We start from the raw sequence: 57671 nt of genomic DNA, 5'->3' as shown, positions 1-57671 counted from the left end.
CCCACCACCGCGCCTCCGCGGACCCAGAGCGCCACGAAGCCATCCTTGGCGGCCTCCACCGTATCGATCGAGCCCCGCAGCACGAGCTGAGCGCCGCGGACGAGCTGCCAGTACCCTGAGTACTCCATGCTCAGCCCTGCCTGATCGGTGTAGAAGTACGGGGCGATGTCCAGCTGAGCCTCCTGGCCCAGCATCGCCTTCGCCGCGACCTTGCCGCTGTTGAGCGCGTTGGACCAGTGCTCGCTGCGGACATGCTCACCGGTGAACGGCTGGAGTGAACTCGCGACGTCGCCGGCAGCGAAGACGTTGGCCACCCCCGTGCGGAGGGATGCGTCCGTGACGATCCCGTTGCGCACGGCCATCCGGGTGCCTTCGGCGAGCGCGGTGTCAGGTTCGACGCCCGCGGCCACGACGACGAGATCGGCAGCGATGCGCTCGCCCGTGTTGAGGACGATGCCGGCCACGCCCTCCTCGCTCAGGCCCGCGACGAACTCCACCGGATGCGCGCCGAGGCGGAACCGCGTCCCCTCCGCTTCGAGGTTGCGGCGGAACACCTCGGCCAGTGCCGGCTCCAGCTGCCGGAGTACGGTCGTGCGCCGTCCGAGAACAGTGACGTCGTTCCCGTACTCGCGGGCCGCGGCGGCGACTTCGAATCCGATCCAACCTGTGCCCACGATCACCACGTGGCGGCCGCCGCCGGAGAGCTCGGTGCGCAGCCCGAGGGAGTCCTCGAAGCGTCGCAGGGAGTGGATCCCCTCGAGATGCGCGCCGGGAAGGTCGAGGACCCTCGGCTGCGCTCCGGTCGCGATGAGGAGCTTCGAGTACGGCAGGAGCGCGTCACTCTCCAGGCGGAGCATGTGCGTGGCAGGGATGACCTGCTCGGCCCGTTCACCGAGGAGCACCTCGACATCGTGCTCCGCATACCAGCCGGGCGGATTGACCTCGAGGTCGGCCTCCGACCCCGTCCCCTTGAGGAATTCCTTCGACAGCGGCGGGCGGAGGTACGGCGTTCGGTGCTCGGCTGCGACGACGCGAATGGGCCCGTCGTAGCCTTCCTGGCGAAGCGTCTTGGCGGCACTTCCCGCGGCCAGACCGCCTCCGGCGATGAGAATCGGCTGCTCCATGTGCACTCCCCTCGACAGTGCCCAGCGCGGCGCAGGGCCCCCTCGACGCTAGAATAGACCGGTGCGAGTTCTGGCAGCCATGAGCGGGGGAGTGGATTCCGCCGTCGCCGCTGCCCGCGCTGTGGAGGCCGGGCACGACGTCGTCGGCGTCCACCTTGCGCTCAACCGCATGCCCGGCACGCTTCGCACCGGGAGCCGCGGATGCTGCACCATCGAGGATTCGAACGACGCGTGGCGCGCGTGCGACAAGCTCGGCATTCCGTTCTACGTGTGGGACTTCTCGGAGCGGTTCAAGGCTGATGTCGTGGATGACTTCGTGGCCGAGTACGCCGCGGGGCGGACCCCGAATCCGTGCATGCGCTGCAATGAGCGCATCAAGTTCGCAGCACTCCTCGAGAAGGCACTTGCGCTCGGTTTCGACGCGGTCTGCACGGGCCACTACGCGAAGGTCATCCGCGATGCCGACGGCAACCCCGAGCTGCACCGCGCCGCCGACTGGGCCAAGGACCAGTCCTACGTCCTGGGCGTCCTGACTCGCGAGCAGCTCGAGCACTGCCTTTTCCCGCTCGCGGACACGCCGTCCAAAGCTGAGGTCCGGGCAGAGGCAGAACGCCGCGGCCTGTCGGTCGCGAAGAAGCCGGACAGCCACGACATCTGCTTCATCGCCGACGGCGACACGCGGGGCTGGCTCGCCGAGCGCATCGAGATGGAGCCCGGGAACATCGTCGACGAGACTGGAGCCACGGTCGGGGAGCACGCCGGTGCGAATGCCTTCACGGTGGGCCAGCGCAGGGGTCTGCGGCTCGGCCACCCGGCTCCGGACGGGAAGCCCCGCTTCGTCCTCGAGGTCCGGCCCAAGGACAACACCGTGGTTGTGGGTCCCGAGCGGCTCCTCGCAGTCAGCGAGATCCGAGGCATCCGTGTCTCGTGGGCGGGCGTGCCGGTCGCGTCGGCCGAGTCCGGCGAGGAGTTCGCCTGTACGGCACAGGTCCGAGCCCACGGGGACCCGGTGCCCGCGCGTGCGCGGCTCACGTTCGCGGGCACGCACAACGCGAACACGCACGACGCGGATCCGCACGACGCGGATCCGCACGACGCGGACCTGCACAACGCGGACCCGCACAGCGCAGGCATGCACGACGCCGTCCTGGTCGTCACGCTCGATACTCCCCTCCGCGGGGTCGCCCCCGGGCAGACCGTGGTGCTCTACCAGGGCACGCGCGTACTCGGGCAGGCGACCATCGATGCGGCACGATCACTCGACCGCGCGGCGCTCTAACCCCGACCGCGGCGCCCATCGGGGCGCGTCGCCCCCAGGCCTGGGCTCACGCATGCGGCTGATTGACAGAGTTTTCCCAGCGTACATCTAGCCTTTTCCCAGCATGCGTGACCCGCGGCTAGCCTGCCCGTGTCCCTGCTAGTCGCAGGAACGTTCGTAGGAAGCCATCAGGAAGAAGGATCCATGCCTGCCTCCCAGCGCCGCGCACGAATCGCCGCCGTATCGGCCGCGCTTGCCCTCACCGCGGCGGTCGCCACGACTGCCGCTGCGACTGCCTCACCTGCTCCCCAGCCCTCTCCGCAGCATGCCGCGCAGGCAGCCAAGGACGCCTTCAGCTTCGCGGTCATCGGTGACACGCCGTACGGTGCCGGCGCCCTCGCCGCGTTCCCCTCCCACGTGGCACAGCTCAACGCCGACAAGTCCTTGGACTTCGTGGTCCACGTGGGCGACATCAAGAACGGCTCAGACAAGTGCTCGAACGAGTACTTCGACACCATTCGCGCCGACTTCGACCAGTTCACACACCCGCTGATCTACACGATCGGCGATAACGAGTGGACGGACTGCCACCGCACCAGCAACGGCGCCTACAACCCGCTCGAGCGGCTCGCCAGGCTGCGCGAGGTCTTCTTCGACGAGCCCGGCAAGACCCTCGGCGCGACGATGCCCGTGACGAGCCAGGCTGACCTCGGTATCCCCGAGGATGTTGCGTTCACGCGCAACCGGGTCGCGTTTGCGGCCGTCAACGTGCCCGGAAGCAACAACTCGATGCTCCCGTGGACTGGTCTCGGCAAGACCGCGCCGACCCCCGAGCAGGTTGCGGAGGTCCAGCACCGCACGGACGCCGTGATCGTTGAGATCAAGAAGACGTTCGCCGAAGCCCGCCAGCGGAACGACCGTACGGTTGTCGTGCTGCAGCAGGCCGACATGTTCGATCCGACCTACAACGTGCCGTGGACGGACATCAGCGCCTTCACCCCGATCGTCCAGACGCTCATCGACGAGGCCAGCGCGTTCAGCGGCGACGTCTACCTGTTCAACGGGGACAGCCACGTCTACAACGCCGACCGCCCGCTGGCCGTCGGATCCCCATGGCTCTCGAAGTACGGCGTGACCGGGTCTGCCCACAACCTCCAGCGGATCACGATCGATGGCTCCGCCAAGGCCACAAACTACCTGCGCGTCGACGTGGCCGGGAACGGCTCGGCCGGCAAGGACCAGCCGATCCTGAGCTGGGATCGCGTGTCCTTCAAGTAGGCAGTCGCCGCGCGGAGCACACCTCGCGGCGGTGCGGACGACGGCGCGCGGTGAGTGCCGCCGTCGTCCGCGCCCTCCGTGTGCCGATCCTTCTCGCCTCGTGGATGAGGGGGCAAAGGTCACCGTTCGGTCTCGATACATCAAGGATGTCCTTCATTTCGAGTCAAGGGTGATTGAATCGAGACATCAGTCTGTGCCCTGAGTCACGTTCGGTGCGCCGAACGCGCGCGGGCACGGCCACGATTCGACAAGAAAAGGCCATTGATGTCTAAGACCAGAACTGCCGTGCGGAGCGCTATCGCGCTCGCCGGCGTCTCCATGCTCGCTCTGACGGCGTGCACCGGACCGTCCGGGGGATCATCCTCCAGCGGCTCGGCTGGCGGAGGGGGCCCCGTGACCGTCGGTACCACCGACAAGGTCACGTTCCTCGACCCGGCGGGGTCCTACGACAACGGATCGTTCATGGTCATGAACCAGATCTACCCGTTCCTCCTCAACTCAAAGCCGGGCAGTGCGGAACCGCAGCCGGACATCGCCGAGTCGGCCTCCTTCACGTCGCCGACCGAGTACACGGTCAAGCTCAAGAGCGGACTCAAGTGGGCCAACGGCGACTCGCTTGATTCCGCCGATGTGAAGTTCTCCTTCGACCGCCAGGTCAAGATCAACGACCCCAACGGTCCGGCGTCCCTCCTCGACAACCTCGACAGCACCGAGGCGAAGGACGCAACCACGGTTGTGTTCCACCTCAAGCAGGGCAATGACCAGACCTTCCCGCAGGTACTGACCGGCCCCGTTGGACCGATCGTGGACCACAACGTCTTCCCGGCGGACAAGGTCATGAACGACGAGGACATCATCGCGAAGAAGGCCTTCGCCGGCCCGTTCACGATCTCCTCGTACCAGAAGAACCAGCTCGTCTCCTTCAAGGCGAACCCGGACTACAAGGGCCTGCTCGGAGCCCCCAAGACCGATACCGTCAACCTCAAGTACTACTCCGACTCGAACAACCTCAAGCTCGATGTGCAGCAGAGCAACATCGACGTTGCCTGGCGCTCGCTGCCGGCGACCGATGTCGACAATCTGTCGAAGGATTCCAAGGTCAAGGTCTACAAGGGCCCAGGCGGCGAGATCCGATACATCGTCTTCAACTTCGACACGATGCCGTTCGGCGCCAAGACGCCTGAGGCAGATGCCAAGAAGGCCCTCGCCGTGCGCCAGGCCATGGCGGACCTCGTGGACCGCGAGGCCATTGCGACTCAGGTCTACAAGGGCACGTACACGCCGCTCTACTCGTACGTCCCAGACGGCTTCCCCGGTGCCACGACGCCGCTCAAGTCGATGTACGGCGACGGTTCGGGCAAGCCGAGCCTCGACAAGGCCAAGCAGGCACTTTCCGCTGCCGGGGTCACTGGTCCGTTGACGCTCAACCTCCAGTACAACCCCGACCACTACGGGAAGTCCTCCGGCGATGAGTACGCCCTCGTCAAGCAGCAGCTCGAAAGCGGCGGCCTCTTCAAGGTCAACCTGCAGTCGACCGAGTGGGTCACCTACTCCAAGGACCGGGCCAAGGACGCCTACCCGATGTACCAGCTCGGATGGTTCCCGGACTTCTCCGATCCGGACAACTACCTGACGCCGTTCTTCACGAAGAACAGCTTCCTCAAGAACCATTACGACAACCCGACGGTCCAGGACCTCATCACCAAGGAAGCGACGAACCCGGACAAGTCTGCCCGCGAGAAGCAGATCGGCGATGTCCAGGATGCCGTGGCCAAGGATCTTTCGACCCTGCCGCTGCTCCAGGGGTCGCAGGTCGCCGTGGCCGGCGCATCGGTCAAGGGCGTCGACTCGACCCTTGACCCGTCGTTCAAGTTCCGCCTCGGCGTTCTGAGCAAGTAGCCGACACGGACAACAGCTAGACCGAACAGCGGCGGGATGCGGATCGCATCCCGCCGCTGCGGTGCGAAGGAACACCATCATGACTGCACTGACAGAGGCGCCCCCCGAAGCTGCGGGCGTTCCCGCGCCCGCCGCGAAATCCAACGGCGGCGGGCTCCTGACCTACCTGATCATCCGATTCCTGCTCATCATCCCTACGATCCTCATCCTCGTGACGATGGTCTTCTTCCTCATGAGGATCACCGGTGACCCGATCACGGCCGCCCTGGGTGGTCGCCTCCCGGCCGACCAGCTCCAGGAGCGGATCCATCAGGCCGGTTACGACCGGCCGATCCTCATCCAGTACGTCGAATACCTCGGCCAGATCTTCACCGGCAATTTCGGCCGGACCATCTCGGACAACCGGGCTGTGACCGAGATGCTCGCGACCTTCGGCACCGCGACGCTCGAACTTGCCGTCAATGCCATCGTGGTCGCGCTCGTCATCGGGATCCCCCTCGGGATGATCGCGGCCCACCGCCGGGACAAGGGGGCCGACGCCGGTCTGCGGGTGTTCGCGATCCTCTCCTACGCCACGCCGGTATTCTTCGCCGGCCTTCTGCTCAAGCTCATCTTCGCGGTATGGCTCGAGTGGACCCCCGTGGCCGGGCGCGCAACGACGGCGACTGAGCTTGCCCTCACGCAGCTGTCCGCACCGACGGGCATCTACTGGCTCGACGCACTCCGCAGCGGTGACATGGCCGCTTTCTGGGATGTCGAGTCGCATGCGATCCTCCCCGCGCTCGCCCTCGGCCTCCTCACCGCCGGCGTCTTCCTGAGGCTCGTGCGGACCAACCTCATCGGCACGCTCGGCAAGGACTACATCGAGGCGGGGCGCTCGCGCGGCGTGAGCGAGTTCCGGCTCGTGACGAAGCATGCGTACAAGCCGGCACTCATCCCCATCATCACGGTCATGGGCCTGCAGATTGCCCTCCTTCTGGGCGGTGCCGTGCTCACGGAGACCACCTTCGAGTGGAAGGGCCTCGGCTTCCAGCTGGCGCAGTACCTCAGTGCGCGCGACTTCGTGGCGGTGCAGGGGATCGTGGTGCTCTTGGCCGTCATTGTCGCCCTGACGAACTTCATTGTGGACGTCGTCGCCGCGCTGATCGATCCGAGGGTGAGGTACTGATGTCCACTCCGTCCAGCGCCCAGCCGCTTCCACAGATCGAGCGCAGGGATCCGCTCTGGACCCGGCTCCCGATCGTTGCGCAAGTCCGCACGAGCGTCGGCGTCCAGCGTGCCATGCTCGTGGCGGGCCTCGTCCTGACCGGGATCTTCGTCCTTCTCGCGATCTTCGCCCCCCTGATTGCCCCCTTCGGCTTCTCGCAGATCGGGGACGCTGACGGGAATTTCCCGACCCAGGATCCCCCGGGGGCGAAGCACCTCTGGGGTACGACCGTCGGCGGCTTCGACGTGTTCTCCCGGGTCGTCTGGGGAGCCCAGACCGCGATCCTTGTGATCTTCGTGGCCGTGATCCTGTCGATCTTCATCGGCGTGGCCCTCGGACTCGTCTCCGGTTACCTCGGAGGCTGGCTCGACCGGATCCTCGTGGTCATCGCGGATGCCGTCTACGCGTTCCCGTCTCTGCTCGTGGCGATCGTCATGTCGATCGTCATCAGCCACGGCCAGTCGAACCTGTGGGGAGGAATCCTGGCGGCGGCCATCTCCATCACGGTGGTCTTCATCCCGCAGTACTTCCGCGTGGTGCGCGCCGAGGCGATCCGCCTCAAGGCCGAGCCGTTCGTCGAGTCAGCGAAGGTCATCGGCGCATCGACGTGGCGCGTCATGGGGCGCCACATCTTCCGCAATGCCACCCGCAGCATCCCGCTCATCTTCACGCTCAACGCCTCGGAGGCGATCCTGACGCTCGCCGGTCTCGGCTTCCTCGGCTTCGGCATCGAACCCACGAGCGCCGCCGAGTGGGGCTTCGACCTCAACAAGGCACAGAGTGACGCGACCGCGGGCATCTGGTGGACCGGAGTCTTCCCGGGCCTCGCGATCGTCCTCACGGTGCTGGGCTTGACCTTGGTTGGCGAGAGCATGAATGACCTCGCCGACGCGCGGATCCGCACCCGTGGCAAGAAGAGCGCGCCCAAGGGTGCCGCGACAGCACCGGCCAGCCCGGAAGGAGACGCAGCATGACCGAGCAGCTCAACGTGACACCCGCGGGTGCCCCGGGGCCGAAGGCCACGGTCTTGGACATCGATGACCTCGAGGTTACCTTCGCGACCGATTCCGGAGACGTCAAGGCGGTGCGCGGTGTGAGCCTCGACGTCCGCGCAGGCGAGGTGGTCGCCGTCGTCGGCGAATCTGGGTCCGGCAAGACGGTGACGGCCAAGACCATTCTGGGCCTCCTGCCCGAGACGGCCACGAGCTCCGGCGCCGTCGTGATCAACGGGCACAACGTCGTGACGCTCAGCGCAGCCAAGCTGCGCGAGCTGCGCGGACGTGACGTTGCCATGGTGTTCCAGGAGCCTTCCACGGCCCTCAATCCCGTCTTCACGGTCGGGTGGCAGATCGCGGAGGGCATCCGGGCGCACCATGATCGTCAGGGCCGGAAGATCGGGCGCAAGGAGGCGAAGGAGCGGGCCGTCGAGGCGCTGCGCAAGGTCGGCATCCCGGACCCCGAGAAGCGCGTCGACTACTACCCGCACCAGTTCTCGGGCGGGCAGAAGCAGCGCGTGGTGATCGCCGCGGCACTTGCCCTCGACCCGGAGCTCATCGTCGCCGACGAGCCGACGACGGCGCTCGACGTCACCGTCCAGGCCGAGATCCTCGAGCTCCTGCGAGACCTCAGAGACCTCTACGGGACCTCGATCGTGCTCATCACCCACAACATGGGCGTGGTCGCGGACCTCGCGGACCGCGTCGTGGTGATGTACCAGGGCGAGGTGGTCGAGGAGGCGCCCGTGCAGACGCTGTTCGCCTCGCCGCGGGAGGACTACACGCGCCGCCTGCTCGACGCCGTCCCGCATCTCGGGCGCGACTCGGCCTCCGAAGGCGCGAGCGAGCGGCTGCACCAGGGCGAGGTGCTCGTACGGGCTGAAGGCCTCGACATCACGTACCCAGGCCGTCTCGGCACGCCGGCGTTCCGCGCCGTGCAGGGGGTGTCCTTCACCGTGTCCGCCGGAGAGGTCTTCGGCCTCGTGGGCGAGTCCGGCTCGGGAAAGACGACGATCGGCCGCGTCATCGCGGGTCTCAACAGGGCCACGGGCGGGAGCCTCACGGTCCTCGGACACGAGATGGTCGGGTTCAAGGAGCGCAGCTTCCGGCCCGTCCGCAAGGACATCGGGTTCGTGTTCCAGGACCCGGCGGCGTCGTTCAACCCGCAGCTGACGATCGGCGAGTGCGTCGCCGAGCCGCTCGTGGTCCACACCGAGCTCGGTTCCGTGCAGGTGCGGCGGAAGGTGGGCGAGCTGCTCGAGTCCGTGCAGCTTCCCTCCTCTTACGCCGCGCGGTACCCGCACGAGCTCTCGGGCGGCCAGCGCCAGCGCGCCTCGCTCGCGCGGGCCCTCGCCCTCAGGCCGAAGCTGCTGATCGCCGACGAGCCCACCTCGGCCCTCGACGTCTCGGTCCAGGCGAAGGTCCTCGAGCTGTTCCGCGAGATCCAGGCCGAGTTCGGGTTCGCCGCGCTGTTCATCAGCCACGACCTCGCGGTCGTGGACCAGCTCAGCCACTGGGTGGGCGTCCTGTACAAGGGCCGGCTCGTCGAACAGGGGATCGGCACCCGAGTCATGGGGTCTCCCCAGGACGACTACACGAAGCGGCTCATCGCCTCGCTGCCCGTCCCGGACCCGGTCGAGCAGGCGGAGCGGAGGAAGGCCCACCGGGCCCTCCTCGGTCTCTGACCCCGCAACGCTGGGACATGACCCCGCATCGCTGGGACATGACCCCGCATCGCTGGGACATGACCCCGCAACGCTGGGACATGACCCCGCATCGTTGGGACATGACCCCGCATCGCTGGGACATGACCCCGCATCGCCCAAGGCGTTGCGGGGTCACGTTCCTGCGCTGTGAGGTCACGCGTCGGGCCCCGGTCGGGCTCCGTGATCCCCGGCCCATAGACTGATCACCATGACCGAGCAGCGCCACGACACCGAAGCCGAGACGACCGAGCATCCTTCCTCCGCGTCCTACGATCCGACCGCGAGCTCGCTCACGGGCCACGTGGACCCTGCCGTGATGGCGGAGCTGCTCTCGATCCGCTCGAGCATCGACAACTTCGATGCGACGCTCGTGTATCTCTTGGCGGAACGGTTCAAGGTGACCCAGCGCGTGGGCTTCCTCAAGGCGAAGCACCAGCTCCCGCCTGCAGATCCGGATCGCGAGGCCGCCCAGATCGCCCGCCTGCGCCGTCTGGCCGAAGAGGCCCAGCTGGACCCGGCCTTCGCGGAGAAGTTCCTCAACTTCATCATCAGCGAGGTTATCCGCCACCATCAGGCGATCGCCGAGGACCACGGCCAGGGCGTGAACGAGGGCCAGCCCCTGGAGCCGAGCGAGCGCCAGCCGGATCCGCGCGCGTGACGGGCCAGGTCACCGCGACCGCACTCGGGGACTGGCCGGGCACCGATCCGATCGAGGCGGCCAGGGCAATCCGCGGCGAACTCGGCACCCCGCATCTTCCGTTCCTCGCGGAGCTTCCCGCCCGCGGCGTGGGGTCCGACCCGGTCGGCCGCACGGCATCGCTTCTGACGGACCTGCACGCGGACGTCCAGCCGCACGGCTGGCGCCTCGTTCCGCACCCTGGCAGGGACGCCCGGCGCGCGGAGTCGGCGCTCTCGACCGACCTCAATGTCCTGGCCGATCTCGTGGGCGCCGAGGAACGCAGCGCGGAGGAACTCCACGTGCGCATCCTCGGGCCGCTGAGCCTCATGGCGGGCACCTATCTGCCCTCGGGCGAGCGGATCCTCGCCGACCACGGCGCGCGGCGAGACCTTGCGCAGTCCCTCGCGGCCGGCGTCGTGCCGTTCCTCGACCGCGTGGCCCGAGCGGTCCCGGGGATGCGCCTCACGGTCCAGCTCGACGAGCCGGACGCCGCACGCGTGCTCGCGGGACTCCTGCCCACGGCGAGCGGCTACCGCACGCTCCGGTCGGTACCAGCCGAGGAGGCCCGTGCCGCGTGGGAAGGCGTCGTCGCGGCGCTCCACGGCGCGGACGCAGAGGCCGTCGTCGTGAATCTGCCGGGCTGGGAGGCACCGATCGGCGGTGTTCTCGCCGCCGGCGCGGATGGTGTCTCGCTGCCCCTCGCGGACCTGACCGTGCCTCAGTGGGAGGAACTCGCCGAGGCGATCGAGGCGGGTTCGCGGCTGTGGCTGGGCGCGCTTCCGCACGACGGCGGTGCGCCTCCCGCCACGCGGGACCTCGCCGAGCGCGTGGTTCGGCCGTGGCGGCAGCTCGGCCTGCCCTTCGACGCGCTCGACGCCGTCCGGCTCACGCCCGAGGGCAGCCTCGCTGCGTTCACACCCGCTGAGGCGACGGCGCGGCTCACGCGGACCGTCAAGCTTGCGGACGCAGTCAACCAGATAGCTCTCGGCTGAGACCCGGAGCCCCGGTCGGACGCGTCGGGGAGCTCAGCCCTGACGCCGCCGCAGATGCTCCTCTGCGAGCGCATCCATCTCCTCGTCGCTGAGCTCGTCGAACGAGCGTGCCTCGCGCCGGTCGCTGTGGGAGAACCGCACGAACATGAGGATGATCACCGGGATGTCCACCGCTTCGGCGATGAACCAGAGGAGGTCGCCGGCCAGCTGCTGGTCGCGCAGCGGCGAGGGGAACCACGACGGAACGCCTGCCGCCCAGGAGGTGGCGCCATCGAGCACCGTGGGGCTGAGCCGGAGGAAGATGCCCGGAATCGCATCCGCGAGGAGCTCGATGAACACGTAGACGAACTCGAGCACGATGAAGGCGCTCGATCGCTCGAACGAGTCGGCCTCGGTGAGCGGGAGGGCGAGGATGAGCCCGATGATCGGCGCCATGATGCTCAGCGCCCCGCTCGCGAACGGATCGGCGCGGTAGGCCTGGAAGAGCGGCGTGAGGAAGGTTCCGAACAGGATCAGCCCGACGATCGGTGCCACGTACGAGTTCCCGAGGATCTTCACCGGCCGGCTGGCCATGATCCGGTTCAGGCGCGCCCGGCCGGAGTCCGCCAGCGCGGCCTGCGCGAGCCCGAGCGGCCGGCCCAGTCCCACGAGGAGCGGAATTACGAAGAACATGAGCGAGACCTTGAGTGTGAACGCCCACCGCAGCGACGAGCCGTGGGCCCCGGCGAAGCCGCACGCGAGCACGAGGTACGGCACGAGGCCGAGGACGTAGAAGCACAGCACCCGCCACAGGGGCCAGCGGACCCCTGCCCGGCGGGCCCGCACGAGCCCGACCCCGTACAGCACCGCGGCGGCCAGACCGAGCGCGAGCGCGGCGGGATCGATGGTGGCAGAGGCGAAGACGGTGGAGAGGGGCGGCACGCCCGGATGATAGCCCGGGAGGCTGGGACGCGGCTGGATGCTGCCCCGGGGCCGTCCACCCGACGACTAGAATGGATCAGACGCACGCCCGGCGCGCAGTAGACGTCGGATGCACGCGGTAGACCGGTACTTGGGGGAGAGTGGAAGGTATGAAGGCACGCATTCTGGTCGTCGACGACGATGAGGCACTGGCCGAGATGATCGGCATCGTCCTGCGTAACGACGGTTTCGACCCGGTCTTTTGCGCGGACGGCGCCCAGGCGCCCGACGTGTTCCGTGCGCAGAAGCCGGATCTGGTCCTGCTGGACCTCATGCTCCCCGGACTCGACGGGATCGAAGTGTGCCGGCAGATCCGTTCGGAGTCCGACGTCCCGATCGTCATGCTCACCGCCAAGTCGGACACTTCCGACGTGGTCCGCGGGCTCGAGTCGGGTGCCGACGACTACGTGCCGAAGCCCTTCAAGCCGGCCGAGCTCGTCGCGCGGGTCCGGGCGCGCCTGCGCCCGGGCGAGACCAAGGCGCCCGAGACCCTGCGGGTCGGGGAGGTCACCATCGACGTTGCCGGCCACACGGTCAAGCGCTCGGACGAGCACGTTTCCCTCACGCCCCTCGAGTTCGACCTGCTCGTGGCCCTCGCCCGCAAGCCGTGGCAGGTGTTCACGCGCGAGCTCCTCCTCGAGCAGGTGTGGGGCTACCGGCACGCCGCGGACACGCGCCTCGTGAATGTCCATGTGCAGCGCCTGCGCTCCAAGATCGAGCGCGATCCCGAGGCACCCGAGATCGTCCTGACCGTGCGCGGCGTCGGGTACAAGGCCGGCGCCTAGCCGCGCGCGGCGCCAGGCAGCCCATCCACGGACCCCAGAGGCATGGACACGGAGCAGGACCATCGCACTCCCGCCGGGACGCCCCCGGAGGGGGGCGCCTCTGCCGTGCCTGAGGGGACTGAAGCCGGCCACGAGCCCCCGGCGGGCAGCGTCGCGGCGGCCTGGAGCGCCGTCGTGCGTGATCCGCGATGGGAGAAGGCCAGGGAACATGCGCGGATCGCCGCGAAGCGTGCGCGCATCCTCCTCTACAGGGCCGTGCGCACGGCATGGCGCGGGCTCAGGGGCGTCTGGCCGATGGTCGCCGGACTGCGGACCGGGTTCGCCCGCCGGTGGCGGCGCTCGCTCCAGTTCCGCACCGTGCTCATCACGCTCGTGCTCACGTTCGTCTCATTCCTCGCGGTCGGGGCATACCTCTCCAACCAGATAGCCAACAACCTCTTCCAGGAGCGGCTCGCCCAGGCCGAGGTGCAGACCCGGCAGTCGGTCCAGCAGGTCCAGGAGACGTTCGACGGCGCGCAGGTCACCGACCAGCAGGGCGTCCTCAAGCTCGTCAACGACACGCTCAACCAGCTCGAGGCCCGGGAATCCGGCACACCGCGCCAGTACGTCTTCCTCGCCGTGCCCAACCAGGACCAGCCACGAAACCGCTGGGTCGACTCGCGGGCGTCCTACCTGCGCACCGAGAACGACATCCCGCAGTCCCTCCGGGACGCGGTCCAGCATTCGCAGCAGGAGCAATACTGGCAGTCCATCCCGCTCACGGTGGACAACCGCATCCACCCCGCGGTCGCCGTCGGCAACAAGGTCAGCTTCGGCGGCACGGTCTACGAGCTGTACCTCATCTACGACATAGAGACCGCCCAGTCGACTCTCGACGACATGCAGAACGTGCTCTGGTTCGGCGGCATCTTCCTCCTGCTGCTCATCGGCGCCATCACGTGGATCGTCACGCGCAGCGTTGTCTCGCCCGTGAGCCACGCCGCCGCGGTGTCGGAGAAGCTCGCGGCAGGACAGCTCGAGGAGCGCATGGCCGTCGCGGGGGAGGACGAGGTGGCGCGGCTCGGTGCGTCGTTCAACCACATGGCGGCCAACCTGCAGGAGCAGATCACGGCGCTCGCTAACCTCTCCCGCATGCAGCAGCGGTTCGTCTCCGACGTGAGCCACGAGCTCCGCACCCCGCTGACCACCGTGCGCATGGCGGCGGAGGTCCTCCATGATGCCCGGGACGAGTTCAACCCCGTCACGAAGCGCTCGGCCGAGCTACTGTACAACCAGGTGGAGCGCTTCCAGGCCCTCCTGAACGATCTGCTCGAGATCTCCCGCTTCGACGCGGGCGCCGCCGTCCTCGACGCCGAGGCCCAGGACATCCTCCCCGTGATCCGCGCGGTCATCGAGACGGCTGCGCCGATCGCGGCCGACTCCGGGTCCGAGGTCCGGCTCTTCTCACGCGCGCCGAGCATCATCGTGGACATGGACGACCGCCGGATCGAGCGGGTGCTTCGGAACCTCCTCCTCAATGCCCTCGAGCACGGCGAGGGCCGCCCCGTGGAGGTCTTCGTCGCGGCCAACGCCGACGCCGTCGGGGTGTCCGTGCGCGATCATGGGATCGGGATGTCCCCGACCGAGGCGTCCCGCGTGTTCGACCGCTTCTGGCGCGCCGACCCGGCCCGCGCACGCACCACCGGCGGGTCCGGCCTTGGCCTCTCGATCGCGATCGAGGACGTCAAACTGCACAACGGCTGGCTGCAGGCCTGGGGCGAGCGCGGCGAGGGCTCGTGCTTCCGCCTGACCCTGCCGCTGCGGAGCGGGGGGACGATCGCCGAATCGCCCGTCGCGCTCGAGCCGGCCGGGGGCGACGTCGTGCTCGTCGAGGAGCAGGCGACGCGCGGGGTCCTGCTGGGAATGCCGCAGGTTTCGCACGCCCAGCGGCTGGCGGGTGCCGCGCACGACGCCGCGGGGACGCCTACCGCCGACCCTCACCTCGCGCGCGGCGAGGGCCCCGCCGCGACGGGCGGCCGGACGGACGAGAGGCCGTGATGCGGCGCGTCATCCCCGCAGCGCTGGTCGCGCTCCTCCTCGCCCTCGCCGCCCTCGCCGGGTGCGCCCAGATCCCCACGACGGGTCCGGTGGGCAAGAGCCGCGACGGCGCCGTGACCCTCGGAAACGCGCCCCAGTACATCCCGCCGGGCCCGCGTGACGGCTCGACTCCCCAGGCCACGATCGAGGGGTTCTTCAATGCCGGCAGCGGCTACCAGAACGACTTCACGGTCGCGAGGCAGTTCCTCGCACCGGCGCAGTCCGTCTCGTGGAAGCCCAGCAACCGGACGCTCGTGTACCGGGGGAGCGCCACCGTGGTCGCCAATGGGCAGGAGAACGGCTACAGCTACGAGTTCGATCTCGCCTACTCCGTCGACGGCGAGGGGATCGCGACCCCCTTCCCTGCGGGGACCAAGGAGCACATCGACGTCACGCTGTCCCAGGTGGATGGCCAGTGGCGCGTCTCGAAGCTCCCGGATGGCACGGCCATTCCTGAGGAAACCTTCAAGCAGCTCTACAAGTCGTTCCCGCTGTACTTCTACGACCCCTCATTCACGATCCTCGTGCCGGATGTGCGCTGGTTCATCGACAACTCCGGTGTCGCGAAGTCCCTCGTGAGCGCCCTCATCGCAGGGCCGGCTCCGTACCTGCGCTCGGCCGTCACGACGGCCTTCCCGCAGGGCATCCATCTCGAACGGGAGTCGGTGCCCATCGTGGACAACACCGCGCAGGTCGACTTCACGTCCGAGCTTCGCGACGCGTCGTTCACCGACCGGCAGCGGATGCGGAACCAGCTCCTGCGGACCTTCACAGGCATCAGCTCGGTGGTGGGCGTCACCCTCCGCTCGAACCAGAGCGATGTGGCCATCGATGATCCGAGCGGCGGAAGGGCCGCTCCCGACCCGATCGTGGACCCCAAGGTCCCCTCGTGGCAGATCGGGGTGGCCGGCGGCGAGCTCGTGCAGTACGTCAATCGGCAGGCCACGCGGATCGACGGGCTGCGCAGCGTGTCCCAGTTCGGCCCGCACCAGCCGGCGGCCGCCGTGACGCAGCATCTCTATGCGTTCATCGGCGACGGGCCGGCGCTCTACTCCGTCATGCCGGATCAAGCCCCGCGCCTCCTCGACTCGAGGACGCGACTGAGCCCGCCCTCGATCAGCCCGTTCGACTGGATCTGGACGGCCGGCCCCGGGGCAAACGGCGCCACCGAGGTTGTGGCCTACAAGCCGGCGGGCGTGGCCGAGGGCGCCGAGGTTCCGAAGGTGACGATGGCACCGGGCTGGCTTGCCGGGCGCACCGTCGAGGATCTGAGGATTTCGCGGGATGGTGCGCGCGCGCTCGTCCTCTCGACGCAGGGAGGATCCACGGTGCTCCAGCTGGCCGGCGTCGTCCGGGCCGCGGACGGGACGCCGCGTGAGCTCACGACGCCGATCACGCTCTCGACCACCGAGATGAACCCCCGCCGGGCGGTCTGGGTCGACGAAGTCACGGTGCTCGTTTCGGGTGTTTCCGCGAACGACCCGGTCACGCCGGAACTGGTGTCCCTCAAGGGCGGAGACCCGCGCCAGCTTCCGGCACTGGCGGGAATCCAGTCGGTCTCGGCGGGCAACGGCGATCAGGAGATCACCGCGCAGACCTCGGCCGGGGTTTTCCTGCTTGCGCGCACCACGTGGATCGACGTGGGCAAGGGCGTCGAGGGGCTCTCCTCCGCGGGATAGCGCTGTGTCCGCGCGGTGCGGGCGAGGGCCCAGGGAAAGCCTGTGTTCGTCGACGGGAGGAATCCCCACGGTGGGTCCGAGAACGGGCTCCGTCTCGGGTTGTCCACATACGGGTCCGACGGGTGGTGCAGAGCCGCGTGCACGGGCAGGCTCGGGGTATGGGGAGCGCGAGGAAGTCGGCCGAACCGGTGGTCGCGGCCGGGCGGCACGCCGGGCGGCCGCTGGGGCTCTCGGCACGCTTTCGCGACGGCCTGATGGCGGTAGCGGGCGAGCTGCTCGGGCTGGTGGTTCCCGTCGAATGCGTCGCCTGCGGAGCGCCCGATACCCAGCTGTGCCCCGCCTGCACGAGGAGGCTGAGGACACTGACCGCCCGGCCCGCACGTGTCGACGAGCATGCTCCGGCCCTCATCGAGGCGAGCGGGCGGGTGCTGCTCCCGGCGGTGGCGGCTGGCCCCTACCGCAACGAGCTCTCGCTCGCGCTCCTGGCCTTCAAACGCCACGGGAGTGCGGCCCTCGCGGGGGAGCTGTCCGCCGCCCTGGCCCGCGCCCTCCGCGCCGCCGCGGGATCCGCGGGCGGGGGAGTCCTGCTCGTGCCGGTGCCCACGAGCCGGTCCGCCTACCTGCGCCGGGGCTTCGACCCGCTCAGGCTCCTCCTGACGCGCGTTCGCCGCGAGGCGCGGCTTCCGCCGGGTACAGCATGGGTCGAGGCGCTGGGGCCCCGCCGCCGGGCCCTCAGGGAACGCGCTGCTGCCGTCGCCGCCAGGGCGGTGGGGGCTGGGGAGAGCTCCCAGAAGGGGCTGGGCCGGTCCCAGCGACGGTCCCGCGTCTCCGGCTCGCTGACCGCCCTCCCGCAACCGAGGGTCCTGGGCCATGGCACGGGGCACGGTGCGGGAGCGCGCGGCACCGCGCTCGGTGCGCCACGTCGTGGACAACGATCGCTTCGGCAGTCCCTGCGTGGCCGACGGTGCGTCGTCGTCGATGACGTCCTGACGACTGGCGCCACGGTGCGGGAGGCGGCGCGGGCACTCGAGGCGGTCGGCGCCGTCGTCCTCGGAGTGGTGACGCTGGCCTACGTTCCCCACCCAGAGGCGCCGGGACGTGGCCCGCCGGCTACGCTCGGGGCGGACAGACCGGATTCAAGGTCAACAGGGGATGAATAAACGGTGACGATCCACTAACGTCAGTGGTAGGTCCCCTAGCCAGAAGGACCTGTCGATAGCGGCTCAGAAAGGGGCTCGACTGTCTGACGACGGAGCCCCTCAGAGCCGACATCGGGCTGAACTCAGAAGTATCTGGAGGGCACCATGGAGTTCAACATCAGCGGACGCAACCTGACGGTGTCGGATCGTTTCCGCGAGTACGCGAGCGAGAAGCTCGAGAAGATCGAAGCCTTGGCCGACAAGGTCCAGCGCGTCGATGCGAAGTGCTCCAAGCAGAACAACGCCAAGTCCGGCGCAGACCAGCTCACGGTTGAGCTGACCGTCACCGGCCGCGGGCCGGTGATCCGAGCCGAGGCCACGGCCCCGGACAAGTTCGCGGCGTTCGACCTCGCGTACGGCAAGCTCCTCGAACGTCTGCGGCGGGCCAAGGACCGGCGCAAGGTCCACCACGGCAAGCACACGCCGGTCGCCGTCAACGCCGCCACAGCCTCCCTCCCCGTGGTGAGCGGCAGCACGCCGATCTACGAGGAGACTGCCCTGGAGGCGACCGCGGGCGCGGCAACGGAGCCGGCATCGCCGTACGAGGTCGAGAACGACATCCCGGCCGGAGACTCGCCCGTGTTGATCCGCCGCAAGGTCTTCCCCGCCGCGACTCTCACCCTCGATGACGCAGTGGACAACATGGAGCTCGTGGGTCACGACTTCTACCTCTTCATCGACGCGGACACGAACACTCCCTCCGTCGTGTACCGGCGCCGAGGGTGGACGTACGGGGTGATCAGCCTCGACCAGGCGTGCGAGCCCGGGGGAGACAAGGTCGAGGAGAAGATCCTCGCCTACCGCTCAAGTGACGCGGGCGCCGTTGTTCCCTGACGAATCGGCCTCCACTGCCCCAGTGGCGCAGACTGACGCGGCGGCGGTCCCCAGCGGGGCCGCCGCCGCGGCGTGCTGCGAGCCTGTCCGGGGGGTCGCCGCGTGACGGTGCGGCTCACCCTCGCTCAGGCGCGCCGCATGGCGCTCGCCGCGCAGGGGCTGCACCGTCCCCGGCCCTCCGTGCAAGCGTCGACGAGGACGCTCGTGCGGACCTTCGAGCGGCTCCAGGTAGTCCAGATCGACTCCGTCAACGTCCTCGCACGCAGCCACTACCTGCCGTTCTTCTCACGGCTCGGACCCTACGACCGGGCCGCGCTGGACCGGCTCTCGGCCCGGAGCCCGCGGCGGATGGTCGAGTACTGGGCACACGAGGCGAGCTATGTCCGGCCCGAACACTTCGAACCGCTGCGGGCCTGGCAGCGGCGAAAGTGGGTCGGGGCCCACGACCTCGATCCCCTGGAACGCGCCGGGCTGGCCGAGCGGATCCTGGCCGTCCTTGCCACGAGCCGGCCGCTCACCGCGGCCGCGCTCACCGGGCGGCTCGGCCACGTCGAGGAACGTCGGCGGGATCAGTGGGGGTGGAACTGGAATGCCGTCCAGCACGTGCTCGGGTCGCTCTTCGAGGACGGGCTCGTCAGCTCTGCCGGCCGGACGTCCTCGTTCGAGCGCCGCTACACGCTCACCTCGGCGATCGTTCCGGGTGCATCGCTGCCTGCCGACGGCGGGGCGGGCTATGCGCGCGACGGCGGCCCGGACGATGGTCTCCGCGTGCTGACCCGCGCGGCAGTCGGTGCGCACGGCATCGGGACGGCTCGGTGCGTGGCCGACTACTTCCGCCTGCCGGTCCGGCCCGTTGAGATGGTGCTCCGCGAGCTCGTCTCCACGGGAGAGGTCGAGGTGGTCGAGGTGCCGGGTTGGGGGACGCTCTACAAGGATTCGGCGGCCGCGCTCCCGCGTTCCGCCACGGGCCGCGCGCTGCTCAGCCCCTTCGATTCACTCGTATTCGAGCGGCGCCGGCTCGAGCAGCTCTTCGGCTTCAAGTACCGCATCGAGATCTACACGCCGGCTGAGCGTCGCGAGTACGGGTACTACGTGCTCCCCTTCCTCCTGCGAGATGTCATGGCGGCACGGGTCGACCTCAAGGCGGACCGTGTGGCCGGGACGCTGCTCGTCCATGCTGCGCACGGCGAGCCGGACGCCCCGGCGGACACCGCCGTCGAGCTCGCCGCCGAACTCCGGCTCCTCGCGGACTGGCTCGAGCTCGACGACGTGCGGGTCGCCGACCGCGGAAACCTCGCCGTGGCGCTGCGTCGCGCCGCCCCACCACGGGTGGAGGCCAGCGGGACAGGGAACCAGAGCGCGGTCCCGCGCGTGTCTCCCGTAGACTGAATCCCGCCGCAGCGCACGACTGCTGCTGCCCACGCCATTGACAAGGGAGCGAAAGCCACGTGGCAAACCTTCTCGAGAAACTCCTGCGAACCGGTGACCGCCGGACGCTCAAGCAGCTGCGGGTCTACGCAGATGCCATCAACGCGCTGGAGGACGAGTTCAGGGGCTTCACCGACGCGGAGCTGCGGGGCGAGACCGACCGCCTGCGGGAACGCCACGAGGACGGCGAGACGCTCGACGACCTGCTGCCCGAAGCGTTCGCGGCCGTCCGTGAGGCCGCGGGGCGCACGCTCGGGATGCGTCACTTCGACGTCCAGCTTATGGGCGGCGCGGCGCTGCATCTCGGCAACATCGCCGAAATGAAGACCGGTGAGGGCAAGACCCTCGTGGCTACCGCCCCGGCGTACCTCAACGCTCTCTCGGGCAAGGGCGTCCACGTGGTCACGGTCAACGACTACCTCGCCGAGTACCAGTCCGAGCTCATGGGCCGTGTGTACCGGTTCCTCGGCATCTCGAGCGGATGCATCCTCTCCAACATGGATCCGGCGGAGCGCAAGCTGCAGTACGACGCGGGCATCACGTACGGAACCAACAACGAGTTCGGGTTCGACTACCTCCGCGACAACATGGCGTGGGACCAGAGCGAACTCGTCCAGCGAGGCCACAACTTCGCGGTCGTCGACGAAGTTGACTCGATCCTCATCGACGAGGCACGCACCCCGCTCATCATCTCGGGCCCGGGTCAGGGTGACGCCAACCGCTGGTACTCCGAATTCTCGAAGCTCGTGCTCCGCCTGGGCGACGGCGACTACGAAGTCGACGAGAAGAAGCGCACGGTGGGTGTCCTCGAGCCCGGCATCGAGAAGGTCGAGGACTACCTCGGCATCCACAACCTCTACGAGTCCGCCAACACCCCGCTCATCGGGTTCCTCAACAATGCCATCAAGGCCAAGGAGCTCTTTAAGCGAGACAAGGACTACGTGGTGCTCGACGGCGAGGTGCTCATCGTCGACGAGCACACCGGCCGCATCCTCCCCGGCCGCCGCTACAACGAGGGCATGCACCAGGCCATCGAGGCCAAGGAGGGCGTGGAGATCAAGGCCGAGAACCAGACGCTCGCCACGGTCACCCTCCAGAACTACTTCCGCCTGTACGAGAAGCTCTCGGGGATGACGGGAACGGCCGAGACCGAGGCCGCCGAGTTCATGAGCACCTACAAGCTCGGGGTCGTGCCGATCCCGACCAACCAGCCCATGGCACGCATCGACCAGTCTGACCTCGTGTACAAGAACGAGGTGGTCAAGTTCGACGCCGTCGTGAAGGACATCTCGCGGCGGCACGCGACCGGGCAGCCGGTGCTCGTGGGCACCACGAGCGTCGAGAAGAGCGAATACCTCTCCAAGGCCCTCGCGAAGGCCGGGGTCCGCCACGAGGTCCTCAACGCGAAGAACCACGCGCGTGAGGCCGCGATCGTCGCGCAGGCAGGCCGCAAGGGCGCCGTCACTGTGGCCACCAACATGGCCGGCCGCGGCACGGATATCATGCTCGGCGGCAACGCCGAGTTCATGGCCGTTGCCGATCTCGCGGCGAAGGGCCTCGACCCTGAGGAGAACTCCGCAGAATACGAGGCCGCGTGGCCAGCCGCCCTCGAGGCAGCGAACAGCGCGGTCAAGGCCGAGCATGAGGAGGTGCTCGAGCTGGGCGGCCTCTACGTCCTCGGCACCGAGCGCCATGAGTCGCGGCGCATCGACAACCAGCTCCGCGGCCGGTCCGGCCGTCAGGGCGACCCCGGCGAGTCGCGGTTCTACCTCTCGCTCACCGACGACCTCATGCGCCTCTTCGGGACCGGCGGGGCCGAGCGCCTCATGGCCTCTAGCCTGCCGGATGACACCGCGCTCGAGTCGAAGATGGTATCCCGGGCTATCCAGTCCGCGCAGGCACAGGTTGAGGGCCGCAACGCCGAGCAGCGCAAGAACGTGCTCAAGTACGACGACGTGCTCAACCGTCAGCGCGAGGCCATCTACGGCGACCGCCGCCGCATCCTCGAGGGCGACGACCTCCACGAGAAGGTGCAGTTCTTCTTGGAAGACACTCTGACCGCGATGGTCGAGTCGGCCACAGCCGAGGGCAACGGCGACGACTGGGACTTCCACGCGCTGTGGGGCAATCTGCGCACGATCTTCCCGATTTCCATCACTCCCCAGGACATCATCGACGAGGCCGGCGGCAAGCCGCGTGTCACCGTCGAGATGCTCAAGGAGGAGATCATCTCGGACGCGAAGCTCATCTATGCCGAGCGCGAGGCGCAGATCGGGCCGGACACGATGCGCGACGTCGAGCGCCGGGTGGTGCTCTCGGTGGTGGGCCGCAAGTGGCAGGAGCACCTCTACGAGATGGACTACCTCAAGGAGGGCATCGGCCTGCGGGCGATGGCCCAGCGTGATCCCCTCGTCGAGTATCAGCGCGAGGGCTTCGGCATGTTCCAGACCATGATGGAGGGCATCCGCGAGGAGTCGGTCGCCTTCCTGTTCAACCTCGAGATCCAGCCTGCCGAAGGAGTCCCAGCGGTGCAGGAGGCTCCGGCGCAGCCGGCTCAGCTGCAGTACTCGGCGCCGTCGGAGGACGGGTCCGCCGAAACGCACATCGAGCAGGCAAGGTCACGGGCGCCCCAGAACGGCGGGGCAGCCCGTCAGCAGCCAGGGCAGAAGCCGGCAGCCGGACAGAAGGGTCCGTCGCGTCCTTCGTCGAAGGGGGCACCGGGCCGCCGTTCAAAGCGCTGACGCCCGTGGAGTCCTGACGGTGCCGGAGGCCCGCCCCTGATCGAGGGGCGGGCCTCCGGCGTTCGTCCCGCCGCTGAAGGATGGAGTCAGCCGACCTCGAGGGCCGTGACCTGCCAGGACGGGCCAGCCGCCTCGAGGCGCAGGGCCACGGCGCGGCAACGCGCGGCGTCGGACACGACGACGGCTGCCTCATAGACCCCAGGCTGCACGAGCGTGGCATGGACGGCCTTGACCGCCGCGGACCGGTGGAGGAGGGCGATCCTCGGAGCGTCGTTCCCGGAAACGGCACGTTTGCCTGCCATGGCGGCGCGTCGCAGATCTGCCCGGAGCTGGATGGGAGGGAGGAGGTCCCGATGGAGCCACGGCGCGAGCTGCATGACGGGCCTCGTCCCGGCGAGGACCTCCATGGCGGCTCGGGTGATGGCCGCCGCAAGCTTGCGGACCTCCTCCGCCTCGCGCGGCGAGGGAACGGCGTGCAGCCGGCGGGCGGGCCGCTCGCCGGGCTCCGGCGCGAGCGCCGAGCTCCCGGCAGTCCGCAGTCGTCCGCCGGGTCGGGGCGCGGGCGCCTGGGTGGGCCGGTGGAAATGCAGGACGTCGGCGGTGCGGAGCCCGCTCTCGACGACCTGGGGCGCCTTGCGGGACGTTCGCGTTCGGGTGACGGCGGCGAGGTCTGCGATATTTGTGGCACCTGCATCGTTGACGTTGTTTGCGGTGTCGGCAACCGCGGCGGGTGCGGGCACCCGGGGTGAGGTGCGTTCGGTGTTGGCCCGAGCGGCAGCGGGACGGGCAGATCCTGCGGCGGACGCAGGGCTGGCGACGGTGGGTGCGGTCATGGCAGGAATCCTTCGGCTGGGCTGCCGCAGCGCGTGCGGCAGGGAGGCGGCGCCCGACCAGAGGTGGGCGAGGTGGAACCGATGGGGCATGGGTGCGCGCGAAGCGTGACGGCGCGCGCCTCTCGAGGTGCGGGCGGCTGGGGGCCCAGTGGCCGGAAAGTGGGGAGTTCGGACACGGCCGCGGCCGGAGGGTAGGAAGTCCGGATGGGCCGCGATCGGAAGGTACTCGCGGCTCGCGGCCGGGGCAGGCTGGGCTCAGCGCGGCGGGACGAGCAGCTGGCCGGGCCGGATCAGGTGGGGGCTGTCCCCGATGACTCCTTCGTTGGCGTCGTACCAGTCGGGCCATACGGCCGCGACCTCGAGGTCCGTTGCCCCAGGGCCGAGGTGCCGGGCGACGATGGACCAGAGGCTGTCTCCTGGGCGGACTTCCACGGGTTCCCTCGCGGAGCCTGCCGTCTCCCGCTTCGGCTGTTGCACGAGCAGCCCAGGGTCGGCAGGCACTGCGGGGGGAATCCACGCGGCTTGCGAAGGTGTGGGCGCAGCTGAGGGTGTGGGCGTGGCTGCCGCCGACGAGGGTTGGGCTGACGGGAGCGGTGAGGAGGGGCTGGCGGAAGGCGGAGCGGCTGGCAGCGCCGCGGCACCAACCGTTCCCCCCGCGGCCGCTGTTCCCCCCGCGGGCGCTGTTTCTCCCGCGGCTAGGGGGCCGGCGCTGCTCGGTCCGGCCGGCACCAGTGAGGCGGACGCCGACTGCTCAGATGGGGCAGCGTGCCATGCTGGATCGGGCAGGCCATCGGCGTGCGCCGCCGGAGCGGCCACGAGGCTCAGCCCGAGCGCCGCCATCGCCAGCCGGCGCATGAAGAGCGGAGCCAGGGCCCCGGTACGCTGAGATGCCCGATGGGAGCCCGCCGCCGCAAGGAGAGCGGATGCGATCGCCAGCGTCGCCGAGAAGACCCACCACGCCACGACCGAAAGGCCGATGATGCTGGCGAGAAGCCCCAGGAGGACGTCGACGCGCGGCTCGCTCGCGCCGTCGAGCGCGGCGGGAACGATCCGCAGCCAGTCGCCCAACCTGTTGGGCGCGATATTCCCCGCGAGCGTTCCTCCCGCGACCACTAGCACAGCCCCGAGCGCGAGTACGGCGGTAGTGACAAGGGCGTCCCCCGCGAGCTGCTGCCGTTGTGTGTTCTCCATGAGACCCCCCGGTCAGTCTGGCCATCAATGGCTATTTTCTTCACTTGGATGCAGTTTGATGCTGTTTGATAAATCTGAATCAAGTTTGATCATGAAACTCGGCAATTGTCCAGTGGAGGCCTGCTTTGAGTCGGATTGACCGCCCGGACGATTCCTCCCTAGGGTGATCGACATGCGCTGGGACGATGTGTTCGCCGATCTCGAAGGGCAGCTGGCAGCCGCGGGCCAGTTGGACCGGGAGGCCCAGGTGGCCGAGCTCGTGCGGGCGGAACAGGGTGCAATCGCCCTCGAAGACCGCCTGCGGGGTCAGGGCGAGACTCCGGTCCACGTGATGCTCACGGGCGGCGTCCGGTTCCGCGGCACGCTCCGGCAGATCTCCGAGACCTGGTTCATCCTCGAGTCGGCGCCGCACAGCGTTCTCGCCCCTCTCCGGTCCGTCGTGACGGTGGCCGGTCTCGGGCGAAGGTCACGGACGGAGGCGTCCACAGTGCGCCGGACCCGCTCGCTGGCGTCGGCGCTGCGGACACTCGCGCGCGACCGTGCCCTCGTGACCTGCTTCCTTCAGTCGGGGCATTCCGAACCGCTGACAGTCAACGGAACGATCGACACCGTCGGGGCCGACTATCTCGAGGTCATGCCGGTTCACGGAAGGAGCGGGTCAGAGGTCAGCGGTGCTGTGGCGGTGCCATTCGGGGCCCTGATCGCGGTGCGGTCCGGGGGCTAGGAGGTCCCGAGGCCTGGAGGATCAGCTCCCCGAGTGGGCTCGGCGGTTCTCGGCGAGCGCCTTCTCAGCTCTCGCATAGCTCTCCTGGATGTACTCCTCGAGCTTGACGTCCTCGACCCGCCACTGCCCCCGCCCTCCGACCTGGATGGCCTTGAGCTCCCCGCTGCGCACGAGGGCGTAGCCCTGCGCCGGGCTGATCTGGAGCTGCTCGCACACATCCGCGAGCGTCAGGAAACGAGGCATGGACACATTCTGCCACTTGAAGGCACCGTTCGGAGCGGATTGATGCAGTTATCCACAGTTTGATGCCGTTTGGCGCGGTGTGACTTGGGCCGGACGCCGCCCCCCGGACAGAATGACGCAGGGGGCCGGTCAGCGGCCTGCGACTGGAGGGGAACGCAATGCCAGCTGCCGAGAATGCACCGGGGACCCGGCTCACGAAGCCGTCATGGAAGGATCCGCGGCTGCTCGTGGGTCTCCTTCTCGTGCTCGCATCCATCGCGGGCGTGGTCGCTCTCGTGGATGCCGCGGACAAGACGGTCGGAGCGTACGCCGCGAAGGAGGACATCGCCGTCGGCCAGACGATCGACGCGAGTCGGCTCGTCCGCGTCGACGTCCGGCTCGGGGACGCGGAGGGGCGCTACCTGGCCCCGGACGCCCTGCCGGAGGGCAAAGTCGCGCTCCAGCGCGTGGCCAAGGGTGACCTCGTGCCGGCATCGAGTCTCGGCGAGCCGCGCGCCGTCGACCGCAAGCCCGTCTCGATCAGCATTGCCCAGTCGCTCCCGGCCGAGGCCACGGTCGGGACGCGCGTGGACGTGTGGGTGGCGCTGCCCGATGGGCGCAACGGCTTCGCGGAGCCCAAGCTGCTCGTCCCGGGTGCCGAGATCGCCCACATCGAGGCGTCCTCGACGACCCTCGGCGGCAGCCGCGAGACGCACGTGCTCGTGCTGGTGGAGGATGCCAAGCTCGCCCAGGTGCTCGGGGCGCAGGCGAACAGCGCCAAGGTCTCCCTCGTCTGGAACCCCACGGGCGGCCCCCGATGAGCATTCCGGTCGTCACCATCGGCGCCGGCCAGGCCGAGCTCGTCGGCTCACTCGAGCGGCTCCACGGACCGGTCACCGTGGTGCGCCGCTGCTCCGAGCTCGAGGAGCTCGTCGCGGCCTGCCAGACGGGGCTGGCCCGCGCGGCCGTCGTCGCCGGCGGCACCCAGGACATCACGGCGACGCTCATCGACCGCCTCGCCACGGTAGGCGTCGCCCTCGTGGGCCTCACGGATGACGACGCCGAGCGGGGCCGGCTCGCGGGGCTCGGGGTCCTCGCGGCTCCCGAGGCCGTGCCGGCGCCGGAGCTCGCGCGGCTTATCGGCGAGGCCGTCGACAGGGCGCCGGCGAGCTCGGGCGCCGGGCCGTCGTCGTCCTTCGGGCTCGCGGGGGCGCGGCCAGCCACCTCGACGGAAGAGGCGGCGCCGGTCGGGGACGCCGCCGCAGCGGTGGAGGAAGGGGAGATCCTCGCGGTTTGGGGGCCCATCGGCTCGCCGGGCCGGACCACCGTTGCCGTCAACTGCGCCGCCGAGCTCGCCGCGTCCGGCCGGAGCATCATCCTCGTCGACGCTGACACGTACGGAGGCTCCGTTGCGGGAGTCCTCGGCCTGCTCGACGATTCCGCCGGGCTCGCCCAGGCGTGCAGGCTCGCCGATCAGGGTCTCCTCGACCGGAGTGCGCTCGAGCGGCTGGCCACGCCCGTCGTCATCGGCGGAGGCATTCTCCGCGTCCTCACGGGACTGACGCGGGCTGACCGGTGGCCCGAGCTGCGAGCGGCGGCCCTTGGCAGGGTCCTCGAGCGCTGCCGCGAGCTCGCTGAGACTGTCGTCGTGGATACCGGCTTCTGCCTCGAGGCGGATGAGGAGCTTAGCTTCGACACCATGGCACCCCGCCGCAACGGAACGACCCTGCGTGCGCTCGAGCTTGCGGACCGCGTGTTCGCCGTGGGCGCGGCAGACTCGATCGGTATGCCCCGCTTGGTGCGGGCGCTCGCGGAGCTCGATCAAGCGGTCCCGGGTTCGGCCCCGACGGTCGTGTTCAACAAGGTGCGCCCCTCGGCCCTCGGCCGGTTCCCGGAGCGCGCCCTGCGCGAGGCCTGGGAGAGGTTTGGGCCCGGGGCTCCGATCGCGGCCATGATTCCGCACGACGCGGGCGCTGCCGACGCGGCACTCCTCAACGGGCAGGTTCTGCTCGAATGCGCCCCCGAGTCTGCGCTGCGGCACGGAATCGCGGAACTCGTCTGTGCATCTGTACGGCAGAATCGAAGATTCGCTGGACGCAGAACCAAAGCCGTGACGCAAGTGCCGCGCTAGGCTCGGGTGAGAGGGCTGCGAAGTGGCAACCCCGTTCCCTGGAGGCGAGCCAGAGTGTCGACCGGTACTGCCCAGCAGACCCCCTTTCCATCAGCGGATCAGGAATCCCGCTTCCTTGCCAACTACTACGAGCATCTCGCCGAGGAGGACCGGCAGGCGTACAGCGCCGAGGCGCTCGCCGAGCGGGCACGGCAGCACTGGGCCGTCGCCGAGGGCCGGGAGACCGGCACCGCGAACATCGCCGTCACGGACGAGGGCGGCCGAAGCGTCGTCTACATCGTCACCGATGACATGCCGTTCCTCGTCGACTCTGTGAGCGCCGAGCTCGTCCGCGAGGGCGCGCCGATCCACCTCGTGGTCCACCCGATGTTCGTCGTGACCCGGCGCAAGAGCGACGGCGTGCTCGTCGCCGTCGACCGCGTGCCCGCCCAGTGGGGGATGACGAGCGGAGACACGGCCACGATGCCGCTGCTGAGCGCACTCGTCTCCGACGGCGACAACGCCACGCACATCGAGTCGTGGATCGCCGTCGAGACGAACCGTGCCTCGGCCGCGGTCAAGACCCAGCTCATCGAGGGCATCCGCCGCGTCCTCGGCGACGTACGCGCGGCCGTCGATGACTGGCAGCCCATGCGCGCCAAGGCCCTCGAGATCGCCGACGGCCTCGGATCCGTCGCCGGGGCCGAGGACATTCCCGACCTCACATCGACTCAGGACCTGCTCCGCTGGCTCGACGCCGGCAACTTCACTTTCCTCGGGTACCGCGAGTACGACCTCAAGTCGGTCAATGGCGAGGACGTCCTCGAGCTCGTCGACGGCAGCGGGCTGGGACTGCTGCGCGGCGAGGGCTCCCATGCTCTCCAGCACCTCACCGCCGAGGGCCAGGCCCACGCGCGCGAGCGGCGCGCTCTCAACATCACGAAGGCGAACTCCCGCAGCACCGTCCACCGCCGGACGTACCTCGACTACATCGGGATCAAGCGCTTCGACGCGCAGGGCCAGGTCGACGGCGAGCGTCGCTTCATCGGGCTGTTCGCCTCGAGCGCGTACACCCAGTCGGCGCGGACCGTCCCGATCGTCAAGGACAAGATCGACGAGGTCATGCGCCGCTCGGGGTTCCCCGCCGACTCGCACTCGGGCAAGGACCTCCTGGCGATCCTCGAGACCTACCCGCGCGACGAGCTCATGCAGATCGATACCGAGACCCTCCTCGAGACGGTCACGCGGATCCACCGCCTCCAGGAGCGCCGCCGCACGCGGCTCTTCCTCCGCCCGGACATCTACGGCCGGTTCATGAACGCCGTCGTCTACCTGCCGAAGGACCGCTACAACACCGCGGTGCGCCGCCGGATCGAGCAGGAGCTCGCGAAGGAGTTCCACTCCTCCTCGATCGACTACGACTCGCAGATGAGCGATTCCGCTCTCGCCCGCCTGTACTTCCGGATTCGGCTGCCCAAGGACACCGAGTCCGCCCCGGTTGACCTCGCGGCCGTCGACAGGGATGCCCTCGAGCAGAGGCTCGTGACGGCGACCCGCTCCTGGAGCGAGGGCATCGCGCAGGTGCTGCACGAGAACCGTCCGCTCGACGCGGCCGAGCACCTTGCGGCGGTGTGGGGCGAGGCCTTCCCCGCGTCGTACCGCGTTGACTTCGGCATCGACGACGCCCTCGAGGACATCACACGCTTCGAGGAGTACGCCGCCCAGCGCGTGGGGGGCGAGGCAGCGGCCGACGGCGCGAGCGCCGCGCTGTCCGAGCGTCCCGCGGTCCACGTCTACCTCCCGCACGACGACGGCGAGGCCCTCGAGGAGGACGCCCGCGTCAAGCTCTACCTCTTCGAGCCCAAGAGCCTGAGCCAGATCCTGCCGTACTTCCACAATCTGGGCCTCGAGGTGCTCGATGAGCGCCCGTTCGAGATCGAGACGGGGGATTCGCGGGAGTTCTTCCTGTATGACCTTGGGCTCAAGTACCCGGCCGGCGTCGACCCCCTCTCCACCGGGGGCCTGCTCGCCGAGTCGTTCGGCCAGGCCCTCGCGGGTGAGACCGAATCGGACAACATCGACCGGCTCGTGCTGCGGGAGGGCCTCCGTTCCCGCCAGGCACAGATCCTGCGTGCGTACGCGAAGTACATGCGCCAGATCGGGAACATGAACTCCTACGGTTTCATCGCGGACACGCTGCTCGGCAACGCGGACGTGACGCGCCGTCTCGTGGCCTACTTCGAGGCCCGCTTCGACCCCGAGCTCGGCGACGCCGAACGTGCCGAGCGTTCCGCGCAGATCAAGACCGAGCTCGTCGACGCGCTCGAGCAGGTTCCGACGCTCGACGCCGACCGCCTCCTGCGCACGTTCATCAACCTCATCGACTCCACGCTGCGCACCAACTACTACCTCGGCCACTCGTACCTGAGCTTCAAGCTGCGACCCGGCCAGATCGAGGGCCTGCCCTCGCCGAAGCCCGCCTACGAGATCTGGGTCTATTCGCCGCGGGTCGAGGGTGTGCACTTGAGGTTCGGCAAGGTAGCCCGCGGCGGGCTGCGCTGGTCCGACCGCCGCGAGGACTTTCGCACGGAGATCCTCGGGCTCGTCAAGGCGCAGGTCGTCAAGAACGCCGTCATCGTCCCCACGGGTGCGAAGGGCGGCTTCTACGCCAAGCGGCTCCCGGATCCCTCGCGGGACCGTGCGGCATGGCTCGCCGAGGGCGTCGAGAGCTACAAGACGTTCATCCGCGGACTCCTCGACATCACGGACAATCGCCTCACCGTGGTGGGGGACAACGGGGTGGCGACCGAACAGGTTGTGCCGCCGGCCGGCGTCGTGCGCCATGACGACGACGACACGTACCTCGTGGTCGCGGCCGACAAGGGCACGGCGAGCTTCTCCGACATTGCCAACGGGCTCTCCCTTGACTACGGCTTCTGGCTCGGCGACGCCTTCGCGTCCGGCGGGTCGGTGGGCTACGACCACAAGGCCATGGGCATCACGGCCCGCGGCGCGTGGGAGTCAGTCAAGCGACACTTCAGCGAGCTCGATCTGGACACGCAGACCGAGGACTTCACCGTGGTCGGGGTGGGCGACATGTCCGGCGATGTGTTCGGCAACGGCATGCTCCTCTCGGAGCACATCCGCCTTGTCGCGGCCTTCGACCACCGGCACATCTTCCTGGACCCGACGCCCGACGCCGCTGCCTCCTTCGCGGAGCGTCGGCGCCTGTTCAACCTTCCGCGCTCCTCGTGGGACGACTACGACCGCGCCCTCATCAGCGCCGGCGGCGGGGTGTTCCCGCGGAGCGCGAAGTGGATCCCCGTCTCCGACGAGGTTCGCGCAGCGCTTGGCCTCCCGGACGGCACAACGCAGCTGAGCGTCACCGACATGCTCCGCGCCGTGCTGCTCGCGCCGGTCGACCTCTTCTACAACGGCGGCATCGGAACGTACTTCAAGGCCAGCACCGAGACGAATGCGGAGGTCGGCGACAAGGCCAACGACGCGATCCGCATCGACGGGCGCGACCTGCGGGTCAAGGTCGTGGGCGAGGGCGGCAACCTCGGCTTCACCCAGCACGGCCGCATCGAGGCGGCGCTCCAGGGCGTCATCATCAACACGGATGCGATCGACAACTCGGCCGGCGTCGACACGTCGGACCATGAGGTCAACATCAAGATCTTCGTGGACCGCATGGTCGCCGCGGGCAAGCTGTCCGCGGCCGAGCGGGCCGCCTTCCTGGCTACGATGACCGACGAGGTGGGACGTCTGGTCCTGGCGGACAACGTCGACCAGAACATCCTCCTCGTCAACGACCGCGCGAGGGTCGTCGAGTGGAGCCCGAGCTTCGAGCGACTCATGGACTGGCTCGAGAAGGAGGCGGACCTCAACCGCGACATCGAGTCGCTGCCGACCACGGCGCAGCTGCACAAGCGACTCGAGCAGGGCCAGGGACTCACCGCGCCCGAGCTCTCGGTCCTCGTCGCCTACGCCAAGATCGAGCTGACCGAGGCCCTGCGCGACAGCAACCTCGCCGACGACCCGTGGTTCAAGGACACCCTGCGGAACTACTTCCCAGTGGAGATCGCCGAGCGGTTCGGGGACGAGCTCGACAGCCACCCGCTGCGCCGCGAGATCATTGCGACCGTCGTCGCGAACGACATGATCAACCTCGGCGGCATCACGTTCGCCTTCCGCACCATCGAGGAGACGAGCGCGACGCCGGCCGCCGTCGCCAAGGCGTTCGTCGCCCTGCGCGAGGTGTACCGGCTCGACGAGATGACCGATGAGCTCAATGCGCTCCCCGCATCGTTCCCGACCGAGCACTGGACCGCCATCCACCTCGACGTGCGGCGGCTCCTGGACCGTGCCGTCCGCTGGCTCCTCCACCAGGGGACCTCCGGACAGGACATCGCGGGCGTGGTCGATACGTACCGGGCGCCGCTCGCGGCGCTGCGCTCAAAGCTCCTGAACTACCTGCGCGGGCAGGACGCCGAACGCGTGGGATCGTGGCTCGAGAAGGCCCGCACGTGGGGTCTGCCCGAGGGGCTCGCCCACCGCTGGGCCGAGCTGTTCGAGAGCTATGCGCTCCTGGACGTCGCACGGATCGCCCAGACCACCGGGGCCGGGGTGGAGCAGGTGGCAGGCGTCTACTACACCGTGTTCAACCGCTTCCAGATCGACAGTCTGCTCGAGCGGATCACGGCGCTCCCGCGCCGCGACCGCTGGGAGGCCCTCGCGAGGGCCGCCCTGCGGGACGACCTCTACAGCACCGTGTCCGACTTCACGCGCTCCGTCATGGATGCCGCACCGGACTCCCTGTCGCCGGACGCCAGGCTCGAGGTGTGGGCGGGGGAGAACCGCGATCAGCTGGACCGCGCGGCGGCGATGTTCACCGAGGTCAACTCCCTCGAGCGCGACGACATGGCCTCGCTCTCGGTAGCATTGAGGCTGCTGCGGTCGATCGTGCGTCACTAGCGCGCTGACGCGAGAGGCCGCGGGGAACTCCCCGCGGCCTCTCGCTTCGCCCGGCAGGCGGACACGATCCCTCGACAGTGCTTGAGACAAGGCGGTACAGGTGGCCATCTTCACGGACCCCATCAGGGAGCATGCCGAGTTCGGCCCCGGGGACGCCGAGTGGCTGCACCTGCTGGTCGGTGACTGGCAGCTCGTGGCGGACCTCGCGTTCGCCGACCTCGCCCTGTGGTTCCCCGATCCTGAGGATGGCTACGTGGCACTCGCCCACGTGCGCCCCTCAACCACTCACACGGTCTTCCACACCGACTTCGTGGGCGAGCGAATCCGCTCCGACCTCAGGCCCCTCGTCGACAAGGCTTGGGCGAGCCAGTCGATCGAACGCCACCACGAGACCAGCTTCAACTCCGAGATGGCGCTGCGCGTCGAGGCGGTGCCGTTCGTGCGCAACGGCCGCACGCTCGCCGTCGTCACCTCGCATCTGGACCTCTCGAGCTCACGGATGCCCAGCCGGCTTGAGCTGACCTATCGGCAGTGCGCCTACGACCTGCTCCGCATGGGTACGCTCGGCCTATGGCCGGACTTCGCTTCGCCCACGGGGTCGCGCCGCGGGGCGCCGCGCGTAGGCGACGGGCTCATCCGGCTGGACGCGGAGGGTGTCGTGCAGTACGCGAGCCCCAACGGAGTCTCGGCATTCCGACGTCTGGGCGGCATCGAGTCGCTCGAGGGTCGTTCGCTTGCCGAAATGACCACCGGGTTGCTCAAGGACCGCAGACTCGTGGACGAGACGCTCCCGCTCGTGGTGACGGGTCGCATGCCGTGGCGCAGCGAGATCGAGTCGCGTGGCGTGACCCTTTCCCTCCGCGCCATCCCGCTGCGGGACGAGCACCAGCGGTTCGGTGCGATCGTGCTGTGCCGCGACGTCTCAGAGCTGCGGCGCCGCGAGATGGAGCTTGTGACCAAGGATGCGACGATCCGCGAGATCCACCACAGGGTCAAGAACAATCTTCAGACGGTCGCCGCGCTCCTGCGCATGCAGTCCCGGCGGATGAAGAGCGAGGAGGCCAAGCAAGGCCTCGAACAGGCCATGAGGCGCGTCGCCACGATTGCCCTCGTCCACGAGACCCTGTCCCAGGGCCTTGCGCAGACTGTCGACTTCGACGAGCTGATTGAGCGGCAGTTCCGGCTTTCGGCTGAGGTGGCCACGGAGGGCCAGCACGTGTCGACGGAGCGCCGCGGGGAATTCGGCGAGCTGCCCAGCGACTTCGCGACGCCGCTCGCCCTCGTGATCAACGAGCTCGTGACGAATGCCGTGGAGCACGGGCTCGCCGACCGTTCGGGCACGGTGTGGCTCACCGCAGATCGGCGCCGGGACGAGTCCGGCACCGAGGTGCTCGAGGTCACGGTGGAGGACGACGGCGTGGGGCTGCCATCCGGGGCGCCTCGCCACGAGGGGCTCGGCCTGCAGATCGTGCGCACGCTCGTGACCAGCGAACTCGGCGGGACGATCGACCGGCACGAGCGCGAGGGCGGCGGAACCGTGGTCAGGATCGTGCTGCGCCCGGGCCAGGACTGAGACTTCACCGGCGTGTGTCACCCGCCTACCTCACCGGCCCCGGGCCGGAAACGCCTCCGCCCCGGAACAGTTGGGCTGTTCCAGGGCGGAGGCGTTTGCGCAGGTGCGCCGTTCAGAGGCTCAGGAGGCGCGACGGGCGCGGGCCGCGCGGCGCTTGAGTGCGCGGCGCTCGTCTTCGCTCATGCCGCCCCACACTCCGGCGTCCTGGCCGGACTCGAGGGCCCATTGGAGGCACGTGTCGACCACCGGGCAGCGGCGGCATACGCTCTTGGCCTCTTCGATCTGCAGGAGGGCCGGCCCGGTGTTCCCGACGGGGAAGAACAGTTCGGGATCCTTATCGAGGCAGGCCGCGCGGTCACGCCAATCCATGGTGGTAGAGCAACTCCGTTCTCGGAGGATGGAACGCTTGTGAAAACATTCACGAGTCCATCCAAAGCAAAGGGGCCTTGGTGGGCCCCGCGATCAACTTCATCAAGATTGTCACGTTAACTGTGTGTAAACAAGGGGTCGTGGGCAGGATTCGGGCCTGAAACGAGAGGGATGCGTCACACTGGCGGACGCTTGTGTAGCGGGCGGGCGGAGGCGCGCAGTCGGTGCTCACCGGGGTGACTCGGGTATCGTGCGGATGTGCCCACCGCCGAAGATTCCGCCACCCGCCGCCCCTGGACGCTCATCGTTCTCGTGGCCATCGTGCTCCTCGAAGCCGCAGTGCTCCTAGGCTTTGCCGTGTTCTACGCCGTCTCGCTGATTGCCGGGCAGGCTGAGACGTCGCCGGGCGGTGCCGCCTTCACCTTGGTGCTGCTGGCTGCGTTCGGCGCCTGGCTCGGATCGGCAGGCGTCTACCTCTGGCGGGGGCGCCGGTGGCCGCGATCCGCGGCGCTTGTGGCGCAGCTCTTCGCGTTGACCATCGGCATTCCCACGCTCACGAGCGGGGTCGTCACTTTTGGCCTCGGGATCCTCGTTCCGGCCGTTGCCGCGATCTTCCTCCTCTTCAATCGTCGCGTCGTCGCCTTTACTCAGGGGAGCGCGCGCTTGCGGGGGACGGAAGGCTCGGAGTCTGGGGGCCCCGCGGCTCCCTGAGCCGGTCCGTCTTACGGGCGCTCTTCCCATCCGTCCCGACTATCCCGTGGCGCTGGTGCTGGAACTGGGGATCGCACGCTTGTCGGGCGTCGGGCTCGTGCTGGTCGTCGGGCGCACGGTGATCGTCAGGCGCATTGCCGTCGTCGGGTAAATGGTCAGGCGCACAGCGGTCGCCGGGCCGTTCACAGGTGTCAGAGTCATGCCAGCCGAGCTGGACTTCGATCTGTTGACCGTCGACGACCGCGACCGCGCGGCCCGGGGGCATGCGGCCCGGAACGTCGAGGCGGACGCCGAAAACGTCGCCGTCGTTCGGGGTGCGGGGCGTGATCGCAAGGCCGGTCCCGGAGGTCCGGACGGTCAGCGCGAGCGGGCACCGTGAATAGAGGTTGGCGCTGTAGCCCGCGGTCGCGACTACGGCCGCGCCACCTTCGAGCAGCCGCGAGAGCATGTGATTCTCGGTGGAGTCGAGTCGGTCCGCGTTGTCGACGAGCACCACGGGCACCGCACCCGCGTCCGGTGCCGGTGAGCCGTCGAGCCTTCGAAGCAGACTCTCCCACTCCGCCAACCGCTCGTGTGACGCGGGTGAACAGAAGCTGAGGGCGGGATTCATGGTGGGGAGCGCCGCGAGGAACGCGCTCTTGCCCGACTCTTTAGCGCCCAGCGCCAGGATGACCTCACCGGGCACGAGACGGAGGGCCAACGGCTCGACCTCATCTCCGGCGAGGCCCACCGCGAGCCGATTCCGCCGGTCGTCACCGCCCGCAGAGAGCGCCGCGACCACCGCTGCAGGAGCACCTGCGGGGAGGGGATCGATCCGGAACGGACGCTCTTCGCGCAGCCGGCGACGTCGGTTCGGCGACGTGAATCCGGCGGGGATGCACTGGATCGGGAACGCGTCGTAGCACTGGACCGCGTGCGGGCCGCCGTCGACGATCGTGCCCACTGCCGCGGCGCGGCCCCTGAGTGCTGGCATCGCGGGGAGTCTTGGCCACGAAAGGCGGGCCTCGTCGGTCGAGCCGAGCGGGAAGAACAGCCTGGCGGGCATGCCGGCGAAGGTCCGGGAAGACACGAGCTCTCGTTCTCCTGCGGCCACGACGGACAGGCGAGCTGGTGCGCCGTCTCGCACGAGAGAACTGAGCACTTCCTCTGCAGCGGATTGGGGGCTCTGGCGAAGGGCCGTGATCCAGGCGCCCCAGCCGGAGATGAGGAGGATCAGGGGTGTCACCGCCTTCCCGGAGTGGGCGTCCGCGAGCCGGTTCGTGCATTCCTCAGCGAGCCTCGTCAGGACCCTCGCGGCGCGCTTCAGGTCTCCCATTCCCACGTACGACCCCACTCGCGGGTGATCCCGCAGGAAGGGCAGTGATCCGTCCGCGTCGAGGACGTATAGGTGCCTCGTCGGCCCGCCGGCGGCCAACTGCGCGGCCACCGCGGCAAGTGCCCCGGACGTTCCTGCAGTTCCGGGACCAACGAGCGCCAGATGCCCGTGCTCCGCCGGCGACCATCTGAGGGCCGCAGTGCGCTGCTCGTGGGGGAGGTCGACGACGCCCAGCGTGATCGGCTCGCCCGCGGCGAGGGCTGAGACAGCGGACGTCCCCGCCTCGTCTAGCGGCAAGGCGTCAGGTAGCGGTGGGGCGAGCGGTCCGAGGACCGGGGCGCCGCCGCGGGACGCCCACGCCTCCTTGGCCGCCTTGACCAGAGGCGCGGCCGATTCGGCGGGGGAGGGCGGCACTTCAGAGAGTCCGCGGTCGCGGCGTTCTTCGAGCCAAACACGTGCGTCGGCGACTCGCACGCCGTGGTGGGGGCCGCCGTCGTGCGAGGCGCGCGCTGCGGCGAGTCCGAGCGATGCTGACTGGAAGGGGACGGGCGTGGTGCCTCCCACGGAAAGGTAGGCGCGCCCGGGCAAGCCGACGGGAATTCGGGCTGCGAGGGGACTTCCGATCACGTCGGAGGACTCGGCGTCGTGCTGCATCCTCAGGGCGATGCTCGTGGTGACATTGGCCCTGATGTCAGCCGTGAGCGCGCCCTGGGGGCGCTGAGTGGCGATGACGAGGTGCATCCCCAAGGAGCGCCCCACGGCGGCGATCCGCATGAGTTCGGCGAGGGCCCCGGGGGCCTCCTCGACGAGCATCCTGAATTCATCCACGACGAGGACGAGGCGGGGCACGTCTCTGCCGCCGTGCAGCCTGAAGTCGTCGAGGTCGGACGCGCGAGCGGTCGCCAGGAGCCGTTCGCGGCGCTTGAGCTCGGCACGGAGCGATGCCAGCGTCCGGTCCATCCCGCCCGTGGCGAGGTCTGTGACGAGGCCGACGCAGTGGGGGAGGCCTGCGACCGGTTCGAGGCCCGAGCCTCCCTTGAAGTCCACGAAGAGGAACGTGAGGCGGTCCGGCGCGTGGGTTGCGGCTGCGCCCGCGACGAGCGTCCGCAGGAGCTCGGACTTGCCTGAGCCGGTAGTTCCGGCGACAAGCAGGTGCGGTCCCTGTGCCACGAGGTCGAGGGTCACGATCCCCTCCTCGGAGAGGCCGAGGGGTACGTTCAGCGATCGTTCCGCGGCCGTCCTGGCCCACGCGGCGGACACTTCGGAAGGATCCATCGCAGCGAAGTCCTCGAGCCCGCAGCGCTCCGGAATTCCCGACTCCTCCCGGACCGCTGACTGGGCCCCGGCGCGCCGAGCCGCGACCTCGAAAGCCGGAGCAGGGACGAGGTCCGGGGCGAAGTCTGTGGTGTTTCCCTCCGCTGCGAGCGTTGCGGATCCGCAGCCGAGGCGGATGACCGTCTTGGGTGCAGTCCGCATGAGTTCGGCCGTGCCGACCACGGGCCAGCCACGGTCGGCGGCGGCGCGGACCCATGCATTTGCCTGGGCTCCGGGCAGGATCACTAGTGCGGCCGGAGTGCCCGGCGGAATGGACACCGCGACGGACTCTGGGCCGGCGGTGGATGGGGCGATCTGGACGCGAGGCAGGAAGCGGGCGGCGAGCCGGGTCTCCTCGGCGCCCCCGAGGACGATGACTTTCAGGCCTGCCGCGGCGGGGAGCATGGCGAGCTGGAGAAGGATCGAATTCAGGAGCCCCTGGACATCTGCCGGGCCTCCGTTGATGGCGATTCGGCCCCGAAGCGGCACGACGAAGGGTGCGTTCTTCACCGTCGGAGGGGCCACCTTGACGCCGCCCGAAGCCGCGGGTTCGATGCTGATGTTGGCCGAGGCGGCGGCCGTTCCCATGCGCACCCACACCTCGTGGAGCACGTCGACGGCGATCCCCGAGGTAAGTGCCGCCGCGCGCACCCCTTCGGCTGGATCACGCTCGGCCGTGCGATGGGCATCGTTGGCGGGGGTGGCCGCTACGCCGACGGTTCGCGCCAGCACCCCCGCGTCCGGTGACGCGCGGCGCCGGCGGGCGGCGTCGTCGTCGGCCGCGGAACGGAGCCGGCGCTCGAAGTCCCGCCGCGCCGTGCGCTCCTCGAGGAGCGGAATGAGGATCGAGATCGCGGAGACGGACGTGAACGCGAGAAAGAGCCACATTCCGGTGACGAGCGCCATCGTCACGCCGACGCCGAGCGGCAGGACCGCCATCGTGATCATTGCCACACGGCGGGACGGCGGCGTGTGCCTGGTGACGCGCAGAGGCGCGTGCGGGCTCCTGCCCGCCTCGGGGTCGAGCAACGGGGCCTCGTTGGTGAACGCGAGCGTGCACAGGCTCGCGCCGAGACGGAACTCCTGGCCGGTCGACACCTCGGCACGCTCGATCCTTCGCCCTTCCATCCATACGCCGTTGGCGCTGCCGAGGTCACGGAGTACTACGCCGGCATCGGTCACCTCGAGCTGGGCGTGTTCGCGCGAGAGGTCGGGGTCGGTCAGTGCCGCGCGGCGGCCAGGCCCCGCGGGGGAGCGTCCGATCCGGACGGCGCCGCGGCCCAGCGGGATGATCGTTCCAGCCGCGGGGCCCGTGTGGACCACGAGCGACAGAGGGGGAGGGGGGTGCGGCGGATTCGCGGTCCCGCCCGCCACGAGCACGGCGCCGTTGCGAAGGGGCGGTTCGCCGACGGTGAGCACCTCGAGCGGCAGGCCATCAACGGTGCAGCCGCCAGCCCCGAGATCGCTCGCGAGCGCCAGCGCGACCGCGACACCGGGGGTATCCCGAGCGGCCTCCACGACGAGTTCCCGGCGCAGCAGCCCCGACTGCGCTGGCCTGGGGTCGGGCGAGATGAGCGTGCAGTGCAGTTCCATGACCCCCCTGTCGGCCCTGTAGGCGAAACCGTGCCCACGTGCGTGCTCCCGCCCACGCTAGGCGCCGAGCCGTCCCGCCCGCCACGGGGTCGTCGCCGGTTGTGGATAACATCGCCGAACCACCGCCGGCGGGCCCGAACCACGGCCAATTCCGACAACCTCCTGCGACTCCGGTAATCTGAACCCCGGACACTTGACCGCCGGGCACATCTACGCCCGCGGGCAGCCACCTCACAGGGAGACACCTTGACTGCAGACCTCGTCGTTGTCGGATCCGGATTCTTCGGTCTAACCATCGCAGAGAGGGCGGCCACCGAGCTTGGCCTCAACGTGACGGTGATCGACCGTCGCGACCACATCGGTGGCAACGCGTACAGCGAGACCGAGGCGCAGACCGGGATCGAGGTGCACCGCTACGGCGCGCACCTGTTCCACACCTCTAACGAGAAGGTCTGGGACTACGTCAACAGGTTCACCACCTTCACCAACTACGTGCACCGGGTCTACGGCGTGCACAAGGGCGAGGTCTTCCCGCTGCCGATCAACCTCGGCACGATCAACCAGTTCTTCCGTGCGAACTACACGCCGGCGGAGGCCCGCGCGCTCATTGCGGACCAGGCGGGCGAGCTCGCAGGGACGGATCCGCAGAACCTCAATGACAAGGGCATCCAGCTCATCGGCCGGCCCCTGTACGAGGCCTTCATCAAGCACTACACGGGCAAGCAGTGGCAGACCGATCCCAAGGACCTGCCCGCGGGGATCATCTCCCGCCTTCCGGTGCGCTACACGTACGACAACCGGTACTTCAACGACACGTACGAAGGCCTCCCGACACAGGGTTACACGGCGTGGATCGAGCGGATGGCGGACCACCCGAACATCACCGTCACGCTCTCCACGGACTTCTTCGACGAGTCGCAGCCGATCAGCAAAGGCAACACGGTCGGCAACGTCCCGGTGATCTACACGGGCGCCGTTGACAAGTACTTCGACTACGCCGAGGGTGACCTCTCGTGGCGCACGATCGATTTCGAGAAGGAAGTCCTGAACACCGGTGACTTCCAGGGCACGTCCGTTGTGAACTACAACGACGCCGAGGTCCCGTACACGCGCATCATCGAGCCGCGCCACTTCCACCCCGAGCGCAATTATCAGACGGATAAGACCATCATCATGCGCGAGTTCTCGCGCTTCGCGGAGAAGGGCGATGAGCCCTACTACCCGGTCAACACTGAGGCCGACCGCGCCAAGCTGCTCGCCTACCGCGACCTCGCGAAGGCCGAGGACAATGTCCTGTTCGGCGGCCGCCTCGGAACCTACAAGTACCTTGACATGCACATGGCCATCGGCTCCGCGCTGTCGATGTACGAGAACAAGATCAAGCCGCACTTCGAAGGCGGCGAGAAGCTAGAGAGCGGGGGCGTGGACGCGTGACAAACGACGCCAGTTGGTCCCTCCTGCAGAGGGTCATCCTTCCGTTTGAGACGCAGACCGACGTGGTTCCGCTCTACGCCGACGCAGGTACAGCCCAAGGCGTGCGTCTCGTCGAGGACGACGGCATGTACCGCCGTCCTAAAGCAAAGAACGAGAAGCTCAACCTCGTTGCTTCGAGTGCTGCTGAGGCACACTATGAGGATTTTCTGTCCCGTGAATCGATGACGGTTCGTCCGGGTCAGCATGTTTCGTTTGGCACCTACTTCAATGCTTTTCCGGCAAGCTACTGGCGCCGTTGGACGACTGTACGCGACGTCCGTCTCGTGGTTCGGACGCGAGGACGCGGTTCCGTCGTCGTCTACAAGTCCAACGCCCGCGGGGCGATCCAGCGAGTCCACGGCGAGTTGGTCGAGGGGAAGTCGACGACGTCGGTCGAGCTCACGCTCAAGCCCTTTGGCGACGGTGGCTGGTATTGGTTCGATCTCAACGCGAGCAGTGACGGTCTTGAGCTTGTCGAGGCGCGCTGGGAGGGGGCGGTCGACGGCGCGCGCGCGGCTCGGCGCGCCAGCTCGGTCACTCTCCAGATCACGACGATGAACAAGCCGCAGTACTGCATCGACAACCTGCGCGTTCTCGCCGGTAGTCTCGAGCGGCTCGATTCTGTGAAGCAGATCCTCATCGTGGACCAGGGGACGCAGAAGGTACAGGACCACGCCGACTTCCCTGAGCTTGAGGCGGCCCTGGACGGCAGGCTTCGCATTATCAACCAGGCGAACCTCGGCGGGTCCGGCGGGTTCGCTCGTGGGATGTTCGAGGCGGTCGAGAATGGCCACGACTACGCACTGCTATTGGACGACGACGTGGTGATCGAGCCCGAAAGCATTGCGCGCCTCGTGACGTTCGCAGATCTTTGCCGGAAGCCGACCCTCGTGGGTGGCCACATGTTCGACCTCTACAGCCGCACCGTGCTCCATACGTTCGGTGAGGTGGTGGACCTGTACAGGGTGCAGCCCGCCCTCCCACACGACGACATGGACCTCGGACATGACTTTGCCCGATCCAACCTCCGCCAGACCCCGTGGCTCCACCGGCGCACGGACGTGGACTACAACGGATGGTGGATGTGCCTCATCCCCACCACGGTCATCCGGGAAATTGGGCTCTCGATGCCCGTCTTCATCAAGTGGGACGATTCGGAGTACGGCCTGCGTGCACGGAAGGCTGGCTACAGCACTGTGAGCCTGCCAGGGGCCGCGGTGTGGCACGTCTCGTGGGTTGACAAGGACGACCTCGTGGGTTGGCAGGCGTACTTCCACGAGCGGAACCGCACGATCACGGCACTCCTGCACAGCGACCACCCGAAGAGCGGCCGTGTTCTGCGGGAGTCGGTGCAGAACGACGTCAAGCACCTGATCTCGATGCAGTACTTCACCCAGCAGGGCCGCATTCATGCTCTTCAGGACCTGTTCAAGGGCCCCGAAGCCCTGCATGAGGACCTCGCCACGAAGCTGCCCGAGATCAATGCGCTTCGAGCCGAGTTCCCGGATGCTCAGGTCAAGGAGGACGTCGACGACTTCCCGGCACCGGCGGCTGGCATGGCGCTGACCGGTCCGGCCGTCGCCCCCACCAAGAAGCAGCTCATTCCCTGGGCTGTCAAGACGGTAGGACGGCAACTGCTTAAGGCGCCCGCGGACGATGCCGCCGAGCGGCCTCAGGGCTTCCTCGCTCACCGCGACAACAAGTGGTGGAGGCTCGCTGGCTACGACAGCGTGGTGGTTTCCAACGCCGAGGGAACGGGTGCCTCGTGGTACCGGCGTAGGCCCGACCTGCTCCGCTCGATGCTCGCAACCTCGGGCCGGCTTCACAGCCGGATGTACCGCGAATGGGAGGTGCTGGCCGACCGCTATCGCGCAGGCATGCCTCAGGCAACCTCATTCGAGGCGTGGCGCGCCACTTTCGAGCGGCACACTGTTTCGGACTCTCATCAGAACCGCTCGGAGGGGCCCGCCCCCGTGGAGGCCGGAGCACCGCAATGACCGAGATGTCCGTTGAGCACCCCGAGGAGGGGCTTTCCCACCCGGGGCGCGGTCGAGGTCTGCGGGATGTCTACGCCAACAGGTTCCTGCTCAAGCTCTTGGTGCGCAAGGAGATCAAGGTCCGCTACCGCGGATCGGCGTTGGGCATCCTGTGGTCCTATATGAAGCCGGGACTGCAGTTCATTGTCTTCTACGTGGCGCTCGGGCTGTTCCTCAACGTTCAGGGTTCCACCCCGAACTATCCGATCTACCTGTTCGCGGGCATCGTGCTCGTCAACTTCTTCACTGAGGCCCTCGGCAACGCGACCCGTTCTATAGTGGGCAACCGCGATCTTATCCGCAAGATCTACCTGCCGCGCGAGCTGTTCCCGGTGGCGAGCGTGTGGGTCTCTGCCGTCCACTTCCTGCCGCAGGTGGTCATCCTGCTGGCTGTCTGCCTCTTTTTCGGCTGGGTTCCCACGGTCTGGTCGGTGTTGGCGCTCGTCGGCGCGTTCGCGATGGTTGCGGTCCTCGCTGTGGGTCTCGGTCTCCTGTTCGGCGCCGTCAACGTCTACTTCCGTGACTCTGAGAACCTTGTTGACCTGCTCATCATGATGGTCACGTGGGCCTCACCGGTCCTATACCTGTGGAGCCAGGTGCAGCATGTCCTCGGGCCCTGGTTCAATGTCTACCAGCTGAACCCGATGACGGTTGGAGTCGAGATCTTCCACTGGGCATTCTGGCGTCCGACGCTCGATGCAGAGCAGCTCGCCGCCTCGGCAGCGGCCGAAGTGCCAGGATTGTTCGGTTTCTGGCTTCCGCTGACAGCAGCTGTCACCCTTCTAGTCCTGTTCATCGGACAGGTGACATTCGCCCGTCTGTCTGTCCGGTTTGCGCAGGAGCTGTGAATGGTTGAGCACGCGGTGACGACGAAGACTGCGATCACGGTTCAGGACGTCCGAAAGGAGTTCGTCCTCCGCCACACGCGGTCGCTCAAAGAGGCGCTGATGTGGGTGGTTCGCGGCCGCCGGGGCGACATCTCGAAGAAGTTCGATGCGCTCAAGAGTGTATCTTTTCAAGTCGAGGAGGGGGAGACCGTGGCGCTCGTGGGGCTCAACGGCTCCGGGAAGTCGACGCTCCTCAAACTTATCTCCGGCGTCCTCCAGCCCGACTCCGGGTCGGTGCGCACTCGTGGTCGCGTGGCCGGACTCATCGAGGTAGGGGCGGGCTTCCATCACGACCTGAGCGGCCGCGACAACGTCTACCTCAACGGCGCCATCCTCGGTATGAGCGAGCAGCAGATCGATGGGAAGTTTGACTCGATCGTCGAGTTCTCTGAGATCGGGGAGTTCATCGACACCGAGGTCAAGTTCTACTCGTCCGGTATGTATCTGCGCCTCGCGTTCAGCATCGCGGTGCACACCGATCCCGAGGTTTTCCTGATTGACGAGATCCTCGCTGTCGGCGACGAGCCGTTCCAGAGGAAGTGCATTGCGAAAATCAAGGAGCTCGCCGGCGCGGGCAAGACGCTCTTCGTGGTGAGCCACGACCTCGATCTCGTTTCAACCATCTGCGAGCGCGGCATACTGCTCGAGCACGGACGGGTCGTCATGGACGGCGAGGTGCACGACGTCGTGGCCGAGCTAAGACGCCGGAGCGCGGACATCTGATGGACCAACACGAGGGACCATTCGAGTGAGTTGGATCGAGGCTATTCCTGCGTTCCTTGGCGCAGTGGTAGTTCTGCTGGTGCCGGGCTTGGCGGTCGGTATCTGCATGCGCCTCAGGGGGGCCGAGCTGTTCGGGGTCGCCCCGGTGCTGTCTGCATCCGTGGTGGCGGTCGCGTCCATCGCCGGGCCGTACCTCGGCATCCGGTGGACGCCAGGCTACTTCGCGGCCGCCACCGGCGTCGTGGCTGCTGCCGGCGCCGTGGCGGCGATGATCTGGCGCCGGGCGCTGCCCTATGGACTCTCGAGGGCCCCCTTTCAGGCGGTCGCGGCGGCATTGGGCGGGGTCCTGATCGGATTCGTTCTGATTGGGCAGCAGATGTTGCGCGTCTTCGGTGCCCCGGACCACATCTCCCAGACGACTGACAACATCTTCCACCTCAACGCCATCCGATACATCGTGGACACCGGCTCGGCGTCCCCCCTGACGGTGGGGGACATGAACGGAAGTCCCTTCTACCCGTCTGTCTGGCATGCTTTCGGGGCGCTCATTCTGGAGGTCTCCGGCGCGTCCATCCCGGTGGTCGTCTCGTCATTTACGATCGTCATCTCGGCCGTCGTCTGGCCGATGGGGCTGTTCTTCCTGATGCGCCAGATTCTCCCGAAATCGCGTCTGGCCGCTATCACCGTGGGCGTCGTCGCCGCAGGCTACCCGGCCCACCCAATGCTCCTGACCATGTGGGGAGTGCTCTACCCGAACCAGCTGTCCATCTCGCTTCTGCCCGGGATGCTGGCGCTCGCGGCGCGGGCCCTTGGCCAAGGCGCTGTACGCGGCGAGCCACCCGTGGCGCAGCTGAGGGCGCTGATCCTGCTGGCCTTCGGCTCGCCGGGCCTCGCCCTGGCCCACCCGGGAGCGGCCATGGCACTGGTTGCATTCGCGTGGCCCCTAGTGCTCATAGCGGTGCCGCAAGCTGTGAGATGGCTGGTCGGCCGCGGATCATCGAGGGGCATGGCCATCGCATTCAGCACGCTGCTCGTCCTAGTCCTCGCGGTCGGCACAGGCGTACTGTGGTGGGCGTTCCGTCCCGAGCCGGGCCTCGCGCAGGGGCCACCTATGCAGACCATGGCGCAGGCGTTTGGCCAGATCGTCCTCGGGGCTCCGATGGGGGCATCGGTTGGCGGCGCACTGACGATCGCGTTCATCGTCGGCTGCGTCGACATCGCCAAGCACCGGCACCGGTGGCCCCTCGGGGTCATCGCCGTCGCCGCCTTCCTGTTCATCGCCGTCACCTCCTTCGACAGGATCCCCTTCCGGGAGTACTTCACGGGGGTCTGGTACAACGACGCCTACCGACTTGCGGCACTCCTTCCGGTCGCGATGGCGCCGATCGCCGTAGTCGGAGTCGTGCAGATCGTGCAGCGGGCGCAGGCCCTCGCCACTTGGCTGATGGGGCGCTGGGCGCAAGCACGGCCCATTGCGGTGCTCGCGGGTCTCGCGCCCAGATGGCGGTCGCCCGCAGTCGCGGTCGTGGTCCTAGCGCTAGTGATGGTCGACGGGCAGATGGGGAACATGCGGCGCGCGGTATGGGACACCCAGCCTCGGTACTTCCTCAACAGTTCCTCGGAGTTGCTGAGCTCGGACGAGGCCCAGATCCTGCAGCGCGTGACCATGCACGTCGCGCCGTCCGACGTCATCATCGGGAACCCGTGGACTGGCACCGCCCTCGTCTACGCCTATTCGGGGCGACGGGCCACGGAACTGCACGTCTACTCGAATGCCGGCGACGATGTCCGGCTCCTGAACACGAGCCTGAGGTGGGCGCGGGACATGCCAGCGGTGTGCGATGCGGTGCACCGGCTCGGAGTGAAGTACGTGTTGGACTTCGGACTGAGGGAGTTCCACGATCTCCATCACACCTATGAGGGTCTCTACCACCTAGAGGAGAGCGGGGTCGCCGTGACAGTGGACCAGCAGGGCGCGGCCAAGCTCCTCAGGCTCACCGTGTGCGGTGTGTGATCTCGGCTGAGACCGCTCACGGGCGGCAGACAGCTCAACTACTTCGACAGACAGGCGGGCAGTGACGGTGGAATGGCTTAGTGCGACCGAGGGGGTCGTGGCGGCACTCGCAGTTGTGCTCGTTCCGGGAGGCCTCGTAGCACTGGCAGCTGGCCTGCGTGGGCTCGGCTCGGTCGCCGTGGTGCCACTGTTCACGGCCACGGTCACTGTCATCGCGGCCGAGGCGTGCGCCGCGGTGCGGGTCCCGTGGGGACCTGGACCGCTTCTTCTCGTGTCTCTGGTGGTGGCCGCGGCAGTGTTTACAGTCCGACGGCGGTTCTTCCGCCCCTCGCCGGATGCCCGGCCGGAGCGCCCGCGTGTCTCAGGAGCCGAATGGGCAGGCCTCGGGATCGGAGCGGTCGGGCAAATCGTGGTGCTCTCGATCGTGTGGGGTTCGCCGAACAGCATCTCACAGACGATCGATGCGGTGTTCCATCTGAATGCAATCCGGTGGATCGAGGTCACGGGGTCGGCGTCGAGCCTCTCGCTCGGCCAAATGATCGGGAGCGGTTTCTATCCCGCGGGATGGCACGCACTGGTGTCCGCGACCGCTCTCCTCGGCTCGCTGGAACCGCCGGCCGCCATCTTCTGCTCCACTGTCGCCTTCGCTGCGGCGGTCTGGGTCCCCGGGTGCGTCTGGCTCTCCCGCCAAGTTGTGGGCGAGGGCCGCGCTGTGCCCGTCGTGGCCGGCCTTGCGGCAACCGCGTTCGGCGCATTCCCGGTGCTGCTTGTGGACTTCGGTGTGCTCTTCCCGAACATGCTGGTCGTTGCGATGCTGCCTGCTTGTCTGGCGCTGCTGGTCCAGGCTCTCCGTCTGACGACGGCCGCGGGACTGCCCCCCCTGCAGGCTGCCGCGGCGCTCGCGTTCGCCTTGCCCGGCGTGGCGTTGGTCCATCCCTCGGGCATCCATGCGCTCGTCGCGTTTGGCTGGCCGCCTTTCGCCGCCGCTCTGTGGCGCATGTGGCGGGCCCGGCGGGCGGTGGCCGTGGCACAATGGCCCGTCGCCGCGGCGACCACGGTGGCGATCGCGATAACCGGTGCGCTGTGGGTCCTTGCCCGTCCCGATCCCTCGACGTTCTGGAACCCGTGGGAGACCCGCGCTCAGGCGGTCGGGGAGGCGTTCACGGTGGCGCCGATGGGCCAAGCCTCGAGCCCGGTCGCGGCGATCCTCCTCGTGGTCGGCGCGGTGGTCCTCCTGCGTCGACGACGCACCCTGTGGGCCGTCGGGACGGCAGCCGTGGCGATCTATCTCTTCGTCAACGTCAGCGCCATCGATGCCCTCCCCATCCGTCGGACCGTGACCGGCCCGTGGTACAACGATCCCTACCGACTCGCTGCGCTCCTGCCGGTCGCCCTCACCCCCCTGATCGTCGCTGGCGTCCTCGGGATCGCCCGATGGGCCGCATGCGCGGTTCCGTGGAATTCTGGGCGTACGGCAAAGGCCCGGCGGGCTGCGCTGGTTGTAGCTGTCGCGGCCTTCGCCGTCGGGCAGGGCCCCAACGTGGTCTCCGCCGTGTCCAAGGCAAAGACCAATTACGTGCTCGGTGCCGACGCGCCCCTTCTGTCCAAGGATGAACGCGCCCTGTTGGAGAGAATCCCGACGACGGTGCCCACCGGTGCGCGCCTCCTCGGCAATCCGTGGACCGGGACCTCGCTCGTATTCGCGCTCGCAGACCGCGAGCCCGAGCAGTTCCATCTGTTGGCCAGGACTCCCGCGGACGTCGAGTTCCTGGATGCGTCGCTGAAGAACGCTAAGACTGACCCGCGCGTCTGCCGGGTCGTGCAGCAGACCGGTGTCCGCTACGTCCTGGATTTTGGCACGCGCGAGATCGGTGGCGGTACCCACCACAGCTTCGACGGGCTTCGCTTCCTCGACTCAGACGGTGTCGCCCGCGTCGTCGACCACGTCGGGGACGCGCGGCTGCTGGAGATCACCGCCTGTGCGTGAGCCGGGCGCCGGGCCGCGTCGGCCGACTCGGGTTTGGTACCGTGAGACGCTGGGCGGCTCAGTCGAGTGGCCCGGCGGAGGGAACCCCGGGCATCACGGTAATCCACGTCTGGGCGGGAGTTCGCCCACCATGAAAGAGGTACAACAGTGAGTGTCGCGGCGGTCGTCGTTTCATACAATCGCAAGGACTTGCTGCGGCAATGCCTCGCATCCCTCGAAATCCAGGGCGAGGCCCTTGACGAGATCATCGTTATTGAGAACGGTTCCACGGACGGCAGCCCCGATATGGTGCGCAAGGAGTTTCCCTCCGTCACACTCTCCGAGACGGGTGCCAACCTCGGAGGCGCTGGCGGTTTCGCGTGGGGCATCCAGACTGCCATCGAGCGTGGCCACACTTTCGGTTGGCTCATGGACGACGATGCTAATCCGGCGCCCGGAAGCCTGGCACCGCTCGTCGAGGTGGCGTTGGACCGGGACCTCAATGCCGGCTTCGTTGCCGCCCAGGTGACCGACGAGGAGGGCACCGCGCCCAACCCTGGCCATCCCGCCGTCGTCGATCCCGACCCGCAGAAGCAGATCCGGGCGAGTGCGCACGGGGCCCTGGCAGTCACCCAGGCGACGTTCGTCGGCCTGCTCGTCAACCTCGAGCAGGCCCGGACGATGCCTCTGCCGTACGCGGACTTCTTCATCTGGTTCGACGACGCGGAGTACACCCGCCGACTCGCTAGCCGATCTATCGGAGTGTACGTGCCGGGCAGCGTCGTCCGGCACCCCGCCAAGCCCGCGAACCCGGACATGGCCGGACGGCTTTTCTACTACGTCCGGAACCACATCTGGCTCAGTAAGCTCTCCGAAGGTCAGGGGGTGTGGGAAGGAAATCCCGCCGTGAAGTCCCTGCGGGTCCTTGCCTTCGCGCTCACCATCTTCGCCGCCGCTCGGTCCAAGAGGACGTGGGCGTCGGCGCTGACCCGCGGAGTGTGGGAGGGTCTCACACGTTCGCCGCGGGCCGTGATGCCGGGCGAGTACCGTCCCGTCGGAACGTCGGTTGCGCCCCGCTAGGCCGCACACACGGGCGCAGCCCGGTCCCGGCCGGCTGCGCCGCGCCCGGCCCCCTCATGAGGCCAGACGCTCCGCCAGTCCGGGCGGAATCGGCCCCGAGCGGCGCAGGAGCGCATGCACCAGGCCAGTTGCCGCGGCCCTGATCGATTTCGCGGGATCGGACCCGAAGGCCACATTGATGCCAATCAGCTTGAGGTCCTCGTAGACGCGTCGAACCACCCACCGGGGGTCCACGGTGGCGTATCGCAGGTTCACGCGGAGGTGGTTGCGGCTGATGTAGTAAAGCCGTGCTGGGGAGTGCGATGAGAAGTGCTTGGTGCTCCCCCTCCAAGTAATAGTCTTGCCGAATAGCGACGCGGCGGTCTGTCTCCCGAGCCCGTGTGCCAGATCGCTACCGGGAACGCTCACCACGGGCAGGCCCGCCCTCCGTGTCCGAAGCGTGAATTCCGAGTCCACGGCGTCGATGAATAGTGATTCGTCGAAGGTGCCGACACGGCCGAAGGTCTCGATCGGGATGACCATCCCGGACTGCATGGGGTCGTATGGCTCGCGCGTGCGCCAGCGGGTAGCAACTGGGCGGCCGTTCATGCGCTCCGGACAGAGGATGCCCACCTCCTCGCCGCGGAAGGTCCTCGAAGCGTGCTCCGCGATGAATGCGGCAATGTAGCCCTCGGGCAGAATCGAGTCCTGGTCGAGGGTGAGCACGAACCTTGTCGAGGGATGTGCGAGCGCTGCGGCGGTGCCCGTGTTCAGCGCGGCGGCGATGCCACGGTTCTCTGCGTGCCTGACGATCTCGACGTTGGCGGCGGGCGTGAAGGCGTCAGCCCACTCGCTGTCCGCCGGGTTGTCGTTGACCAGGACGACCCGCTCGGCCTGCCTGGCGAGTCCCGCGACCTGTGCGATCGACGCTTGGTCCGGGCTGAACATGGGCACCACGACGGCTACGCCGTAGACACTGCCTGAGGTCATCGACCGCGGCCTTCCATGAGTTTGAGGGAACACTTCAGTCTAATGGACCTCCCGGATGGGGCCGCCCGGGCCTTGCTGGTATCCTCGGCGTGTGCAAAGACAGGATGGGGGCGGACGGGCAGAAGGCGCGGAGTCCTTGGGCCACGGGGCTATCGTCCTCGCCGCCTACCGGCCTCCAGCGGACTTGTTCAGGGTCCAGCTGGCCTCGATCCAGAACCAGACCATACGGGATTTCGACTGCCTCATCACGGCCGACGGCGGTGCCGCTGACGTCGAGGCGCTAGTCCGGGATGCGGTGGGCGACGATGCCAGATTCCGCGTGATCGGGTACGACAACCGGCTGGGCTTCTACGCCAACTTCGAACGGGGGCTGGCGGCGGTCCCTCCCACCGCGCGCTGGGTCGCCCTCAGCGACCAAGACGATCGGTGGTACCCGGCCAAGCTCGAGCGCCTCCTGCCCACCCTTGCCGACCGCTCGCTCGTCTCGGGCCAGAGCCGCGTAGTCGCCCAGCCGGGAGAGCGCGTGGTATCCCAGAGCACGAGGCGCAAGAGCCTCGAACCCCGCTACTTCGTTCTCGAGAACCAGTTCACCGGCGGCTCCACCGTCTTGCGACGTGACGTACTCGATCTGGCGCTGCCGTTCCCCCAGTCGGACTCGGCAAGCCAGTTTCATGACCACTGGCTCGCCGTGTGCGCCGCGGCGCAGGCGGGGGCCGAGGTGCTCGATGTGGTCGTGCAGGACTATATCCAGCATGGTGCCAACGTCATCGGCGAGGGCGAGAAGTCATTCTCGCCGATCAGGTCGCTCCGGAACGCGCTGCGGTTGACCTATAAGGCCGAGCGGGGAGGGGGGCCCCGCGCGATCGCGGCGACCGTCTACGACGTGGGCGTCGGCTGGAGAGAGGTCATGGCCGCGGAACTCGCCCGCCGTGTACCCGAGTCCGCCGTCTCCGCCGAGCTCTCGGTGCTCTTCGGACCGTCACGCCATGTGATGATGGCACTCCGGACCCTTCTGATCGGTGTCGTGGGCCGGAAGATCACCCCACGGGCGACCCTAGAGTACGCTGCGGGCTTGGCCCTTGCCGGTGCGAAGCTCGTGGACAGGCACACGCGCGGGGCCGGGTCCCGGTTTGCTGCGCGCTCGCAGTGATCGCATAGGGTTTGTGAAGGAAGCCAATGTTGCCGATCACCCGAGGCGCTACGCTCGGCGATCGCACCGCCGCACGGAAGGACTGTCGAGAATATGACTGCTGTTGATGTGATGCTGCCGTACTACGGCGACGTCGAGCAGATGAAAGCTGCCGCGCGAAGCGTGATGGCACAGCACTTCAAGGACTGGCGTCTACACGTTTTTGACGACGGTTACCCCAGTCCTGAGCCCGAGCAGTTCTTCGCGGGCATCGACGATCCGCGAGTCTCCTACCAGAAGAACGAGCAGAACCTCGGAGCCAACGGCAACTACCGCAAGGCACTCGCCCAGGCGCAGGCACCGTTCGTTGTGATCATGGGTGCCGACGACATCATGTTGCCCAACTACCTCGACGTCGTTGTCCGCTCCTTCGAGGCGCACGCACAGGCCGTCATCGTCCAGCCCGGTGTCCAGGTCATCGACGAGAACGGTAGCGCGGTGATGCCACTCGTCGACCGCGTGAAGAAGGCGTGCGCGCCGCGCTCGGTCACCCCGGTGGTCCTGTCGCATGAGCAGCTTGCGGCGAGCCTCCTGAGGGCCAACTGGACTTACTTCCCGTCACTCGCATGGCGGACCGAGACGGTGCAGCAGATCGGGTTCACCGAGGGCCTTGACGTGGTTCAGGATCTCGCCATGCTACTCGACGTCGCCGACCGCGGAGGTGAACTCGTCGTCGACCCTGAGCTCGCGTTCCTGTACCGCCGCCACTCGGCCTCAGACTCCTCGGTGCGCGCCCTCGACGGCCGACGGTTCGAGGAAGAGCGCCGGTTCTTCCAACGGCAGTCCGAACGCTTCCGAGCCCGAGGGTGGGAGAAGGCTGCCCGGGCGGCAAATATGCACCTCATGAGCCGCCTCAACGCCGGATCGCTCGTCTTCAAGGCGCTCAGCTCGGGTCAGGGCGCATCGGTGCAGAAGCTACTCAAGCACGTCGTCGGCTAACGCCGTTGCCAGAGGGCACTCCCCGCCCCCCCCTGCGAAGATGGCCGGGAGCGCCGGATGGCTCTGGGCGCCGCGGCCTGGGGACTGTCAGGCCGAGCGGCGCCCAAGCGCCACCACAAAGGCTTTCCCGAGCATCCACCGGGACCTCACGATGGGGCGGAGGCCGCGGAAAGACTTGGGTGTTGTGTTGCTCTCGTGCAGGCGGCGACTGAGCGTCTCGCGTTCGAGGTGATGCATGGACCCGCGCACGTTGGCAAGCATCGCGAGCCACTGGTCATGCGTCTCGAACAGGAACGAGGGGAACGGCAGGCTGACGTCGACGAAGGAGCGCCGAAACGCCATCGCGCAGCCGTAGTAGGGGATTATGCCGATCCACAGGCGCAGCAGGTTACGGACCCGATGCCCACCTGTGCCGTCCTTGAGGCGCAGCCGCTCGATCGGGCGCGGGGTGCCCTCAAAGTAGCTGAAGTTGGAGGCGACCGCCTCGGCGCCGTCTAGCGCGGACACGAGGGCGTCCACCCGGCCGGGGAGCCATACGTCGTCCTGATCCGAGAGCATGACGACCTCGCCCCGGCTGAGGCGCAGGGCCTTCTCGAAGTTACCGACGTACCCAAGGTTCGACTCGTTGAGGTGGACCTTCACCCTTGGGTCGTCGAGGGAGCCGAGCCACTCGCGTGTGCCATCGGTCGATCCGTCGTCGACAATCACGACCTCGTCGCCCTCCCTGAGCTGGGCAAGAATGGAGTCCAGCTGCTCCTGGATGTGCAGTGCGCCGTTGTAGGCGGCCATGCAGACGGAGATGGCTGGGCGTGCGGGCATGGAGATCCTTCGGGTGGTTCGGGCGGCGGCTCCAACAGCATACCAACCGGGGGTTCCGTCGGTGCTCGACGGTAGTCATTCGGCCCTCGCGGTCGGCGCGCGGGCGCGCAGTGCGATTGAGCCTTAGGGGTTCTGTCCCGATAGCCTGAGGACATGAGGATCATCGTTACCGGCGGTGCCGGCTACATCGGCTCGCATACCGTGCTGCAGCTTCTCGAACATGGCCACGACGTCGCTGTCTATGACAATCTGAGTAACTCGAGCCCGGTGTCTCTCGAACGGGTCCAAGAGCTTGCGGGCCGCGAGGTCCGGACCACGTGGGGAGACTTGCTGGATGTAGAGGCCCTCGACGATTTCTTCGATGGCTTCGAGGCCGACGCCGTCGTGCACTTCGCAGGTCTGAAGGCCGTGGGGGAGTCGACCAAGATCCCGCACCAGTACTACGTCAACAACGTCGTGGGTACGCTAAACCTGCTTGCTGCCATGAAGAAGCACTCCATGGAATCGCTGGTCTTCAGCTCGTCGGCGACCGTCTATGATCCGCAGAACCCGCTGCCGCTGCTTGAAGACATGCGCCGCGGCGCGACGAATCCTTATGGCCGGACTAAGCAGCAGATTGAGGAGATCCTAGAGGACGTCGCGGCGTCGGACTCTTCGTGGCGCATCGCCGTCCTCCGCTACTTCAACCCGGTGGGCGCACACGAATCGGGCCGCATCGGGGAGGACCCGGTGGGCCCCCCCAACAACCTTGTGCCGTTTGTCTCCCAAGTTGCTGTCGGCGTGCGCCCGTCGGTCCGCGTGTTCGGGGACGACTATGACACGCCGGATGGGACCGGGGTGCGAGACTACATTCATGTCGTCGACCTCGCCGCCGGCCACCTCGCGGCGCTGGAGTACCTCGAATCGCACAGCGGCCTCTTCACTTGGAACCTCGGCACTGGGCGTGGGACATCGGTGCTGGAGGTGATCAGGGCGTTCGCGGAAGCTGCGGGCAAGCCGGTGCCCTATGAGATCGTGGAGCGCCGCCCCGGTGATGTGGCCGTGAGCCTCGCCGATCCGTCGAAGGCCCTCAGGGAACTGGGGTGGAAGGCTGTGCGCCCCTTCGAGCTCATGTGCGCCGACCACTGGCGCTGGCAGGAGTCCAATCCGCAGGGGTACCCGTCCACCTGAGGATGCCGAGCGCGCCCACTCCGATTGCGCCCGGACGAAGGGGAGGCTCTCGCGGGACGTATGGGAGCCTCGCTTGGCGTTCGTCGAGCGGGGAAGAGCCTACGGCCGCGGCGCAGTGGCGCTGGGATCGCCTGCCGCCGGCGGGGCGAGCCTGGGCGATTCGTCGTCGAGCCAGGGGCGTGGCGCCTCATCGAGCGCGATGCGCCGCGCGAGCCGCGTCAATGCCGTCTCGGACTGCCGGAACCGTTGATAGGTGGTCGACGTGAACACGAAGAAGCACAGGATCAGCGCGTACAACACGAGGTCCGTGCCCCGGCCGATCCCAAAGAACTGCGCAATGCGGGTCAGTATCTCGGGGATGAAGATGGAGACGGCCGCGGCCAGCGCGAACACCATGAGCAGAAGGCGGCGTATGGCCAGATGCCGTGCGTTCGACCCGCCCCGCATGAGAGCGAGCGAAACGAGGACAACCGCGACGACGAGAACGAGCTGGACGATGACGATCACGTCAGGGCTCCTACTTGAAGAACAGGTCGGCGACTATATTCACCGAGTTGAGGAGGGACTGGCCCTTGGCCTTGGAGTAGTCCGTATAGATGATGTGCACGGGGTGCTCGGCGTAGCGCGCGTTGAGTCCCGCGAGCTGGTGGACGAGCTCGGAGGCGTGGGCCATGCGGTTCTGCGTCAGGTTGATCCTGCTCGCGAGGTCGCGACCAAGGACGCGCAACCCATTGTGGGCGTCCGTGAGGTCGAGCCCGGTTGCGAGCTTCATCTGGACGGCGGCGGTCTTGAGCACGAGCCGTTTGAGTGCCGTGAGCTCCGTCCGAGTGTCCAAGAACCGCGAGCCGAGGACGACATCCAACGACTCGGTCCGAAGACGCTCGACCATGGCCACCGCGTCCTCGACGCGGTGCTGGCCGTCGGCGTCAAAAGTCACAATGGAGTCCATCTCGGGATCTTGCAGCGCGTACTCAATGCCGGTCTGTAGTGCGGCTCCTTGGCCGAGGTTCATAGGGTGCTCGACGACGACTGCGCCGGCGTTGCGGGCGACCGCCACCGAGCCGTCGCGGCTTCCATCATCGATGCAGACGACGTTCGGAAGGGTCCCGAGCAGCCCCTCGATGACGCGCCCGACGACGGTCGCCTCGTTGTACATCGGGATGACAACCCAAGTCTTAGTCACTGGAACAGTCTCTCATAGGGGTCGTGGCCATCGTTGATCGGGCGGGAGGCAGGCGAGGTCATCGATGGTTCCCCGTGGGCGCGACCTCGGGGCTCAGCCTGTCATCCTGCCCGGGGGCGACGAACCCCACGGCGCGGACCTTGCCGAGGTTGAGGGTGCTGGCCAGGGGCCTCGGGGCCGAAGCCGCGTTGCCTGCGAAGTAGTCGGCGGTCGAGACCGAAGTGACATCGTCGGCGGAGCGGCCGGCATGCTCGAAGACCGTGCGGGCAATGTCCGCCCACGAACGTGGCTCGCCCTCGTTCGAGACATTGTAGGTCCCGTACGAAGCCCGCGTCTCGAGCAGGTGGCGGACGGCCGCGGCGATGTCCTGGGTAAACGACAGCCGTCCGATCTGGTCGTTCACCACCGACGGCTTCACGCCGCGCTCTGCAAGTGCCGTCATGGTGCGGACGAAGTTGTTGCCTTCGCCGATCACCCAGGAGGTGCGAACGATGTAGTGACGCGGCACTACGGAGACGACGGCGTCGCCAGCGGCCTTGGTCTGGCCGTAGACGCCGAGGGGCGAGAAGGCCTCCTCTTCGTCATGGATGTCGATGGCGCCGTCGAACACGTAGTCGCTCGAGATGTGGACGAGGGTGAGGCGGTGCTCGATGGCGATCCGCGCTAGTTTCGCAACTGCGGTGACGTTGATCGCCCACGCGTGCCGGCGCCCTTCGGCGGTCTCGGCCTGGTCGACGGCGGTGTAGGCGGCCGCGTTGATGATCGTGGAGTACTGGGACCAGTTCTTCGATGCGTACGCTGCCGGGTCGGCGAGGTCGAAATCTGCGCGGGTGGCGAACTCAACGGACTGGGGCGAGCCCTTGTCGTTGTAGGCTGCGCGCAGTGCCCTGCCGAGCTGTCCGCCCGCCCCGAGGACGAGGATCTTCTTTGCCTTCATCGGGGCCACGTCGGCAAGCTGCGGGTGCGCGCGGTCCTTGTCGGAGAGTTCGGCCTGTTCGAGCGGGATCGGCCACTCGATCGCCGCGGTCTCGTCCGCGAGGTTCAGGAAGGTGTATTCCCCCTGCGCATCGGCCGACCAGTGGTCGTTGACGAGGTAGGAGTAGGCCGTGCCGTCCTCGAGCGTCTGGAATGCATTGCCCACGCCGCGCGGGATGAAGATTGCCCTGGACGGGTCCAGCTCGGCGGTGAACACCGCCCCGAAGCTGGGCCCCTCCCGCAGGTCGACCCACGCGCCGAAGATCTTGCCGGTCGCGACCGAGACGTACTTGTCCCAGGGCTCCGCGTGGATGCCGCGCGTGGTGCCGGCCTTCTCGTTGAAGGAGATGTTGTTCTGCACCGGCCCGAAGTCCGGCAGCCCGAGGGCGAGCATCTTCTCGCGCTGCCAGTTCTCCTTGAACCAGCCGCGGTTGTCCCCGTGGACGGGGAGGTCGTACAGGACGACCCCGGGGATG

The 57671-nt window shown here is 68.1% G+C and carries 43 protein-coding genes (1 of these 43 running past the window's edge); 31 read left to right on the top strand and 12 right to left on the bottom strand.

All coding sequences use genetic code 11. The features are described from left to right. On the bottom strand, positions 1–1124 hold the 5' portion of the coding sequence (locus RBS60_RS12500; RefSeq protein WP_307957892.1) for an FAD-dependent oxidoreductase. The gene continues 127 nt to the left of window position 1, outside the view; only the first 1124 of its 1251 coding nucleotides appear in the window; it begins with the start codon at positions 1122–1124; its stop codon lies beyond the left edge, outside the window. Positions 1125–1185: 61 nt separating this feature from the next. Here RBS60_RS12500 and mnmA point away from each other — a divergent pair, with 61 nt between their 5' ends. The 8 genes from mnmA (at position 1186) to RBS60_RS12460 (ending at position 11138) form a co-directional block, all read left to right on the top strand. After that, the gene (gene mnmA / locus RBS60_RS12495; protein WP_307957891.1) at positions 1186–2403 is read left to right on the top strand and encodes a tRNA 2-thiouridine(34) synthase MnmA; all 1218 of its coding nucleotides are present in this window, start codon (positions 1186–1188) and stop codon (positions 2401–2403) included. Positions 2404–2586: 183 nt separating this feature from the next. Continuing rightward, entirely contained in the window at positions 2587–3660 is a 1074-nt protein-coding gene (locus RBS60_RS12490; RefSeq protein ID WP_307957890.1) for a metallophosphoesterase, read from the top strand. 264 nt (positions 3661–3924) lie between these two features. Beyond that, on the top strand, positions 3925–5559 hold the full coding sequence (locus RBS60_RS12485) for an ABC transporter substrate-binding protein (protein ID WP_307957889.1): 1635 nt from the start codon (positions 3925–3927) through the stop codon (positions 5557–5559). 79 nt (positions 5560–5638) lie between these two features. Then, complete coding sequence (locus tag RBS60_RS12480) at positions 5639–6727, top strand: ABC transporter permease (protein WP_307957888.1); 1089 nt, start codon at positions 5639–5641, stop codon at positions 6725–6727. After that, positions 6727–7740 carry an ABC transporter permease gene (locus RBS60_RS12475; protein ID WP_307957887.1) on the top strand — a complete coding sequence of 338 codons (1014 nt, stop codon included), beginning with the start codon at positions 6727–6729 and terminating at the stop codon, positions 7738–7740. Before RBS60_RS12480 ends, RBS60_RS12475 begins: the two co-directional genes overlap by 1 nt. Next, a complete protein-coding gene (locus RBS60_RS12470) occupies positions 7737–9446 on the top strand; it encodes an ABC transporter ATP-binding protein (RefSeq protein WP_307957886.1) in 1710 nt (569 codons plus the stop codon). Before RBS60_RS12475 ends, RBS60_RS12470 begins: the two co-directional genes overlap by 4 nt. Positions 9447–9675: 229 nt before the next feature. Further along, on the top strand, positions 9676–10125 hold the full coding sequence (locus RBS60_RS12465) for a chorismate mutase (protein ID WP_307957885.1): 450 nt from the start codon (positions 9676–9678) through the stop codon (positions 10123–10125). Next, the gene (locus RBS60_RS12460) at positions 10122–11138 is read left to right on the top strand and encodes a hypothetical protein (RefSeq protein ID WP_307957884.1); all 1017 of its coding nucleotides are present in this window, start codon (positions 10122–10124) and stop codon (positions 11136–11138) included. The genes RBS60_RS12465 and RBS60_RS12460 overlap by 4 nt, the downstream gene beginning before the upstream one ends. A 33-nt stretch (positions 11139–11171) precedes the next feature. On the opposite strand, the gene RBS60_RS12455 is transcribed toward RBS60_RS12460, so the two are convergent. Further along, complete coding sequence (locus RBS60_RS12455) at positions 11172–12059, bottom strand: cytochrome c oxidase assembly protein (protein ID WP_307957883.1); 888 nt, start codon at positions 12057–12059, stop codon at positions 11172–11174. 149 nt (positions 12060–12208) lie between these two features. Here RBS60_RS12455 and mtrA point away from each other — a divergent pair, with 149 nt between their 5' ends. The 7 genes from mtrA to secA all read left to right on the top strand — a co-directional run bounded on the left by mtrA (position 12209) and on the right by secA (position 22840). Continuing rightward, a complete protein-coding gene (mtrA, locus tag RBS60_RS12450) occupies positions 12209–12883 on the top strand; it encodes an MtrAB system response regulator MtrA (protein ID WP_307957882.1) in 675 nt (224 codons plus the stop codon). A 42-nt stretch (positions 12884–12925) separates the two neighbouring features. Further along, a complete protein-coding gene (gene mtrB, locus RBS60_RS12445; RefSeq protein ID WP_374049277.1) occupies positions 12926–14920 on the top strand; it encodes an MtrAB system histidine kinase MtrB in 1995 nt (664 codons plus the stop codon). Further along, positions 14920–16638, top strand: coding sequence for an LpqB family beta-propeller domain-containing protein (locus tag RBS60_RS12440; RefSeq protein WP_307958041.1), 1719 nt, complete (start codon positions 14920–14922; stop codon positions 16636–16638). The genes mtrB and RBS60_RS12440 overlap by 1 nt, the downstream gene beginning before the upstream one ends. A gap of 158 nt (positions 16639–16796) precedes the next feature. Then, a complete protein-coding gene (locus RBS60_RS12435) occupies positions 16797–17798 on the top strand; it encodes a phosphoribosyltransferase family protein (RefSeq protein WP_307957881.1) in 1002 nt (333 codons plus the stop codon). 144 nt (positions 17799–17942) lie between these two features. Next, complete coding sequence (gene hpf / locus RBS60_RS12430; protein ID WP_307957880.1) at positions 17943–18671, top strand: ribosome hibernation-promoting factor, HPF/YfiA family; 729 nt, start codon at positions 17943–17945, stop codon at positions 18669–18671. Between the two features lie 102 nt (positions 18672–18773). Beyond that, complete coding sequence (locus RBS60_RS12425) at positions 18774–20060, top strand: DNA glycosylase AlkZ-like family protein (protein WP_307957879.1); 1287 nt, start codon at positions 18774–18776, stop codon at positions 20058–20060. 59 nt (positions 20061–20119) lie between these two features. Next, positions 20120–22840 carry a preprotein translocase subunit SecA gene (gene secA / locus RBS60_RS12420; protein ID WP_307957878.1) on the top strand — a complete coding sequence of 907 codons (2721 nt, stop codon included), beginning with the start codon at positions 20120–20122 and terminating at the stop codon, positions 22838–22840. 86 nt (positions 22841–22926) lie between these two features. Here secA and RBS60_RS12415 read toward each other — a convergent pair whose 3' ends face one another. Together RBS60_RS12415 and RBS60_RS12410 are read right to left on the bottom strand one after the other, a co-directional pair. After that, positions 22927–23673 (bottom strand): Rv3235 family protein, encoded by a 747-nt coding sequence (locus tag RBS60_RS12415; protein WP_307957877.1) that lies wholly within the window; start codon positions 23671–23673, stop codon positions 22927–22929. A gap of 255 nt (positions 23674–23928) precedes the next feature. Continuing rightward, a complete protein-coding gene (locus RBS60_RS12410) occupies positions 23929–24864 on the bottom strand; it encodes a LysM domain-containing protein (protein WP_307957876.1) in 936 nt (311 codons plus the stop codon). A 172-nt stretch (positions 24865–25036) separates the two neighbouring features. Here RBS60_RS12410 and RBS60_RS12405 point away from each other — a divergent pair, with 172 nt between their 5' ends. After that, positions 25037–25588: a hypothetical protein gene (locus RBS60_RS12405; RefSeq protein ID WP_307957875.1), complete on the top strand. Its 552-nt coding sequence runs from the start codon at positions 25037–25039 to the stop codon at positions 25586–25588. A gap of 21 nt (positions 25589–25609) precedes the next feature. Here RBS60_RS12405 and RBS60_RS12400 read toward each other — a convergent pair whose 3' ends face one another. Next, complete coding sequence (locus tag RBS60_RS12400; protein WP_307957874.1) at positions 25610–25831, bottom strand: helix-turn-helix domain-containing protein; 222 nt, start codon at positions 25829–25831, stop codon at positions 25610–25612. Between the two features lie 158 nt (positions 25832–25989). Between RBS60_RS12400 and RBS60_RS12395 the strand changes: the two genes are divergently transcribed. The 4 genes from RBS60_RS12395 (at position 25990) to RBS60_RS12380 (ending at position 34470) form a co-directional block, all read left to right on the top strand. Continuing rightward, positions 25990–26631 carry an SAF domain-containing protein gene (locus RBS60_RS12395; RefSeq protein ID WP_307957873.1) on the top strand — a complete coding sequence of 214 codons (642 nt, stop codon included), beginning with the start codon at positions 25990–25992 and terminating at the stop codon, positions 26629–26631. After that, on the top strand, positions 26628–27941 hold the full coding sequence (locus tag RBS60_RS12390) for a chromosome partitioning protein (protein WP_307957872.1): 1314 nt from the start codon (positions 26628–26630) through the stop codon (positions 27939–27941). Before RBS60_RS12395 ends, RBS60_RS12390 begins: the two co-directional genes overlap by 4 nt. Before the next feature lie 54 nt (positions 27942–27995). Next, a complete protein-coding gene (locus RBS60_RS12385; RefSeq protein ID WP_307957871.1) occupies positions 27996–32897 on the top strand; it encodes an NAD-glutamate dehydrogenase in 4902 nt (1633 codons plus the stop codon). Between the two features lie 100 nt (positions 32898–32997). Then, on the top strand, positions 32998–34470 hold the full coding sequence (locus RBS60_RS12380; RefSeq protein WP_307957870.1) for a PAS domain-containing sensor histidine kinase: 1473 nt from the start codon (positions 32998–33000) through the stop codon (positions 34468–34470). A gap of 120 nt (positions 34471–34590) precedes the next feature. Here RBS60_RS12380 and RBS60_RS12375 read toward each other — a convergent pair whose 3' ends face one another. Continuing rightward, the gene (locus tag RBS60_RS12375; RefSeq protein ID WP_066498767.1) at positions 34591–34839 is read right to left on the bottom strand and encodes a WhiB family transcriptional regulator; all 249 of its coding nucleotides are present in this window, start codon (positions 34837–34839) and stop codon (positions 34591–34593) included. Positions 34840–35097: 258 nt separating this feature from the next. Between RBS60_RS12375 and RBS60_RS12370 the strand changes: the two genes are divergently transcribed. Next, complete coding sequence (locus RBS60_RS12370; RefSeq protein WP_307957869.1) at positions 35098–35550, top strand: hypothetical protein; 453 nt, start codon at positions 35098–35100, stop codon at positions 35548–35550. Here RBS60_RS12370 and RBS60_RS12365 read toward each other — a convergent pair. After that, complete coding sequence (locus RBS60_RS12365) at positions 35483–39772, bottom strand: FtsK/SpoIIIE domain-containing protein (RefSeq protein WP_307957868.1); 4290 nt, start codon at positions 39770–39772, stop codon at positions 35483–35485. The genes RBS60_RS12370 and RBS60_RS12365 overlap by 68 nt on opposite strands. A 246-nt stretch (positions 39773–40018) precedes the next feature. Between RBS60_RS12365 and glf the strand changes: the two genes are divergently transcribed. The 7 genes from glf (at position 40019) to RBS60_RS12330 (ending at position 49951) form a co-directional block, all read left to right on the top strand. Further along, entirely contained in the window at positions 40019–41206 is a 1188-nt protein-coding gene (gene glf, locus RBS60_RS12360; RefSeq protein WP_307957867.1) for a UDP-galactopyranose mutase, read from the top strand. Next, positions 41203–43242: a glycosyltransferase gene (locus RBS60_RS12355; protein WP_307957866.1), complete on the top strand. Its 2040-nt coding sequence runs from the start codon at positions 41203–41205 to the stop codon at positions 43240–43242. The genes glf and RBS60_RS12355 overlap by 4 nt, the downstream gene beginning before the upstream one ends. A 5-nt stretch (positions 43243–43247) precedes the next feature. Beyond that, the gene (locus RBS60_RS12350; protein WP_307958040.1) at positions 43248–44129 is read left to right on the top strand and encodes an ABC transporter permease; all 882 of its coding nucleotides are present in this window, start codon (positions 43248–43250) and stop codon (positions 44127–44129) included. Then, positions 44130–44891 carry an ABC transporter ATP-binding protein gene (locus RBS60_RS12345; protein ID WP_307957865.1) on the top strand — a complete coding sequence of 254 codons (762 nt, stop codon included), beginning with the start codon at positions 44130–44132 and terminating at the stop codon, positions 44889–44891. A gap of 25 nt (positions 44892–44916) precedes the next feature. Beyond that, positions 44917–46905 carry a DUF6541 family protein gene (locus RBS60_RS12340; RefSeq protein WP_307957864.1) on the top strand — a complete coding sequence of 663 codons (1989 nt, stop codon included), beginning with the start codon at positions 44917–44919 and terminating at the stop codon, positions 46903–46905. 97 nt (positions 46906–47002) lie between these two features. Next, positions 47003–48892 (top strand): DUF6541 family protein, encoded by a 1890-nt coding sequence (locus RBS60_RS12335; RefSeq protein ID WP_307957863.1) that lies wholly within the window; start codon positions 47003–47005, stop codon positions 48890–48892. Positions 48893–49039: 147 nt separating this feature from the next. Beyond that, positions 49040–49951 carry a glycosyltransferase family 2 protein gene (locus tag RBS60_RS12330; protein WP_307957862.1) on the top strand — a complete coding sequence of 304 codons (912 nt, stop codon included), beginning with the start codon at positions 49040–49042 and terminating at the stop codon, positions 49949–49951. A 54-nt stretch (positions 49952–50005) separates the two neighbouring features. Here RBS60_RS12330 and RBS60_RS12325 read toward each other — a convergent pair whose 3' ends face one another. Further along, complete coding sequence (locus RBS60_RS12325; protein WP_307957861.1) at positions 50006–50920, bottom strand: glycosyltransferase; 915 nt, start codon at positions 50918–50920, stop codon at positions 50006–50008. Between the two features lie 91 nt (positions 50921–51011). On the opposite strand from RBS60_RS12325, the gene RBS60_RS12320 reads away from it, so the two are divergent. Together RBS60_RS12320 and RBS60_RS12315 are read left to right on the top strand one after the other, a co-directional pair. Then, positions 51012–52070 (top strand): glycosyltransferase, encoded by a 1059-nt coding sequence (locus tag RBS60_RS12320; RefSeq protein WP_307957860.1) that lies wholly within the window; start codon positions 51012–51014, stop codon positions 52068–52070. A 93-nt stretch (positions 52071–52163) separates the two neighbouring features. Further along, positions 52164–53048 carry a glycosyltransferase family A protein gene (locus tag RBS60_RS12315; RefSeq protein ID WP_307957859.1) on the top strand — a complete coding sequence of 295 codons (885 nt, stop codon included), beginning with the start codon at positions 52164–52166 and terminating at the stop codon, positions 53046–53048. Between the two features lie 87 nt (positions 53049–53135). On the opposite strand, the gene RBS60_RS12310 is transcribed toward RBS60_RS12315, so the two are convergent. Then, positions 53136–53867 (bottom strand): glycosyltransferase, encoded by a 732-nt coding sequence (locus RBS60_RS12310; RefSeq protein ID WP_307957858.1) that lies wholly within the window; start codon positions 53865–53867, stop codon positions 53136–53138. Positions 53868–54020: 153 nt separating this feature from the next. On the opposite strand from RBS60_RS12310, the gene galE reads away from it, so the two are divergent. Next, positions 54021–55037: a UDP-glucose 4-epimerase GalE gene (gene galE / locus RBS60_RS12305; RefSeq protein WP_307957857.1), complete on the top strand. Its 1017-nt coding sequence runs from the start codon at positions 54021–54023 to the stop codon at positions 55035–55037. A gap of 99 nt (positions 55038–55136) precedes the next feature. Here galE and RBS60_RS12300 read toward each other — a convergent pair whose 3' ends face one another. From RBS60_RS12300 to RBS60_RS12290, 3 genes are read right to left on the bottom strand one after another with little or no spacing between them, the layout of a single operon-like run. After that, the gene (locus tag RBS60_RS12300) at positions 55137–55544 is read right to left on the bottom strand and encodes a DUF2304 domain-containing protein (RefSeq protein WP_307957856.1); all 408 of its coding nucleotides are present in this window, start codon (positions 55542–55544) and stop codon (positions 55137–55139) included. A 10-nt stretch (positions 55545–55554) separates the two neighbouring features. Then, positions 55555–56220 carry a glycosyltransferase family 2 protein gene (locus RBS60_RS12295; RefSeq protein WP_307957855.1) on the bottom strand — a complete coding sequence of 222 codons (666 nt, stop codon included), beginning with the start codon at positions 56218–56220 and terminating at the stop codon, positions 55555–55557. 58 nt (positions 56221–56278) lie between these two features. Further along, positions 56279–57670, bottom strand: a complete 1392-nt coding sequence (locus RBS60_RS12290; protein WP_307957854.1) for a bifunctional dTDP-4-dehydrorhamnose 3,5-epimerase family protein/NAD(P)-dependent oxidoreductase — start codon at positions 57668–57670, stop codon at positions 56279–56281. Position 57671 lies beyond the last annotated feature (1 nt).

The sequence above is a fragment of the Sinomonas sp. ASV486 genome (genome assembly GCF_030908215.1).
GTDB classification, from domain to species: Bacteria; Actinomycetota; Actinomycetes; order Actinomycetales; family Micrococcaceae; genus Sinomonas; species Sinomonas puerhi.
This window is presented reverse-complemented; position numbering and strand designations above follow the sequence as displayed.

What these genes read in the sequence shown, in the direction of transcription:
- RBS60_RS12490 (WP_307957890.1), top strand. Translation starts at nt 2,587, where the DNA reads ATGCCTGCCTCCCAGCGCCGCGCACGAATCGCCGCCGTATCGGCCGCG.
- RBS60_RS12485 (WP_307957889.1), top strand. Translation starts at nt 3,925, where the DNA reads ATGTCTAAGACCAGAACTGCCGTGCGGAGCGCTATCGCGCTCGCCGGC.
- RBS60_RS12480 (WP_307957888.1), top strand. Translation starts at nt 5,639, where the DNA reads ATGACTGCACTGACAGAGGCGCCCCCCGAAGCTGCGGGCGTTCCCGCG.
- RBS60_RS12475 (WP_307957887.1), top strand. Translation starts at nt 6,727, where the DNA reads ATGTCCACTCCGTCCAGCGCCCAGCCGCTTCCACAGATCGAGCGCAGG.
- RBS60_RS12470 (WP_307957886.1), top strand. Translation starts at nt 7,737, where the DNA reads ATGACCGAGCAGCTCAACGTGACACCCGCGGGTGCCCCGGGGCCGAAG.
- RBS60_RS12465 (WP_307957885.1), top strand. Translation starts at nt 9,676, where the DNA reads ATGACCGAGCAGCGCCACGACACCGAAGCCGAGACGACCGAGCATCCT.
- mtrA (WP_307957882.1), top strand. Translation starts at nt 12,209, where the DNA reads ATGAAGGCACGCATTCTGGTCGTCGACGACGATGAGGCACTGGCCGAG.
- mtrB (WP_374049277.1), top strand. Translation starts at nt 12,926, where the DNA reads ATGGACACGGAGCAGGACCATCGCACTCCCGCCGGGACGCCCCCGGAG.
- RBS60_RS12440 (WP_307958041.1), top strand. Translation starts at nt 14,920, where the DNA reads ATGCGGCGCGTCATCCCCGCAGCGCTGGTCGCGCTCCTCCTCGCCCTC.
- RBS60_RS12435 (WP_307957881.1), top strand. Translation starts at nt 16,797, where the DNA reads ATGGGGAGCGCGAGGAAGTCGGCCGAACCGGTGGTCGCGGCCGGGCGG.
- hpf (WP_307957880.1), top strand. Translation starts at nt 17,943, where the DNA reads ATGGAGTTCAACATCAGCGGACGCAACCTGACGGTGTCGGATCGTTTC.
- RBS60_RS12415 (WP_307957877.1), bottom strand. Translation starts at nt 23,673, where the DNA reads ATGACCGCACCCACCGTCGCCAGCCCTGCGTCCGCCGCAGGATCTGCC.
- RBS60_RS12410 (WP_307957876.1), bottom strand. Translation starts at nt 24,864, where the DNA reads ATGGAGAACACACAACGGCAGCAGCTCGCGGGGGACGCCCTTGTCACT.
- RBS60_RS12405 (WP_307957875.1), top strand. Translation starts at nt 25,037, where the DNA reads ATGCGCTGGGACGATGTGTTCGCCGATCTCGAAGGGCAGCTGGCAGCC.
- RBS60_RS12400 (WP_307957874.1), bottom strand. Translation starts at nt 25,831, where the DNA reads ATGCCTCGTTTCCTGACGCTCGCGGATGTGTGCGAGCAGCTCCAGATC.
- RBS60_RS12395 (WP_307957873.1), top strand. Translation starts at nt 25,990, where the DNA reads ATGCCAGCTGCCGAGAATGCACCGGGGACCCGGCTCACGAAGCCGTCA.
- RBS60_RS12390 (WP_307957872.1), top strand. Translation starts at nt 26,628, where the DNA reads ATGAGCATTCCGGTCGTCACCATCGGCGCCGGCCAGGCCGAGCTCGTC.
- RBS60_RS12375 (WP_066498767.1), bottom strand. Translation starts at nt 34,839, where the DNA reads ATGGATTGGCGTGACCGCGCGGCCTGCCTCGATAAGGATCCCGAACTG.
- RBS60_RS12365 (WP_307957868.1), bottom strand. Translation starts at nt 39,772, where the DNA reads ATGGAACTGCACTGCACGCTCATCTCGCCCGACCCCAGGCCAGCGCAG.
- RBS60_RS12350 (WP_307958040.1), top strand. Translation starts at nt 43,248, where the DNA reads ATGTCCGTTGAGCACCCCGAGGAGGGGCTTTCCCACCCGGGGCGCGGT.
- RBS60_RS12345 (WP_307957865.1), top strand. Translation starts at nt 44,130, where the DNA reads ATGGTTGAGCACGCGGTGACGACGAAGACTGCGATCACGGTTCAGGAC.
- RBS60_RS12325 (WP_307957861.1), bottom strand. Translation starts at nt 50,920, where the DNA reads ATGACCTCAGGCAGTGTCTACGGCGTAGCCGTCGTGGTGCCCATGTTC.
- RBS60_RS12315 (WP_307957859.1), top strand. Translation starts at nt 52,164, where the DNA reads ATGACTGCTGTTGATGTGATGCTGCCGTACTACGGCGACGTCGAGCAG.
- RBS60_RS12310 (WP_307957858.1), bottom strand. Translation starts at nt 53,867, where the DNA reads ATGCCCGCACGCCCAGCCATCTCCGTCTGCATGGCCGCCTACAACGGC.
- galE (WP_307957857.1), top strand. Translation starts at nt 54,021, where the DNA reads ATGAGGATCATCGTTACCGGCGGTGCCGGCTACATCGGCTCGCATACC.